The following is a 57,401-nucleotide window of genomic DNA, read 5'->3' as shown; positions in this document are numbered from 1 at the left end:
CTTGACAGAGATCCGCAAGAGGGTTAATGTCCCCATCGTGCTTCACGGATCGTCAGGAGTGCCGGATGAAGCCATTCAAAAAGCTATTTCCCTGGGGGTATGTAAAGTCAATATTGATACAAACATCCGGGAGGCCTTCGTAGCCGCTGCCCGCAAAGTAATGGCTGATTATCCCCAGGAGATTGATCCCAGGAAAATGCTCGGACCGGCACGGGAAGCCACCGTCGAGATCATCCGGGAGAAGATCCGGCTCTTTGGGAGCAGTGGAAAAGCCTAAGGAGGAGGAGTGTCATGGAATTTTTATTGGACTCAGCCAACCCGGAGGAGATTAGGCAGGCATGGGACATGGGAGTCATCGGGGGGATAACCACCAATCCCAGTCTGGTAGCCAAAGAAGGAAGAGATTTTCACCAGCTTTTGCAGGAGCTCGTTCAAATTGTTGATGGCCCTATTAGTGCCGAAGTGATTGCTTTAGATGTGGCTGGGATGCTTCAAGAGGCTCGGGAGCTTGCCGCCATGCACCCCAATATCGTCATCAAAATTCCCATGACGGAAGATGGGCTCAAGGCGGTCAAAGTTCTAAACGCCGAGGGCATTAAAACCAATGTGACCTTAATCTTTTCAGCAGTTCAAGCCTTGCTTGCCGCTCGGGCGGGAGCGACCTATGTTAGCCCCTTCCTGGGCAGACTTGATGATATCGGTGAAAATGGACTTCTTTTATTGGCTGATATTTGTGAGATTTTTGGAGTCCATGGACTAGAGACGAAAGTCATCGCTGCCAGTATCCGTAATCCTGTTCATGTGACGGAAGCGGCCAAAACCGGTGCGGATTATGCCACTGTTCCCTTTCATGTTTTGTGCCAACTCTTTAAGCATCCCTTGACTGAGGCCGGCATTCAGAAGTTTTTAGCCGATTGGCAAAAGCTTAAATAGCAGGATTATAAGTGGCGGTTAGCAATGATAAATTTTAAATAAAAGCTCTGGCAGACGATTTTCGGCTGATAGAGCTTTTCTTTTAGCACATTGTACTCTGCCTTGCATCTATAAAAAAAGTATGGGACAATTACAGATGGTGTTTATGAATAGTGGAATCGTTGTTTGTAAAGCAGCCAAGACTTTGCGAAATGGATAAAAGATGCAACTCATTTCTCATTGAGTTAGGATTAGGTTGGAGTTAAATAATTTGGAGGGATCATCATGAATAATGAAATGGCCATGGAACGGGAACTCACCATGGAATTTGCCCGGGTTACTGAGGCGGCAGCATTGGCTTCGGCTCGTTGGGTTGGTCGTGGAGATAAAGAAGCCGCAGATGATGCTGCAGTACAAGCCATGCGCTCAGTGTTTGACACGATTCGTATGCAGGGGACGGTTGTCATCGGTGAAGGGGAAATGGATGAAGCTCCCATGCTCTACATCGGTGAAAAAGTAGGAAGCGGAGAAGCTCCGGAATTGGATGTAGCCGTCGATCCCTTGGAAGGAACGAATAGTGTAGCCAAAGGCTTAGCCGGAGCCATTGCTGTGGTCGCTATAGCCAAAAAAGGCGGCCTCTTACATGCTCCGGATATGTATATGGATAAAATTGCCGTCGGACCTCAAGCCAAAGGCAGAATACACTTGGATGCCCCGGTCAAAGAGAATTTAGCCAATGTGGCTCAGGCTCTGGGCAAGAGTATGGATGACCTTACCGTAGTTATCTTGGATCGCTCCCGTCATGATAAGATCATTCATGAGGTTCGGGAGGCGGGAGCCCGGATTCGCCTCATCACTGACGGAGATGTATCGCCGGCGGTGGCTTGTGCTATTGAGGGAACCGGAGTAGATGTCATGATGGGGATCGGCGGAGCTCCGGAAGGGGTACTGGCTGCGGCTGCTTTACGGTGTTTAGGCGGAGAAATGCAGGGAAGGCTTTGGCCGGAGAATGATGAGGATATCCTGCGGGCTCAGAAGTTAGGCGTTCATGATATCAATAAACTTTTAACGATGGATGATCTGGTCTGCTCTGATGATGTCTTTTTTGCAGCTACCGGTATCACAGAAGGCCCACTGCTTAAAGGTGTGCATTTTACTTCCCAAGGAGCCCTAACCCATACTGTGGTTATGCGTGGAAAAACGGGGACAGTCCGCTTTATTGAGGCACGGCATCGTTTTGACAAAAAGCCCGCTTATGCCATGAAGGGTGTCCAGTAGGTATTTTTTACCTGGACATGGGTAAAGCTACCCTTGAGGTGGTTATTTAACAATGAATAATGAAGGACATGGGCAGAGGGCATTGTATCGTAAAGGGTGTGCCCTCCTGTTTATGTGTTGTTTCTGGATTAATGCCTGGTCTTCCGATGCTTTTTCTCAAGAAGAACAGGCTACCTATTCTGTAGTCACACTTCAAGAAGGACAAAGCCTTGACGATTTGGCTAAAAAGTATCAGACGACCAGGTCTCAGATTCTGTTGGATAATCCATCGGTAATCGCGAACCCTGAGGCTACACTGACCATTCGGGAGAATACCGTTCAGGAGATCCCTGCGGTGGTCGAAGCCTTATCCCGCGGGGCATCCTTAACCTGGAGCTGGCCGGTCTCTGGCCCCATCAGTTCAGATTATGGCTGGCGAAAGGGAGAATTTCATCATGGTATTGATTTTGCCATTCCCCACGGAACGGAAATTCTTGCCGCTCGCGAGGGCAAGGTCGTTAAAGCCCAATGGATCGATATTTATGGTTTGACCGTGCTTTTGGACCATGGTAATGGAGTGCAAAGCCTTTATGCCCATAATCAAAAACTCCTGGTACGTCCAGGAGAGTGGGTTGAGCAGGGGGATCGTATCGCCTTGGCGGGAGATACGGGAAGAAGTACGGGTCCCCATCTTCATTTTGAGATTCGCTTGAATGGGAAAGCTGTTGACCCCAAGCCCTATTTGCCCCGAAACCCAACCTAAAACGACTCGGTTCTTAACGAAAAAAATAGTTGAGGGCATTGAAGCATTCTATGTTTTTTGCCTTGACCTGTATGAAGCCAATGTGCTACAATGTTTAGAGTTGACGACTCGGTTGGGAAAGAAGGTGACGACATGAAAGAAAAGACACACCCTAAATATGAACAAACCACTATCACTTGTGTATGTGGGGAAGTAATTCCTACCGGCAGCACTAAGAAAGATATTAAGGTGGAAATTTGTTCTAAATGCCATCCCTTCTATACCGGTGTTCAACGTTTTGTTGATAGTGGTGGACGAGTGGATCGCTTTAAGAAGAAATATGGCATGTAATATGAACAACGGCCTGCGGTCGTTGCTAGAGAAAAGGCGGAGCGCATGCTCTGCTTTTTCTTTCACCATAAGGTGTATAAAATTAGTGCAAGAAGCCTTGGAAATCCAAAAATTAAATGGCTACTTGAGGTGTAATAAATGCAAAGAAAATTAATTGAAATTGAAAGGCGCTATGATGAGCTTACCCAGCTCTTAAGCGACCCCGAGGTCATTGCCAATCAGGCTGAATGGCAAAAGTATGCCAAAACTCAGGCAGGAATGACGGATATTGTGGAAGCCTTCCGTGACTATTCGGAGATCCTTAAACATCTTGAAGAGACACAAAGTCTTCTTGAGGAAAAATTAGACCCTGAGTTTAAGGAAATGGCCGAGCTGGAGCTCGAGGAACTAACTGAAAAGCGGGATGAGTTAGAAGAGAAAATGAGAATTCTGCTCTTACCCAAAGATCCTAATGATGACAAAAACGTCATTATGGAAATCCGCGCCGGCGCAGGTGGAGAAGAGGCGGCTCTTTTTGCCGGAGATCTTTATCGAATGTATACCAAATACGCGGAGCATCAAGGCTGGCGTACGGAGCTCCTCAGCGCCAGTTACACCGATATTGGGGGCTTTAAGGAGATTATCTTCCTTATTGAAGGACAAGGGGCTTATAGCAAACTGAAGTTCGAAAGCGGTGTCCACCGGGTGCAGCGGGTACCTACTACGGAATCCGGCGGTCGGATCCATACTTCCACCACCACGGTAGCGGTGCTTCCCGAGGCGGAAGAAGTGGATGTCGATATCAACCCCAACGATTTGCGGATTGATATTTTTTGCTCCAGCGGTCCCGGGGGACAGTCGGTCAATACCACCCAATCAGCGGTCCGCATCACCCACGTTCCCACAGGTACCGTTGTCTCTTGCCAAGACGAGAAATCCCAGCTGAAAAATAAAGAAAAAGCTCTTCGGGTTTTGCGGGCTCGTCTATTGGAACGTGCCCAGGAAGAGGCTATGGGAGAATTGGCCAGTGAACGCCGCAGTCAGGTGGGAACCGGCGATCGCAGTGAGCGAATCCGCACCTATAACTTCCCTCAAGGTCGGGTGACAGATCATCGCATTGGCTTGACCCTTCATCGCTTAGATTCCATCTTGTTAGGAGAGCTGGATGAGGTGATTAATGCCTTAATCACTACGGATCAAGCTGAGCGTCTGAAATCGGAGGCATAATGCGTATCATTGATGCTCTTTTATGGGGAGAGCAAGAATTAAACCTTGCCCAAGTGGAAAATCCGCGCTGGGATGCGGATCTCCTGCTTGGGCATATTCTCAGCTTAAGGCGGGAACAACTTTATTTGGAGAGAGACCAAGCTCTTAGTTCTGATCAGGAGGCCGCTTATAAACGGCTGATTAGCTGCAGGGCCGAACGGGAACCACTCCAGTATATTTTAAAGCACCAAGAATTTATGGGGCTTGATTTTTATGTAGATGAAAGAGTTCTTATTCCAAGGGCAGATACAGAGATCCTTGTGGAAAAGGTTCTGGAGATAAAAAAGAAATGGAAGCACTCAGCGGATGAGGCCGGTGGTGGAGCTCCCCCCCGCATTGCGGATCTCTGTACAGGAAGCGGAGCTTTAGCGATCAGCATTGCCCACTATTGGCCTCAAGCTGAGGTTGTAGGGACAGACTTATCCAGGAGTGCTCTGGACGTGGCGCAGTTCAATGGAGAGCGTCTGGGAGTGCGGATCGAATGGCGTCAAGGGGATTTCTTGGCACCCATTCGAGGAGATGTTTGGGATCTCATCGTAAGCAATCCACCCTATGTAACTCAAGAAGAATACAGCGAACTCGCCCCGGAAATAGCTAAAGAACCGAGTATGGCTTTTCTGGGGGGAGTAGACGGCTTAGATTTTTATCGGGAACTTGCCCGAGAAGCCCGTTCTTTACTTAAAGAAAAGGGTATGATCCTTGTCGAGATCGGTTGGCAGCAAGGAGATTCGGTAGCAAGACTTTTTCAGCAACAGGGTTTCCACACTCGGATCTTTCAGGATTTGGGGGGGAGAGATCGGGTAGTTTTCGCGAGGTGAGAATTTTGCAAACAAAACGGGTCACGATCAATGCACAGCATCCTGAGACGGAGTGGATTAAGGAGGCGGCCCAGCTGATTCGTGAAGGGCAATTGGTGGCCTTGCCTACCGAGACGGTCTATGGTTTAGGGGCTAATGCCATGGATGCCAACGCCTGCAAAGAGATTTTTAAAGTCAAGGGCAGGCCTCAGGATAATCCTCTCATCGTTCATGTCTCAGACTTGGAAATGGTCAAAAGGCTGGTGGAGGAATGGACGCCTCAAGCAGCCCTTTGTGCAGAAAAATTTTGGCCAGGCCCTTTGACTCTTGTCTTGGAAAAAACCGCCTTTGTACCGGATGTGGTCAGCGGAGGCCTAGGAACTGTGGCCATTCGGATGCCCAAGCACCCGGTAGCTTTGGAGCTCATTAAGGAAGCCGGGGTTCCTATAGCTGCTCCCAGTGCCAATCTTTCCGGCAAGCCCAGCCCTACCCAGGGAATTCATGTCTGGAAGGATTTAAAAGGCAAGATCCCCATGATTTTGGATGGGGGGACTTGTTCTGTAGGTGTTGAATCCACGGTCTTGGATTTGACCGGTGAAGTTCCTACCATTCTTCGTCCGGGAGGTATCACCAAGGAAGAGTTGGAAGAAGTATTGGGAGAAGTGGTGGTGGATCATCCTTCACCCAATCAGGCCCCTAAGGCTCCGGGGATGAAGTATCGCCATTATGCTCCGAAAGGAGATTTGACCCTCCTTATTGGGGAGAGGAAAAATATTATCCGCAAAATGAGCGACGAGATTCGCAAAGGACACTCCCGTTTAAAGAAAGTAGGCATCCTCTGTACCCTGGAGAGTGCACCGGACCTGCATAGCCAGCTTCCGGATCTGCTCTTTGTCTTAGGGTCAGAGAATGCTCCTGAAGAGGTGGCCGGGAATCTCTACGAAGGATTAAGGCTCTGTGATGAACAGGATATGGACATTATTCTGGCCGAAGGAGTCTCGGAAAAGGGTCTGGGCTTCGCGATCATGAATCGGTTGCAGAAGGCTTCCGGGCAGAGGATTGTTCGGGTGTAGCAATCGGTTAAATTGAAGTCATTCTTTGGAGGATATTCAGGTCGTGCAGCTTCACGCACATCGTTCACTCAATAGCTCCGGGGTTAGCTCACTCGCTTTCGTCGCAGCTACGCCAAACCTCAGGGTAATACTTGAAGTGAACCAGTGGCTCCGCTAAGCAACGAAAGCCTCGTTCGCTTGAACACCCCTCCGCTAAAATCGTTCACTCTTGTGCGTGAAGCTGCGCTTACAGGTCTTATTTCAAAAGAGATACTTTTAAGAAGCTGACCCAAGGATATTGATTTACAAAAGAGAGCGACTTCTAAGCGAGCAGGATGCCAGACTTCGCGAAAAGCTAGCAGCGGAGACGGGTTGGAAACAGGACGTTTCCAACCGCCCATTGAGCAGGAGCGATTTGGGCGGGGACCCGTCGGAGTGGGGAGCTTGAGCGATTAGTCTGGCACCGCGCAGCTTATTGAGCGAACGGTGTAAACAAGATCCTGGAGATACTGCTTAAGTTAACTTTATGACACATGTGAAGCTACACGACCCAGAGATTTCAGCATGCAACCTCCCCCCATAGCATAGAATACAGAGATATTGTATTCTACCCTTCGAACAGGAGGAATGGGGATTGAATCTTGCATGGATATTGGCTCTGTCCGTTGCTTTAGGGGCGGATGCCTTTTCTCTGGCCTTGGCTATCGGTCTCGTAGGAGTCGGAAAAAGGATGACCTTGAGGCTTTCTCTGTTGGTTGCTATCTTTCATGTTTTTATGCCCTTAGGAGGGCTGTTTTTGGGACAGACCTTGGGAATGTTTCTCGGCCATTTAGCCAGAGGGATCGGTTCCCTGGTTCTTCTATGGTTAGGGGGACGTATGATTTTCCATGTCTGGAGGCCGGAGGCGGAATATATCCCCCTTTCTGAAGCAAGACCGGCTCTTAATCGTAAACAATTGCCGACCGGGGTTTCCCTAAGTGGTATCGGTATGTATGCTTTGGCAGCCAGTGTGAGCTTGGACGCCCTTAGTGTAGGATTTTCTTTAGGGACAGTGGATAGCCGGATCGGGCTTACCGTTCTGGTCATGGGCACTGTGGCTGGAATTATGATGGGGAGCGGTTTGGTCCTCGGCCGTTATGTAGGTTCTTGGTTAGGAAAACGGGCTGAAGTCGTCGGAGGCTTTGTCCTTGTTATCATTGGATTAAGAATGTTACTGGGATAGGAGTAATCATTTGTGCGAATTGTATTTATCTGTACTGGAAATACCTGCCGAAGCCCCATGGCTGAAGGTTTGGCGAGGGAGATTTTGGGACCGGATATTCAAGTGGAATCCGCAGGTTTAGCAGCTTGGGAGGGGGAGCCCGCCAGTGTTCAAGCGGTTCAAGTCTTAAAGGAAAAAGGCATCGATCTCACTTCCCATCAAGCACGCTTAGTGCGTAGAGAAATGCTGGCTACTGCGGATTGGATTGTCCCCATGACCGGTACCCATGAGATGCAGCTTAAGGAGGCTTTCCCTGAGTTCGCCCCAAAAATCAAAAGGTTGGGTAGCTGGGTAAGGGAAAGGAGCCATCAGGATATCTCAGATCCTTGGGGCGGAAGTGTTGAGCGGTATCGCCGGTGTGCTGAGGACATGGCGGCATTGCTTTATGAGGTCAAAACAAGCCTGGAGGGACAGCGATAATAGCTTTGGAAAATGATGGACAAACTAATGATCGATGGTTATTATGTGAAAATTCCTTTTTCATAGCCATAGGCAGGGATTGTCTAATTAATGTAGAAAACTGCTATAGATAATTGGAGGTGTCCCTTTTGAAAATCGCGTTAGGAGCAGATCATGGCGGGTACGAACTTAAAAATGAGATTCGTGCCCATTTAGAAGACCAAGGGATCGAGATCTTGGATTTCGGTACAAACACTAAAGATTCCGTGGATTACCCCAGGTATGGTTTTTTTGTGGGTGATGCAATAAATAAAGGCAAAGCAGATTTAGGAATCGTGGTCTGTGGGACGGGCTTAGGAATCTCTATAGCTGCCAATAAAGTGCCGGGTATTCGTGCTGCAGTCTGCACTGAGACCTATTCGGCACGTATGGCGCGGGAACATAATAATGCCAATGTCTTGGCCCTCGGAGGCAGAGTTACCGGTTTAGGATTAGCCTTGGATATCGTGGATAGTTTCATTAAAACTCCTTTTGCCGGTGGACGGCATGCCTGTCGGGTCGAACTCATCAGTTCCATTGAAAAGGGAGAGACACTCTAATCCCCTGTAGGGAGGCAATCATCGATGAATTTTGAGGATATGAATAAAGCTTGGAATCAGGTTTTAGATGAATTCTTTTCTCAAGCTAATTTAAAACCCCGGCAAATTGTCGTTCTTGGCTGCAGTACCAGTGAGGTTATGGGACAACATATCGGGAAGGCAAGCAGCGAAGAGGTTGCTGACGCCCTTCTTCCCCTTTTGCTGGCCAAAGTCAGGGCACGGGAACTCTATCTGGCTGTCCAAGGCTGTGAACATTTGAACCGAGCTCTCGTGGTGGAAGAAGCTTGTGTGGAGCATTACGGTCTTGATGCTGTAACCGTTGTCCCCTCGTTATCAGCAGGGGGCTCCATGGCGGTTAAGGCTTGGCAGACCTATAAGGAACCTATGATGGTGGAAACCATTCGCGGTCATGCCGGAATTGATGTGGGAGATACCTTTATCGGGATGCACCTGCGGCCAGTGGTTGTGCCTATACGCCCTTCCATCAAGGAGATTGGCCATGCTCATCTTACCATGGCCAGAACCCGGCCACGGCTGATCGGTGGTCCGAGGGCGATGTATCCTGTAGTATAGCTTGTCGGCAATGTATTCGCGCTCAAGCCAGGTTTTCTTAATTTATGGAGGTAGGAGTGGGTAAACATGGATTATATTAAGGAATGGATTCTCCCTCAGGATCCCGAAGTGGCGGAGGCTATCGCCCAGGAGGAAGGGAGACAACGCAATAAAATCGAGCTGATTGCATCAGAGAATTTTGTGAGCAGAGCCGTCATGGCAGCCCAGGGTTCCGTCCTTACGAATAAGTATGCGGAAGGGTATCCGGGAAAACGCTATTATGGCGGTTGTGAGTATGTGGATATTGTTGAGGATTTAGCCCGGGAGCGAGTGAAAAGGCTTTTTGGCGCAGAACATGCTAATGTCCAGCCCCATTCCGGCGCCCAAGCTAATACCGCCGTATATTTTGCCATGCTTAAACCTGGGGATACGGTTCTTGGTATGAATCTTTCCCATGGGGGGCATTTAACTCACGGCAGCCCCGTAAATATTTCCGGCGTGTATTATAACTTTGTTGCCTATGGCGTAGATCAGTCGTCAGAACGAATTGATTATGATGTGGTGCGCAAATTAGCCCTTGAGCATCGCCCTAAGATGATTGTAGCGGGAGCCAGTGCCTATCCCAGACAAATCGACTTTGCCCGCTTAAGAGAAATCGCCGATGAGGCAGGGTCCTACTTCATGGTAGACATGGCCCATATTGCGGGCTTAGTCGCAGCGGGACTTCATCAAAGCCCTGTTCCCTACGCTCATTTTGTCACCACCACCACACATAAAACTCTGCGGGGGCCTCGTGGGGGGCTGATTCTATGCAAAGAAGAATTTGCTAAAGCTATCGATAAAGCCATCTTCCCCGGCATTCAGGGCGGCCCCTTGATGCATGTAATTGCGGCAAAGGCCGTTGCTTTTGGTGAAGCTTTAAAACCGGAATTTGTGGAATATCAGAAACGGATTGTGGAGAATGCTAAAGTATTAGCAGAAGCTCTGGCTGAAAAAGGCTTCCGCGTCGTTTCCGGAGGCACGGACAATCATCTGATGCTTGTGGATGTACGGCCTAAAGGCTTGACAGGGAAAGAAGCGGAGCATATTTTAGATGAGGTCGGTATTACGGTGAACAAGAACACCATTCCCTATGATCCGGCCAGCCCCATGGTAACCAGCGGCATCCGGATCGGCACCCCTGCCGTGACCAGCCGCGGTATGGATGCTCAGGCAATGGAAAGAATTGCCGAAGCCATCAACATTGCTTTGTCGGAACACAATGAAGCTGGGGCGGCTAAAGCTCGGGATATCGTTACAGCACTCTGTGCAGAATTCCCTCTCTACCCAAATTTAGATTAGGAGTTGACACCCATGGCAAAAGTTCATATTCTGGACCATCCTTTAATACAGCATAAATTATCTTTAATCCGGGACGAAAACACAGGGTCCAAAGACTTTCGTGAACTGGTAGAAGAAGTAGCCATGCTCATGGCCTATGAAGTGACCCGGGATTTTCCTCTGCAAGATGTGGAAGTGAAGACTCCGGTAGCTACTATGACAGCAAAAGCAATAGCAGGACGCAAAGTAGGCTTGATTCCTATCTTAAGAGCCGGTCTGGGAATGGTGGACGGGATGCTGAGATTAATCCCCACAGCTAAAGTTGGCCATGTAGGACTTTATCGGGATCCGGAGACACTGAAGCCGGTGGAATACTACTGCAAGCTCCCTACCGATGTAGAAGAACGTGATTTAATCGTCATTGACCCCATGCTGGCTACGGGGGGGTCCGCTGCTGCGGCCATTACCTTCCTGAAGGACAGAGGAGCAAAAAACATCAAGCTCATGTGTTTAATAGCCGCTCCGGAAGGCATCAAAGAAGTTCACACCTACCATGACGATGTGGATATTTTTGTGGCGGCAGTGGACGATTATTTAAACGACCACGGCTATATCATTCCCGGTCTCGGTGACGCCGGGGATCGGTTATATGGTACGAAATGAAAAAGATAGAGCGACCCAGTTGGGATGAATATTTTATGCAGATGGCACAAGTCGTAGCAGGACGTTCCACATGCCTGCGCCGTCAAGTGGGTGCTGTGCTTGTTAAGGATAAGCAGATTCTCAGCACCGGTTATAACGGCAGTCCTACAGGGCTGAGTCATTGTGCCCAAAAGGGCTGCCTCAGACAACAGCTGGGTATCCCTTCCGGGGAACGGACAGAGATTTGCCGGGCGGTTCATGCGGAGCAAAATGCTTTGGTTCAGGCAGCCAAGCATGGGGTTTCTATTAATGGAGCGGATATCTATACTACATTTCAGCCTTGTGTGCTTTGTACTAAGCTCCTTATTAATGCCGGTATAAAACGCGTCTTTTTCCTTTATCCCTACCCGGATCCACTGGCTTTGGAGATGGCGGCTGAAGCGGAATTAGAGCTCATCCAGCTGGAATCTCCCAATTCAATATAATACAGAAAAGGGCTAGGGTTTCCTAGCCCTCTCGTTGCATCTACCTCTGAAAAGACTTGCAAGTTGATTCTCCAGGATTTTGCTTTAGGCGCTCACTCCATAAGCTGCGCGGAGCAATCTAATCGCTCAAGACCTCCGCTCCGTCGGGTGCCCGCCCAAATCGCTCCTGCTCAATGGGCGGTTGGAAACGTCCTGTTTCCAACCCGACTCCGCTGCAGTCTTTTCACGAAGATTGCTACCTGCTCGCTTAGAATCCGTTCCCTGCCTTAAAGCAAAATCCTTGGGTTTCCTTTCGGGTCTGGGGGGCACGGATGCAGGATAAGCTACACGACCCTGACAAAAGAAAGATATTTTGCTGGAAGGAGAGTATTCAAGTGGAAGGAAAAAAGGTTATGGTAGTCTTCGGGACACGGCCTGAAGGGATTAAGATGGCTCCCGTTGTTCAGGCCCTGAAAAAAACGTCTCTGCACTGTGAGGTTACTGTGACTGCCCAGCATCGGGAAATGCTGGATCAGGTGCTGGATCTGTTTCAAATTAAACCGGATTATGACTTAAATCTCATGCAGGCGGGACAGACTTTAACGGACATTACTACCCGTGCCCTTAACGGTTTAAAGGAAGTGTTGGAAGAGGCTAGGCCCGACCTGGTCCTGGTCCACGGGGATACTACAACCACCTTTGTTGCAGCTTTAGCTGCCTATTATGCCCAAATTCCCGTAGGCCATGTGGAAGCGGGATTACGTACGGGCAATAAATACTCTCCTTTCCCGGAGGAAATGAATCGCAAATTGGCCGGAGCTTTAACGGATTTGCATTTTTCACCTACGGAAACATCCAAAAGAAACTTATTGGCTGAAGGGGTCCCGGAAGAGAAAATATATGTCACAGGAAATACAGTGATTGACGCCTTACTGACCACCGTAAAGAAGGATTATACATTTTCAGATTCCGCCTTAAAGGAAATATTAAGCCAAAATGAAGGACGGCGCATGATTCTTGTGACTACTCATCGCCGGGAAAATCTCGGTGAGCCTATGCGGCAGATCTATCGGGCTTTAGCAGAGGTTTTGGAGCATTATCCGGATACTTATGTGGTGTTCCCTGTGCATAAAAACCCCTCTGTTCGTCAAGTAGTCAATGAAGTTCTGGGTCATAATCCCCGGGTCCATATGATTGAGCCTCTGGACTATGAACCCTTTGTCAACCTCATGGCTCAAGCCAATATTATTCTGACCGATTCCGGAGGAATTCAGGAAGAAGCCCCTTCCCTGGGGATTCCAGTGCTGGTGGTTCGGGATACCACCGAGCGGCCGGAGGCGGTGGAGGCAGGGACCGTATCTTTAGTGGGAACCAGCTATGAAAAAGTTCTTCAGGAACTGAGCCGCCTCCTGGGTAATCAGGAAGCCTATGAGTACATGGCTCATGCTGTTAACCCCTATGGTGATGGCCGAGCTGCAAGCCGGATTGCGAAGATTACTGAAGATTTTCTCCAATCATAGAGGGCTTTGTTAGAGGACTGTTATAGGCTGTGTTATCCGGGATCGGCTTCTTTGCCCTCTTTAACCGGCGCGGCAAGGGTCTTTTCCTCCAGGTTCAATAAATAGTTCTTTGCTTCATCATAGAGTCTATCTGCCAGTTCAACGAACATGTTATAACTAAAGATCAACCGTACATATTTGGGCAAAATCTGATATCCCTTTTCCACCACGAAGCCAAACTTCTCTTCCCCGGTCTGCAGTGCGTACTCTTCAGCCTGCTTCTCCAGCCTCAGCATCAGCGAGAGCACAATCTTCCCAGCTTTAGCCTTCCCCTGGCTGATCAGATAAATAATAAAGACTGCCACAACAAGCAGCAGCCCCCAAAAGTTCTGGATAGAACCCAAGGCAGTTTCCATAGTTGACTCCTCCTCACAATCCTAACTTCGCAGTCTCTATCCGGTCGCTCCCGGCATAGTAGTAATTTCCGTCGCCATTCGTCCCCTGCACCCCAACCCAGTGCTTATGCCTGGCCTGGATTTTCTCTGCAAAGGCTTTATGGACCATCGGGCATTTTAGCTTAAAGCTGAGCAAAAGCGCAGCTCCTACATCTCCATCGGCATAGATTACGAGATGATCCACGTCATGCCCTCCCTTCAAATCAGCAAATAACTCTGCCCAGGGAAACTTAGCCCCTGGGCAGTTTGGTCTGTTGACACTGTCAATTCTGTAATGGCCAATAATATGCCGGTTATCAATGGTGATCGCTGGATACTTGGTTATGAGCTGCTTATGGAGCCATAGGGTGGACTGATACTGAGCTTCTGTCAGCTCATCTCCAGGCATTCCTTCGTGTTCAATGCCGATGGTATAGTAGTTCGGATTCGTTCCATCATACAGGTTCCAATTGGGTTTATTCGCTATACCTGCATGCCAGGCTGTGTTTTCCTCTTTGACCAGTTGTAGTATGCGGCCGTTTCTTAAGACCAAATAATGTGCACTTGCCTGGGAGCAAGGATGCTGCATCCAGTCTAAGCAGCCCGGATAAAAGCCGGCAGTGATATGATTGACAATGGCCAAGGGCTGGAGGGCATTGCGGCCATACCTAAAGTTGGGGGTACCTACCCATTCGATTTGCGGCATGTTTACTCTTCTTTCTGCTCGATGCGGTCAATCCGCTTGTGAGCCTGTTTTGATGACTCTTCAACCCGGGTAAGGCGTTCACCCATGGCATCTACGCGCTGCCCTTGGGTACGCTGTTCAAGTCGGATATCATCTACCCCGCGCTTAAGATACTCCATATCTGTACGGAGGGCTGTGTCGATTTCGGCATCTTTTCTGACTTCCTTCTCTGCTTCCTTAGCTCTTGCCGACCAGCCTAAGATGATTCCCGACAAAGTAGCCGCTACCGCAATAAGGGCTGTAATAAGTGTAAAGTCCAAAGGCTATCACCTACCTCTCTTGAACTGGAAAGCTCCAAGCCCTGAACCCCGCCAAAAGTGGCGGAGTTCGGACCTGGATTTGGATATAAAAAATACGCCCTGTGTTGGCGTTGTGGTGTTGTGCAAAGAGAGTCTACATCTGTAATTACTCGAATATCTCCCGTTAAGTTGATTATAACACTGTAAATACATTAGAACCCTGCATAATATAAAAGTAAATTGAAAATGCCATAACATGTAATATTGCTAGAACGAAACCAACCTTAAATAAATCTTTCTGTTTTAACCCATATGAGCATGAAACTTGCCACACTGTATTAGCAAAGATGGTCGCAAACCCCACATTAAAAGTATTCATCAGGAAAGCCCAAAGCCAAAAGTTGTTTCCCTCCGTGAATGAAAGGATACTAGGTATTAGTATAGCTGTAACCGCTCCGTTGTCTATTAAGTTTGTAGAAAATGCAGACAAAATAGAAATTAAGAAAACATGAAGAAATGAAAAATCAATAGTTAAGATATCAGTAAAGTTAGGGTTAGCTTTTACTAATTGTCCGGTTAAACTTCCTACTATCATTGCAATAGAATAAATAAGTAATGCCTTATAAGGTAATTTACTAAAACAGCTTTTATCTGGTCTATTTATAATTAACATAATAACTGCGTCTGCAACTAAGTAATAATTATCTAACTTAAATAAACCAGCGTAAATACCAAAAGCAAAAAGAATTGAATTTACTATAAATAAGGGTGTAATTTTGGGGGGACTGCTAATATCATTATTTAATGTATCAGAGAGTTTGCTATATACCATTTTCCATAATACAAACAATGAAATAATAGCGCTAATTAAAGTTGGAACAAACATCATTCTTAACCACACAAGCGAACTTAAATCGTGGCCAACTCTGTTTTCTAATAGGCCCCATGCCATTAAGTTTCCTCCACCGCCTGTAGGGAGAAAGTTATTGCCAACTATGATGGAAGTCCCTAATGTAAGGATAAGTGCTGTTTTGTTTATATTTCTATTCTCAGCATATATTAAAGCAATAGGCACTAAAATTGTTGCACAAATACTATTAGGGAAAAAGGGAGAAAAAGCACACGAGAAAATAAACCAAGCTAATAACATAGTTTTTTGATTTTTAATTAAGCCAAAAGGTTTAGTTAATAATCCAATAAGCCCAGCCTTGTTAGCGGAAATAACAATAAGGACTAAGCTAAATAAAATCACAAGCTTAGAGCTTAGTTGTAAAAGCAGTTTTGTTGATATTAACGATTCTAGCACTTCAAAAGACCTCACTTTATTTTTTATAATGTATAAGTATCACAGGTCATATCTCCAACTATATCTTTAAGTCTTAGACGTATTTCTTGTTCAGTAAAATCACCAGTTATATTTAAACCTGTTGGAAAATCTCTTAATTGTGGACATGCGATAAAATTACCATATTCATCTAAGGACGCTGTAATACCTCCAACGCCAAGATGCCGATAGCAAGTAGTTATTCTAGGACGATAATCATATCCATTGCTTTTTATAATGTTAATAATATCTTTATTTTCAACACTATCATATGACTTACCTCTTCCTATTGGTACGGTGACTTGAAACTGAGCTTGAACCATAAGTTTCTTTGCTAAAGAAACAACATAGTTTATATTATATAAATTATCACTAGATATAACATGTTTTAACTTTACTTTATTCCCACGCGACATTTGTGTTTCTATAAAGTTAACACTTTTTTTGTAATTACCTTTACCTCTGTTTTTATCATGTTGAAGAGGAAGGCCATCTATGCTGACTTGAAATTCCAAATCATCAGGATTAACATTATCAAATATACACATATGTGTCCCATTAGTATTTATTTTAACCTTAACATTCTTAGCTGTGAAATATTCAACTAATTCTATAGTTTTATCTATCACATCTGACATTAACGGCTCTCCACCGGTTATTATTAGTTTTTTTAAATCTGGTAGTTTATTTAAACCATCTATCCAATCTTTAGCTGAAAGTTCTTTTGATAAGTCTAGTTTATTGTAAGCATCAGCATGACAATATGGACAACTTAAATTACATTTTCTGGTGATTATCATCCTAACCGTATCTATCATTTAACTATACCTCTCTTACCCCTCATAAAATTTTCCATTATCATCATATCCCATATAAGAAAGAATATTTTTAACATCTTCTTGTAACTCTTCTGGAACATCAACAAATTTTTTAACTTTATAAATTATCAGCTTCGCAAATAAATTAGCCATTAAAGACTCACCTCTTTTAATTTTAAATATATATCTGCAATGGCGCTCATAAGAGCAATTTGATTTTCTTTTATTTCTTGTAGTGAAGGTCCAGGGTCAGGCATAAGCGGTAAGGTAATAGGGATATCAGAATTCAATGATTTAATAGTTGTCCCATCTGAATATGTTATAATAGTATAATCACCATCTCGTGTTTCAGTATAATCTAACATTATAATAACCCTCCTTCTATATAAGCACTTGCAAGATTTGTATAAGCTGGGCTGCATTTTGCTCCTGGATAATAAAATGCTTTAGCCTGAACTACAACACTTGAATTAAAATAAATTGGTTGAGATAAATATACTACCCCTCCGTGAGCTGCCTGTTTTGTCGTTGCCCAAGTAGGAAATCTCATTTCATTAGAACCTACATTGAAAACACCAATACCACAATGGATACCAAGTCTATTAAATACATTGATATAACCATCATGATACATTGTAGCATTTGTATGATTAGGAGTTGTAAATATTAAGCTACCATAGTTCTGACCGCCTGGAATTCCAGTCCAATATTTGACTACACCATCAATTATAAGTTTAAATTCTGTATTACCTAACAGGAAAACCATAAGATCAATATATCCTGAACCTGTTACGTTAATGATCTGGACAAAATTATTAACATCATTTGTAGAGCTTTGAACATTAAGTGGTCTATATTTAGTACCCATAGAAACAGTTGTTTTTATATCTTTTAACTTTGCGTGGATGCTCCCCTCTGCACTGGCTGTATCTGCATTACTACCGACATTAGTGTTAATCGTGTTTACACTGGTTTGAGTTGCACGACTAGACACAGCTGTGTCTAAGTTAGTATTTACTTTTGTTATTATGGCACTCGTATCTATCTTTATTGAATCTACTTGTGTCTTTGTAGGTAATGTGATTTCAGGCATTATACAACCTCCTCATATACGAATCTTAACTCCCCTGAAACAACCTTCCATCCATACCGATAGGTAACGCCGCTATCGGCAAATTTATGTGGCATACTTTCCGCCATATGCGCAACAAGGGCATTGTTCACAGCCCCGGCCACAGAGCCTGCGGCACTATCTGCATAGCCCTTGGCAGCAGCTTCCGCTGCATCGGCTTTTGCTTGAGCTCCTGCAATAGTCTCCGCGTGATCATCCACAGCCTGAAGCATTTCTCGGATAGCTTGCCTTGAAACATTTTCATTTCCCAAGGGTAAGGGTATTCCTAATCGTGCTGATTGTTCTGGCATCAGCTAAGCACCTCCAATTCATTCCAGGTAAGACCTTGAGCATCGAACTGATCCCAAGTCCAGTTTTTGGCATCAAGCTCATACCACACCAGATAAGTAAATTCATAGATGGCTTTCAGATGAGCCGGTTTTATCTCCTCAACCGCATCTTTAAGATCGTCCAGATTGGGCGGTATTCCTTTGGCCCCTACAAATTTCACAGTAAATTGATAATTGGCGTTATCTTCGGCAATTTCTACTTCCCCATTGCTGAAGCTTTCCGCGGCATTTTTGATCATCGAGCTTGTTGTTGAACCTTGGCCGCGCATCTTGCTTAATAGTCTTGTTCTGCGGTAATCATAAGATCTTGAGACATCTGTTTTAAGCCCATAGGCCTGCTCCCAGTATCTTAGTCCCCAGGTAGCTGTGTTAACATCCAGTTGCTTAAACACATCGGCTTTAGCCGCCGCTGCAGCCGTAATCTGATTTCCCAAAGCCTCCTGTAGTTCCACGACTTCCTGACTGTTCTTGTAATTAGGCGGCAATAACTCAATCAGATCCGCCATTAGCTGATCACCACCATTCCTGCTACAGGGACCTCATTATCGGCGATGGTAATATTTGATGTTCCGCCATTAACGGTTAGATCTGCATAGTCAATGACCCCTTCGATATCCAGGAGCATGAAAGCAAGGCGATTATAAATCAGTTCATACTTTTCAAAAGCAATGCTCTGCAAATAAGCGTTCAGGCTGTCCGCAAAAGCTTCCTTCACCGCGGACTTGGTGGTTGTACTTTCAATAGTAATCGTTGCCTCTACATTAATTGTAAGCGCCGAGGCACTTTCTACTATCACCGTTGCTCCAATGGGCCTACTCTGTTGGATATAGTCAGCGCAACGGGTCACAACTTCTTGATCCACAGGAGCTTTAGCAGGGCTTACAATCAGGACCTTAACCGTACCCGGTCCATTCCAAAGGGGAGCTACCTTTACCCCTCCCACACCATCAACAGCCAAAGCCCATTGTTCGTAATGATAAACATTGCCGCTGGTTGCCGGCTTGCGAAGATAGGCATAGAGCCTCTCCACCAGGCTTTTATCGCTTTCCGGGTCTGTGCCCCCGACAGCAGCGCCATTGGTTACGCCGGTAAGTCCCGAGATGCTGACAATCTGTTGAGTAATGCTGCCGCCGGGAACATTGTAGGCTTCGCCTGCTTCGGTCGCTATGGCAGTGGTGCTGGCTGCTCCGGCGGTGATTGTAACCGCCGACTCAGTCACAAATTCCAGGCCGTCACCTGTTAGAAAAACCGTCCCTTTAGGAACCACCTTACCGTCAACTCCTGTGAAGTGCAGCACTGCGGAAGCCTTTGTACCGGATTTTCTGGTGATCCCATAATTGGCAGCCTTTTTGTCAATGTATACGCCGGAGGTTTCATCCACATAGACCATCGGGATAAGGGCATTCAAACTGTCGTAAAGCTTCCAGATCGCCAAAGCAGTGGGGCTGACAAGATTATTCGTATAGCTTCCTTCCCGGACATCCACCTGCTCAAGTTCATTTAGGATATTTTCTTTGATACTTTCAGGAGTAATCGTTTCAAACATTGAGATTCACCTCCCCATAAACTGTGATTATTCTGCAGCCAATCTTTACTGTTTCATTGGCAAAGTTAACTGTTATATCGGCTACATCTGTAATATATGGATTGATTAACAGGCATTCCCTTACAAATCGGCTTACCTCAGAACGTTTGAGGTCATCTGTAAAAGGCTGGCCAATCAACTGCTCCACTTCGTTGCCATAGTTCCAAGTGTAGATCTCATACCGGTACCTGGGGGTATGGAGAGCGTTCCATGCCCAAACCAAAACGGCCCTTGCCCCGGTGACAAAAGAGGGTGAGCCGTTTTTATAGATCGGACTATCCAGTTCAAAGTCCCAGTCCACTTCCCGGCAGAGGGGTAACGCTGTTTCAACCCTTGCCGCCTCCGGCTGAATCATGGGAAAAAGGCTCATAGGCTCACCACCTTGCAGAGTACGATAAATTTCTGATTATCCTCAAGGGAGATCAGCAGGACAGTGTCGCCTTCAACCAAACTGGTTTCTACCCTGGCGGCAGCGGATAGATTGCCGTCGGCAATGGCCAGATTGACCGAGTCGCCATGAAGAGTTCCGGTGAGAACCCCTGATAGTTCCGACATAGCCAGAGCTTCAGTCCGCTCCCCAATTCCTGCGTTGATCAGCAGATCATCCCCTGACAAAAGTATTCCTGAAGCGCTCACTTTGAGAGGATTGGCGTTGACGACTTTTCCTAAGCGATAAGCTGTAGGTATTTGTCCTTTGGCTTCACCGCGCATCGTCTCCAGAAGTGTTGTAAAAGGATTGTCTTCCATTGTATGTCACTCCTTTCTCTGTACTAAGGCCCTAAAATGAAGGAGAGTCTTCAACCGGCTGTCTTTTCTCCGCTCTTGTTCGGCAATGAGCCCACCTCCTTTTCGTCCATGAGGTTTTTAAAGTTGATGACCAGTTGATTGAGGTAAAGGCCGTTCTTCCAGGTATGGGTGTCCTGATCAATGTAGAACAGTCCGTAAAGCCCTGTATAAGGTTCCCGGACGACTACGGTGCCCCCTGAGACATTGGCAGCATTTCCAAGATTATTGATGGTGATCTTCTGCTGCAGGCCATTGTTGTCCAGCATCTCTTGGGCCTTCTCTCCGGCATCTTCATCATCTGACTGCCGGATAGAGTCCTGCATCAATCCGTACAGCTCAATTAGTTCATCATTTTTGATATGGCGGATAAAGTTGTCGTCTTTATCGTAGAGTGTAACCTGATTAATCAGATTGCTGATACTTTCCGATGTGCTGGCATCCATGAGATTGGAGCCGCCCTCAATCACCAAAGTCTCATCGGTAACCTTCTTTTCCAGGACATAAAGCTTGGCGCCCTTAAAGGCAAGATAATATTTCTTCTTGGTCTGATACGAGGCCAGGGTGTAGGCGGTCTGGATGATGTCATAGAGAGTCGAGCCAAGAAAGTTACGGCTGATTTTAACCCTTGTGTCAACGATTTCCCCAATTTCGATATCAAAATCCGCGCAGATCCTTTTGGCAATCGCCTCCGGAGTCTGATTCGTGAATTTATACGATGTTTTGTTGCGCTTGAGGTAGATTCCCCGGTCAAAACAGGCTATGTCTATGGTGCTGCTCCCCGTATTTTTAGTGCGCTCAAAAATATAACCTTCGAACAATACTGTGTCGCCCAGCATGAGCATGATAGAATTACCCAGATTGCACTGGACCACGGGGATGTGTTTGTCAAGGGGAGAGGACAGCAGACTGAAGTCCAGGGATCTGGCACATTGCTGATAATTTCCGGACCACGTTATCTGGGGGACCAACTGACTTATATCGAATGTCCCCTCCGTATTTTTTAAAAGCAGCTTAACCACTGAGATTGGTCACCCCCCTTGAACCAATTGGCTTTTATCCGGCATGTTGAGCTTTTGTCCGGGAAATATCAAATGGGGATTCGTAAGGCCGTTAGCGTCAGCTACTTTAGGGTAGAGGTTCGCATCCCCATAAAACTTCCGGCAGATGGCGCTCAGGGTATCCCCGCTCTCGACGATATAAGGCGAGGACTTGACTACGGCTGCAGCTGCCGGCCTGGATTGGTTTTCCATACCACTTTGCTCAATCTTTACGGCGCTTAATGGTCGGTATTCGCGCAGAGCAAGGTTGGCGTAAACATCATGGGTTCCGTCCCGCTCCGAGTAAGTAATGGACTCCACTAAAACCGGGAGATTAACGGGGGTATCAGGAATAATAAAACGAATCACCTTGCCTTTATCGCAGAATTTTTGAAAGGTTTTTACATAGGTATAGGGATTCTCATCGGCAAGGGAAAAGGGGTAGGGCCAGGCGGGGAAGAGGCAGTCTATCTTAATGGAGGCAAGGGCCCCATAGCCCGCTATATTAACATCACCGAGAGTATGAATATGGATGGTCTCTATCCTTATGCCATGGTCAATTGCAAAAGACGGGGGCGTAACCGGGAGCAGGAGTTCCCGGTTCCCGTCTTTGAAGATGAATTTTCGCAAACAGTTCGCCTCCTTTTTTGGGTGGAAAAAAGCACTCCATTGCAGAGTGCTTGTAGGGTATATAGCTTAGTTTTGTAACAGCAAAATCTTACATAGTGGTTGGCGTTCCCCTGAAGGGAGGTGATGCCATGGAAGTGAAATTCCCAAACGTTTGGGAATTTGGGGTAAGAAAAGGCATCTCAAAACTAAATGGCCAGCGCGGAGGCTCTTGCCATGTTCCTAGCCAGCTCACGGGCTATTTTGCCGATATCCGCTTCCTCCCTGATGATGAAGCTGTTGCCGGTGATGCTTATATTGCTTGCCCCGGAACCTTTTAAGGCCCGTGCTTCACTGGCGGTCAGAACTCGCTCGCCCTCGTGGAGCAGCGCTGGAAAATTATCATAGGGTACATAGCTTATGCCATAGGCAGCCACTTTCCCCGGTACAGACCCCGCTACCTGGCCATTCCAGCCATAATCATAGGCATCGCCATAGCCATAAGGAGAAGCGGCCGAAACGGCCCTACGCCCTTTTTCAAATTCCTCTTGCAGAGCTTTGCCCGTATTCCAATACTCTTTTTTTAATGATTGGTCTTCACGGATTTTTTTTATAAGTTCCTGATCAGTAGCGAGCTGTAGCTGATACCCTTCACTGGCTTTATATTCATTCTCTCCTTTTGCCTGGGCCTCGGCAAGGAGTTTTCCCATCTCAACCCGGTTGCCCTCTGCCGCTGCTTGCTTATATTCATCGGAATCCATCATCTCATCCATAGAGTTGCGAATAGCGGCTTCATGGTCGTTCTCCAGGGACGCTTTCCACTCACCGATCATCCGGTTGGCTTCCTTTAGCTTCTCGCCGCTTTCCCCCTCAAAGTAGTCGATCTGAGCTTGAATACCTTTTTGGCGTTCATGGGTATAGCCCTCCCCCATAGCCGCATCCATATTGCCCTGAGCATCTTCCAAGTTACTCATAAGCCCTTGGTAGCTTTGATTTTGCTTCTCCATATTTCCGGCGTGCTCTGTGCCCATATAATCAGCGATTGCTTTAGCGGCCTCGACACCGGGAATTAACCCATTCGAGACCATGTCTTGTATTTGGGCCTCTGTTTTGCCGGAAGCTTTGGCTAAATATTCAAAAACTGGGATGCCTCTTTCAAGCAAGGGGCTCAGGGACTCCAGCGTAGTTTGACCGGTGGACCTCAGGCTCCCCAAGCTTGCGGCTACGTAGTTCATATCTTCACTGCTCATCCCCAAAGCCATTCCGGCATCCCCGATTTTGACAAGTTCCTCAAACACTTCGTTCTGCTTGTAGCCATTAGCAAGCATAGTCTTGCTTATAGCAGCGAGCTGATCATAGTCAAAGGGTGTAGCCACGGCAAAGTCTGCCATCTCCGCCAGGAAATCTTTAGCCGTCTCATCACTGCCCAACACTCTGCCAAAGGCCAACTGCGTCTGCTCTCTGCTACCTGCAATACCTATGCCGCGAGTGAGGGTATCGGACTCTTGTTGCTTTACGGCCTCATATTGGTCGCGTACACTGCTTTTGAAGATATCGTCTTCTTTGGAATAGTTGGACGCTTTTCCACTTGCAAACCCCATTACTCCGCCCGCAATAGCTCCAACGGCTGCTCCGGGTAGCCCTCCTATCATGCTCCCCATGGCGGCTCCGCTAATTGCACTGCCTATCGTGCTTTGGACCATTGTATTTGTATTTGAACCAAATGCGCTGCCAATCGCCGCATCCGCAATCTGTGCAATGTCCCCCGAAAATCTTGCTATTCCTGCCTCCGCCAAAGTGCCGATCAAGCCTGCCTTGCCGCCAGCTGAAATTCCTGCCTTGCCACCGCCTCGGGTGACTGAAGTACCTGCCTTACCACCACCTGAGACACCTGAAATGCCTGCCTTATTTCCCATTTTCCCGATTGTCTTGTCAAGACTATGAAGAGTCTTTTCTGCCTGATGAGCATCATTCTCAAGTAAGTTCAGGCTTGTTCTGGCATGATCAACATTTATCTGGTTTATCACCGTGGACATATTAGCAGCGGCTTCGCCTGTTTTGGCAAATCGCGTTTCTGCTTTTCTTAAGGCTTCGTTTGCTTTAGCTGTATCAACTTTGAGACTGATTTTCTTTTTATTTAAACTATCAAGCTTAGACGAAAGATCAGCAAGATCTTTATTAAATTTATTGCTCGCCTCGCGCATCGTAGTGATTTTCTTTGTAAAATTATCCTGGACTGAAATGGCTATACTGATATTTCTCCCCATATGTTCACCTCCAATCGGCTATGTTTTCATTCGCGAGCTGCGGGATTCCATGTGCTTTTCAAAGAAGGCTCTTATCATCACCTTTTCCCCTGGAGGCAGGTTATAATAAGAGCCTGGGGTCATGTTCTTCTCGACAAACAAATAGTACATGAGCTGGATCTCAGGATCCGACTCTATTTTTTTTTAACCTCTTCCACCGTAGTAACCCGATAGCCGCTCAGCTTCTCGATTTCCCGGGAGATATCCTCGATTTCCCCCGGTAGGAGCATGGTTTTGATCATTTCCGAGGGCGTCACCGCATTATATTTTTGCTTAAGCTCCTCCGACTTCAGATCGGGAGAGATGACGCCGGCTAATAGAATATGGACCTCCATATCGCCGCCGGCATGACTATTCTTAATCTCGGCCACCCGGTTGAAGCTTAGGGCCCGCAGGCGGAAGACAATGTCCCCGCCGCAGGCTTTGCTCAGACGCTTTAATTTAAGCTCTTTCTCCGGCATATTGGGCCGGTCCCCTTTGAGCAGCAGTTCTAAAGTATCCATTATTTTGCCTCCACAGCGTCAAGAAGTTCATAATCCGTAAAGGTAAAGGGAGCTTCAATTTTCCCATTGGTGGCTACTTCCCAATCAGCCAGAGTCAGATCGTCGAAGCTCACGTTTTTCAGCACAACCCGCTCAGCACCATAGGCATCCGGGTCATTCAGCTTGGAGATCACCACGAAACGCAGATCCTTGCCGTTGCGGATCGAGGAGCCAATAGCGTTAGCCATCCGACTGGACACCTTGTGCATCCGCAAGGAGCCTGTGCAGCTGATACTGGAGACTTTTTTATCCGTTGCCATTCGTCCGCAAATTTGTACATCTTCTTTATTAAAACTTACTTTAGCCTGCATGCCGTAGCATTCGCCCACATAGGCGTTATCCAGCCAGACTTCCATTATGTTATCCTGCGGGCTATTTATCCCACAGCTCTATATGTTTCCATATAGTTCAGACTATATCTTCACCCATTGAGGGTGGCGGGTACTCGTGTTGGGCTTATTGGTTGCCTTCCTCACCCATTAGTCGTTGCACCTTCCAAGCTACTTTCAGGCTTCGCTTGGCTCGGCTCAGAGTTGCCATAGCATAACAAAAGAAGTGCTTATAAAGCACCTCTTAAAATCAGTTTTATCTCATCAAATTGAGTGTAGGGTATTCTTAATAATGCAATGCCGTGACGAGAGCAGAATTCATCCTTTATCTTCTCGCTTCTTTTAATTGATGCAAGTTTCTCTTGGGCATCTGCCCATCTTCCGACTTTATAATGCAATTCACCATCGTATTCTATTAATAGTTTCAGTTCTTCCTTCTCATCGAATACGGCGAAGTCAAAAGGTAAATATCTTTTATGTTTGCAACGTTTATCGCGATATTCTCTTACAAAATTATAATCATTTTGGACTAAAAAGTCATAAATTATTTTTTCACCTTTTGACTCAGCACAGTGAGGGCATCTTACTCCTTGCAGAAAATTGCCAGCTCGCATACTAAATTCTCGACCACAAAAGACATGTTCAAATCGAATGCGCGCGACATCACCTTTATATTCCCCCAAGATCCTATATTCATCACCGACCAAAGCTTTAACCTCTTCTACATATTGCTCGTGGGTCTTTCTCCTCAGGTCTCCAATTCGGCTATATCCACATACCGGACAGGTATGCCCAGCCAAGACATGCTTTGGTGAAGCTTCAAAAGTGTGGCCGCAGTTTATATTCTTAAATAGCACCTTTTTACTGTTGCTAACATAGTCGCTTAAAGCTATACAGGAACCGTTTGTTTTATCCTTTAACCTGTTAATAAACTCCTCGTGCGAGTTAGCATTACATTTACCGATATGCTGGTGCGCGCAAATAAAGCATCTTCTCCCCTGTTGGAATGAATTCCATGTGGCTTGATAGACATGCCCTTTATTGCATTTAATGTCGAGCTTAGTATGAGCATTAACGTAATCTGCAGAGAGTAATTCGTACCCTTCAAGATGGAAATAGGCACTTAACTCCGCTATAATTTTCTTTTTTGACATTGAAAACTGCACCTCCGAAAGTGCATTCGATATTAAACTAATAGGAAGAAGGCTCGGAAAACCCTCTTTTTAATGGGGTTCGCGACTCCTATATTTTTATAATACCATACTCTTTGTTGCTATGCCTTAGGTTTTCTCTGAATTCTCCCGCTTTATTACCCAATTATTACTAATCAGGAGGGCAAAGTTTCACCCCAGGTACCGGACATCACTCTTTTTGCACTATCCATTTATTCATTTCCTCCTTAAATCACAATATCCAGGTCGATATCCTCGATAGCATCCAGAATTTTGATGCTGGCTTTGAGATAGACCTTATCCCCGGTGTTAGCCTCCTTGATGTCCTGTTCGGACAGAGCAGAGGTATCCACTCCCGCAGCCTGCAGATAAGCCTCCTGAGCCTCTATGTCGATACCCACCGAGCTGCTCCCTGCCTGCAGAATCCCGTCCAGCTCCAATTGAGCGAAATAGCCGCTGATTGCTGTAATCAGCAGGCATTTATTATCGTAACTATTGGCATATTTGCCGATATAGTTATCCTGAGCTGTCATCTTGATATCGTTGCGGATCATATCCACGGCTTCCACAATCTTGATCTTCTTAAAAATCTCTCCTTTGCTAGGGTTAGTCGTTTGCAGGCTGTTCACTCCCCGCCCGACTTTCACTTTCTCTCCATCGTGGAAGATAATAAATTCACCATGGTCGATAGCTGTATCCATGTCCCCTTTGGCCAGTCTGGTCACGTCGGTAATTTCAGGCAATGGGGCATAAGTGCAGCTGATGGTCAGGGGAGTACCGGCGATTAACCCGGCGATTCGTGAGCAATATCCTGGGGCATCGTAGGTATCTTCACCCACTTTAATGCCAGCAGTTGTGAAGTTGATAACACTTTCGCTATCCTCTGCCTTATTGGGCAGAACAGTTTTAGGTGTCAATCCGTTGGCGCGCTGAGCGGCTACCCATGAGGCAATCTCTGTCGCCTGGGCAGCAGTGCAGTCCGGGGGACCTACGACATAATCAAAGGTCTGCGTAGCCAAATGGCTTAAAGCCGCGGCAAGATTCTCAGCCGTGTCAGGCAGCACATAGACAAGCACCTTGCGCGGCGGGTGCACATAGCCCAAAAACGTGCGGCTGATATAATCCTTATTCAGTGTTCCCAGGGTTGCGGGGATCTGGGTTACATTGGTTAGTACATGCATCCCTTGAGCTGTCTGGGCAGCGTCCTTCAAAATAATGGCAACAATCCCCTTTTGCGAGCGTTTAATAGCTGCAGCAGCCGTTGTCTTAAATTCAATATTAATGTTTGGGAGTCCCAAGGTTTATTCCTCCTTTATGGTCGTATAGACCTCTTTCATTAATGGCGTTATATCCTGTCCGTCTGAACGATCCTCAAAGTATTCAAACTGCAGATCTACATAGGCTTGATCAGCGTTGCGGCCTCCTGGGCTGGCCGCGACAGAGATTTTTCTATCTTGGACGGACAGATACCCGGCTCGGAAAAGATCAAGCACACCTTGCTGGATCAATAAGAGATTGGTCGTATTGCCAGGATCATCATCCGTGATATCAAAGCAAGTAATCGTAAAATAGACCGTCTCTTGAACTGTCTTACAATTCACCGGGGAACGGTCTGCCGTCACAAGTTCAATCATGAAGCTGGGACGCTCTAAGGGCTCAGGGTGGAGATCCATGGTGATCGTATGGTCAGGGTAGTTCTCCGCCAAAAGCTGCTGGATTCCAGCCATAATGTGAATACTGTTTAAAATGTTGCTCCCCCCTCAATGCGCTTTCCTATATTCTCCGCAAATTTCTGGGCTAAACGGAGCGCTTTTACTTCGATAATGATCGAGGGGGTGCGCTCACCTGCCTCTTCAGGCAGTTTCCTCAGATCTTCAAGAAGCTTATGGTGAGCCTGGGGCAATTCCCTCCTTACCGCATATAAGTCGCTGGTGAAAGCGGCGACTTCACTCTTGTTTACGCTCACACCCTGCCTCGCCTCCTTTCTTTTGAACTCTATATTAATTAGCCGTCTTTCTCTACCTTGGGCCCCTTGGCCGGCGTCATGCCGACTTCGCCGGAGCTATTCGTCTGTACTCAACGGTCCATATGAAGTTGCCAAAGAACAAAGGATGTTGAAAAAGAGCCTAGACATTGACATGCGTCTGAAAATATTCTAATATTAGAGCATAACACAAACGCAAAGTTTGGTTGAGTAACCAAATTTTTCAATAACCCAAGCTGTTGGGATCATACTATCTGAAAATTATACGCAAGTCAATAGTGTATCTGAATATTTTACGTAAATGTTTTCCTGGAGGTGCTTTTTCTTGTTGGAAAAGATTCAGAGCTTGTGCAAGACTCACAAGATAACTTTAACTCAGCTGGAAAGAGAGCTTGGCTTTGGGCGGGGTGCCCTATACAAATGGACCAAAAGTTTTCCGACTGCAGACAACCTTCAGAAAGTCGCAGATTTTTTTAAGGTATCTACGGATTATTTGTTGGGAATCTCTCCCTTCACCAATGCCAAAGAAGCGGGATGCTCTATTCGTGTTGCCGGAATGAAATTAGCCCTTGATAATCCACGGCATAAGGAGCTGATCTGGGATGCGGCCAGAATTAACATTAATTCTGGCTTTTGGTTCCAGGACAGTACAAGAAAATACATAGAGGGCCTGCTCAAAAAAGTGGCATTTACCGATAGCGAATATTACGACCTGAGCCTCTTTGTCATTTGGGAGCTTATCCTGCCCCCTGATTTCAGAGAGAAGGCGCCGGTGGTTTTTGTCCTCTGGGAGCAAAGCATTACCTTTGATCTGGATTACTGGTCTATCCCCAAGCTCACCATTGAGGATGAAGAAAGTAAGATCTTCTATAAAGACGGTCCCGGCGGCATTAATGGAGATGACGAGCGCACGAGATACTTAGCCACTGAAAGGGTAGAAGAACAAGACGCTTTGACCGGTAGCTACGAACCTGAAACCATAGCCGCTCATCACGACGGGGAGGAGTGGACCGACGAGGAGTTAGCGGAAATCGAAAGGTTTAAGGAGTTTGTGCGATCTAAAAAGCGGGATAAATAGAGGTGATAGATATGACTTTGTACGAAACCCTTTGCGCTGAGCTGGCTCAACAGGAAGTTGGAGTTTATGAAGTCTCTCTGCTGCCCAGAATCAAAGGCTTATATTGCGATAAAATAATCTGGCTTAACCGAAACATAGAGACAGAACGGGAAAAAGCCTGTACCCTTGCCGAAGAGCAGGCCCACTATCTTACTTCAGTGGGAGATATTCTGGATCAGCATAAAATAAGGAATCGGAAGCAAGAGAGATTAGCCAGACGCATGGCCTATGAAAAACTAATCCCCCTCCGGAGCTTTGTAGGGGCTTACAGAGAGGGGATCAGGAGCAGATATGAATTTGCTGAATATATGGATGTGACGGAAGGCTTCTTAGAAGACGCTTTATCTTATTACAAGGAAAAGCACGGTCTGCGGGTTGAGTGGGCGAGTTATCTGATTTGTTTTGAGCCGCTGGAGGTTGTTGAGTTATTTGATGAAGCGTAACCATTACTTTTTTTAATCGTTTCCTGAGATTTATTAATTGCTTATTTACAACTCGCTTATTGCGATAAGCGTAAAAAGTTGTTATGATAAGGAGAAAGAAAAAATAAATATTTAGAAAACGGTGTTATTATTTATATCAGGTATAAATTTTTACTATTTCCAATTCTTTGAAACAACTCTTTGGGTTCAGAAGGGAAGTAAAATGGGCGAACATCGCATGACCGTACTTAAGGCTATGGCTTTCGGGACAAGTATTGCGACCACTCTGGCCGGACTGGTCGGGGGAGGATTTGTGCTGGGGCGTTTTCTTGATCAACGATTCGGTACTCAGCCTTGGCTTTCACTTCTTTTGATGATCCTGGGTTTGGTATTGGGAGGGTGTTATTTGGTTGTTACACTGAGAAAGTTTGGCGTTATGGATGACAAAAAATAATTTAATCCTCCTGCTGGTAGGAACTTCTTTCATTCTTATGGGAGTGGCAGTGACGGGGAATTCCAATCTTTTAGGTGCACTTCCGGGCTATGTACTAGGTTTTTTGCTTACTTTTTGGCTACATAGGGATACTCTGCGCAGCGTGGATGACGAATTGGTTATCGCGATTAGACGTATGCGTCGGAGTTTTTTTGCGCGTTTGGGAATGATAACTTTGGTGGTCGTTGCAGTAGGTCGGTTCCAAGCGACCTGGCTGTTTCCTTTGGCTTTGGGGATAGCCCTGGGCCTTGTGGTCTCTCTTTTGGCAAGTATTAAGCAAATTTCTAACAGTGGAAAGGGGTGAATTGATAGACAATGCATGAAACGATATTGTGGGAAATCGGGGGCATGACACTCCATGGCAAAACCCTGATCATGACCTGGATAGTCATGGCGATCATCATAGTTTTTGTACTTTCAGGGGCTCGGCATCTGACCAGCGGTAAGCCGGGAAAAATGCAAAACGTCCTGGAGTGGATGGTTGATTTTGTTCGCAAGCTCATCTCAGATAATATGGACTATGAAAAAGGAAAGCCCCTTCTAGGCTACTTAGTCACTCTGATTTTATTCGTCTTCGCATCCAATATGTTTGGCTTGATTCCGAACTTTACTTTTGGTCTTTTGCATAATGTGGAGTTCGCCAAGTTGAACGATATCTTCGAAGGGCCAGCTTTAATGTCGCCTACCGCCGACATCAACACCACGATGGCTTTAGCCTTGATGACCATGGGTCTAGTCTTCTATATGGGAATAAAACACAAAGGATCTCATTATTTTCATCATTTTTTAGAGCCCCATCCGATATTTTCGCTGATTCACGTCATTGACTTATTGTCCAAGCCAATGACCTTAGCCTTCCGTCTTTTTGGAAATATCTATGCCGGGGAGGTTCTCATCTCCGTTATCCTGATGCTTCCTGGTATTTGGGTATTAGGCGGCATATTGCCTGATGCCATTTGGTTAGCCTTCAGTGTATTTATTGGATCGATCCAAGCCTTCGTCTTTACGGTCTTGACCACAGCCTATGTCGCTCAGGCAGTGGCTGAGGATTGAGAATCGGTATCTGTTCGCGTTTATTTTCAGTGATGAAATACGCACTGAGGAATAATACTTAAAATTCTATCGGGGAAATAAGAAAGGAGGAAACTCTGTGGACGTATCTGCTGCTGCTGCACTTGGTGCAGGGATTGCTGCTGGATTAGCAGCCCTCGGAGCTTCACTTGGTAATGGTAGTGTTATCACGAAAACTGTGGAAGGTATTGCTCGTCAGCCTGAAGCTAAAGGGGCTCTGCAATCCACCATGTTTATCGGTGTCGGTCTGATCGAGGCGTTGCCTCTTCTGACCTGGGTGCTTGCCTTACTTCTCATGTTTACAAAGTAGTCTGCAATACATGGGCGAGATCTTAAGTCCCAGCCCGTCAAGAACAAGGGGGAACACTAAGTTCCCCCTTGAAAAAATCATCGATGGACACGACTTGAGAGGGGGGTAAATATTGAATCCCATACATTTTGATTTAACATTGGTCGTCCAGGTCTTATCTTTTTTGCTCTTGGTTTATATTCTCAGACGATTCGCTTGGAATCCCCTCATCACTATGATGGAGGAGCGCCGCAATCAGATTGAGGCTAACATCGCCAATGCCGAAAAAGAGCGCCTGCAGGCTGAACAAATAAAGCGCGAATATCAGGAAGAAATGCGCAAAGCCCGTCAAGAAGCTCAGGAAGTCATTGCTAAAGCAACCAAACTGAGCGAGCAGCGAGCTGCCGAGATTCTCGCGGTTGCCCATGGCGAAGCCGAAAAGATTAAACAGGCGGCTTTGGCTGATATTGAACGGGAACGGGATCGGGCCATTGCTCAGGTCCAAGCACAAGTCGCCGATTTATCTGTGGCTGTCGCCGAAAAAATTATTCGTAAGAACCTGGACATCAGTGGCCAGGAAGGTATGATTGAGCAATTTATTCAAGAAGTAGGGGAATTGCCATGTTAAAGGGAGCGATAGCTCAGCGGTATGCCCAAGCCTTGTTTGATATCGCCGTCCAAGAAAATTTGGATGGTATCGAGGCTGAACTTCAGGAGCTGACACAGTGTGTTGAACAGATTGCTGAGGTAGCCCACGTCCTTTACCATCCGCATATTTCTCTTTCCGAGAAGAAAGATCTGATGAATAAAATTTTCGCTGGCCAATTAAGTGTTACTGTGCGAAATTTCCTCAACCTGCTGATCGACCGAAGAAGGCAAAACTACCTCACTGAGATTGCCCGGGTATTTGCACGCCTTGCTGACGAAGCCCGCAATATTGTGGAAGCTAAAGTTTCTAGTGCAATTCCCCTGAGTGAGACTCAAGAGCAGCGTTTGCATCAGGAATTGGTCCGCATGACAGGTAAGAATGTACGGATGGTTAAGGAAGTGCGTCCGGAGCTGATCGGCGGTGTCATGATTCAGATTGGTGACCGTGTGATGGATGGAACCGTGGCCTTTAAATTACAGAGGATTCGCCAAAGCCTCAGCCACGCTTAGAAGGGTCGAGAGAACCTCAAAAAATAGGGGTGAATAGACGAAGATGAATTTACGTCCAGAAGAAATTAGTTCAATTATCAAACAGCAAATTGAACGTTATGATAGTGCAGTGGAGGTAGTGGATGTAGGTACCGTAATCCAGGTAGGAGACGGAATCGCCCGGGTTCATGGTCTGGAAATGGCTATGGCCGGTGAACTTCTGGAATTCCCCGGAGGAATTTACGGGATGGCCATGAACCTGGAGGAAGATAATATTGGCTGCATTATCCTAGGTAAATTTACTGAGATCAGAGAAGGGGACCAAGTGAAGCGGACAGGTCGTATTGTGGAAGTTCCCGTAGGGGAAGCCATGATTGGCCGCGTTGTCAATGCTCTCGGTCAACCCATTGACGGAAAAGGCGAAATCAAAGCCGATAAATTCCGTCCTATTGAAAGCACTGCCCCGGGAGTAGTCTATCGGAAATCCGTTCATGAACCACTCCAAACGGGACTCAAATCCATTGATGCGATTGTTCCCATTGGCCGCGGCCAGCGGGAGCTGATCATTGGTGACCGGCAAACCGGTAAAACAGCGGTAGCCGTGGATACCATCATCAATCAAAAAGGCAAGGATGTCATTTGTATCTATGTCGCTGTAGGACAAAAAGCTTCCACGGTTGCCGGGGTGGTAAAAACCCTGGAAGATCATGGCGCGATGGATTACAGCATCGTGGTTTCGGCCACGGCCTCCGAGCCTGCCCCCATGCTTTATATCGCACCCTATTCAGGATGCGCCATGGGTGAAGAATTCATGTACAACGGCAAGCACGTTCTGATCATCTATGATGATTTGACCAAGCAAGCCGCTGCTTACCGTGAATTGTCCTTGCTTTTGAAACGTCCTCCCGGCCGTGAAGCTTATCCCGGAGACGTCTTCTATCTCCATTCCCGTCTGCTTGAACGGGCTGCCAAACTCTCCCCGGATTTGGGCAGCGGTTCCATGACCGCCCTTCCCATTATTGAGACTCAAGCGGGAGACGTTTCGGCTTACATTCCTACCAACGTTATTTCCATCACCGACGGCCAGATCTTCCTGGAGACTGACCTTTTCAACGCCGGCTTCCGTCCGGCCATTAACGTAGGGATTTCCGTATCCCGGGTTGGTGGCTCCGCACAGATTAAGGCTATGAAACAGGTGGCCGGACAATTGCGCTTGGATTTGGCTCAGTATCGTGAGCTGGCGGCTTTTGCCCAATTTGGCTCCGATTTGGATAAGATTACCCAAATGCGTCTCACCCGCGGTGAGCGTATGATGGAAATCCTCAAGCAAAAACAATATGAGCCCATGGTCGTTGAAGAGCAGGTCGTTGTTCTCTATGCAGCGGTTAAAGGCTTCTTGGACGATATCCCGGTGGATAAAATCAAGAGCTTTGAAGAAGAGTATCTGCGCACCATGCGCACCACCAAAGCTGATCTCCTCGCGAGAATCCGCACGGAAAAAGCCCTTAACGATGAGTTGAATGCTGAGATTGAAAAGGCAATCATTGAAGTTAAGGAAGGTTTCTTAGGGTAAGTTTTTCACCCATAAGACGTTTCATGCGGAAGAGCGAATAAAGGGGGTAGGTGAACCAGGTGGCAAATGTACGTGATATACGACGCAGGATTCGTGGCGTACGGAATATGCAGCAGATTACTAAGGCTATGAAAATGGTGGCTGCATCTAAATTACGTAAAGCTCAGGAAAAGGTCATCGCTGCCCGCCCTTATGCCCGTCAATTGCAAGAAGTTCTAGCACGTCTTGCTCAGGATCAAGCGGATGCAACTCATCCCCTCTTAATCGAGCGACCTGTACAGCGGGTAGGCTATATCATCATTACCTCTGATCGAGGCCTCTGCGGAGGGTATAATGCGAACCTGATCCGGATGACCAATAGTTTGATTGCCGAAGAAACTCACGACGTAAGACTCGTTGCCGTTGGACGCAAAGGGAGAGACTTCTACCGTCGTGGCAAGATTGAGACCATTGCCGAATTCGTAGGGCTAGGCGATAACCCATCCTATGGACAGGCTAAGGAAATTGCTCAAGAGGTTATCGGTCTTTACGAAAGTGGAGAATTGGATGAAGTTTATCTTCTCTATAACGAATTCATCAGTGCAATTTCCCAACGTCCCACTCGGATCAAGCTTCTTCCCATTGAAAAGCCTAAGCAGGTGTCCAACACGGAGTATATTTTTGAACCCTCCGCCGAGGAGATTCTAACCACTCTCCTTCCGAAATATGTGGAAACTCAAGTATTCCGCACCCTGCTCGAAGGCAAAGCCAGTGAGATGGGAGCACAGATGACCGCGATGGGTGCTGCAACGGACAACGCTAAAGAGATGATTGAGCGGCTGACCCTGCAGATGAATCGTGCTCGCCAAGCGGCGATTACCACGGAAATTTCCGAAATTGTCGGGGGCGCCAGCGCTCTTGAATAATCCAAGGCCAAAACGCAAAAAGGAGGTTTCTCGCCTGTGAATATCGGCAAAATCGTGCAAATCATGGGAGCGGTAGTTGACGTTGAGTTTGCTTCCGAGGCACTGCCAGAGATTTATAGTGCTGTTAAAGTCACGGTTCCCGAGAAGAAGATCGATCTCACCCTTGAGGTCGCTCAGCACTTGGGCAATAATACAGTACGCTGTGTGGCCATGTCTTCTACCGACGGCCTGCAGCGGGGCATGGCAGCTCTCAATACCGGAGCTCCCATTACCGTACCTGTAGGACCGGCGACTTTAGGGCGTATTTTTAATGTTCTAGGACATGCCATTGACAATGGGGAAGAAGTCCACACGGACACCTCTTACCCCATCCATAGACCTGCTCCAGCCTTTGTGGATCAAGATCCTTCAACGGTCATGCTGGAAACAGGGATTAAGGTTATTGACTTATTAGCCCCCTACTCCAAAGGGGGTAAGATCGGACTCTTCGGCGGCGCGGGTGTAGGTAAAACCGTATTGATCCAAGAGCTCATCAATAATATCGCCATGGAGCACGGCGGTCTCTCCGTTTTCGCCGGCGTCGGCGAGCGGACCCGTGAAGGAAACGACCTTTGGAACGAGATGAGAGAGTCTGGGGTTATCGACAAAATGGCCATGGTTTTTGGTCAGATGAATGAACCTCCTGGCGCCCGTTTACGGGTAGGACTGACTGGATTGACCATGGCGGAATACTTCCGTGATGTGCAAAACCAAGACGTTCTTCTCTTTATCGATAATATCTTCCGCTTTACCCAAGCAGGTTCTGAGGTTTCCGCCCTGTTGGGACGGATGCCCTCAGCGGTAGGTTACCAACCCACCCTGGCCACAGAGATGGGTGCTCTTCAAGAGCGTATTACTTCGACACGGAACGGCTCCATCACCTCCGTACAGGCTATTTACGTGCCTGCGGATGACTTGACTGACCCTGCTCCGGCTACCGCCTTCGCTCACTTGGATGCGACCACGGTTCTTAACCGTGCGATCTCTGAGAAAGGGATTTATCCTGCGGTGGACCCCTTGGATTCCAACTCGCGGATTCTTTCCCCGCAAATTCTTGGTGAAGAGCATTATCAAGTGGCCCGCGATGTCCAGCAGATTCTGCAAAAGTATAAAGAACTTCAAGATATTATCGCCATTCTTGGTATGGATGAGCTTTCTGAAGATGAGAAACTCGTCGTGTCCCGTGCCCGCCGGATTGAGCGCTTCCTATCTCAGCCCTTCCACGTGGCTGAAGTATTTACAGGATCACCTGGTAAATATGTTCCGATTAAGGAAACCATCCGTGGGTTTAAGGAAATCGTGGAAGGAAAACACGATAACCTACCGGAGGCAGCTTTCCACATGGTGGGAACGATTGAAGAAGCTATCGAAAAAGCCAAAGCATTGGGGGCATAATTATGGCAGGGACGTTTACACTCCGTGTCGTTTCCCCGGAAGGCAATGTGCTTAAAGAAGAGGCGGAATTTGTGGTACTACCCGGGGGAAACGGTGAAATCGGGATTTTGCCTAATCACGCACCTTTGATTTCCTCCATCGGGATTGGAGTCATTCGCTACACAGTCAATGGCAAAGTACAAAAAATAGCCACCTCCGGCGGATTCGTTGAAGTATCGGATAATAAGGTAACCGTTTTAGCCGATACGGCGGAACCCGGTGAAAAGGTTGATCTGGATCGTGCTTTAGCAGCTAAGGAAAGAGCCGAAAAACGCCTGGCCCAGAGAGAAGGAATCGATATCCGACGTGCTGAGCTGGCCCTCTTACGTGCTGTGGCACGGATCAATGCAACCGAGGATTAGTAGGTTTATTATCTATGTCATCATCCGATTGAAAAAGAGGTTGTCTCTAAATCAGAGTAAAACCGGTTTTACTCATCTGAGGCAACCTCTTTTTGATGCAGTTTTCGTGTAGATTGTGTTAATTGACTTGTCTCGTGATAAGGGTGCAGACTCCTAAGGGGTCTATAGGCAGGAGGTAAATTTTCATGTTGGATTTAGAGAAAACAAGAGAAAAAATCATTGCTTTAAATGAGTCAGATGCTAAAAGCATTTTAATGCTTACAGCCGCCAATCTTCAGATGGTGAGCAATGAAAATGGTGGTTTTACCAGTGATAATTGTGTAGATACATTAATAAAGTTATTTAATAGCATCCCTGAACCTAAAAGGTAAAAGGAAAATCATAATTAAAGTGGCAACTATTTGAAAAAGCTATATAATATAACCTTCTTCCTATATTGGAAAGAGCAATAATTGACACAAAACAGTGTTGTGATAAATATACCGGCGAAGAATATTTTTATTTCCTTAGAAAAAACCGTTATCTTTTTGAGGCTTTGGCAAAACTAGAATTAGAAATAGCAGAAAGCTGAACGAGAAGATAAGGTGTGAGGATATGATAAAGAAGGTTCCCTTGACTTATTTCCCGGAAACCCCCTTAAACACCCGGCTACTCATCGTATTATTAGGAGTTATCGTATTTGTCCATGCTTTCATTGCGGATAATTCATCTTCTCTATTTGCAAAACCGGGGGATAAAAATCCATTACTACTAAGTACAGGGTTATTGGAAGCTCAGGAGGCGGAATTGCGGGTCATTCTTTGGTTTGAAAAGGGTAAACCCCAAAAGAACTTTCTAAAGAAGCTGCCCCGAGAGAATTGGGTATGGCAGGAGTCTCATCCCTCCAATTCAATAGGTACGGGCTACTCCCTTGCAGGATATACTAGAATTAATCAAGAGTCGGAACAGGCCATTTTTTTATGGTATCAAAGCTTGGTAGAAGATGCCAGAGAATCAGGTGGCAACGCTTATCTTGACGAAAGAGTCCCGGAAGGGATGGATATAGCTCAATATGCTTTGAAACAGAATATTCTTCCCCGGCAATTCTCCCTATCCGAGGGTGTTTTTTCAGTGGTAGGCTGGCAGGAATCCTCTCTGCCGCAGGTTGCCGCGGGTAACGATAAAGTCAATATTCAAGTGATTAGTCAAGGGTATGGGCAAGGGAAAACCGCCCTTGCTATACCGGTCTTGCTGGAAGAATTTTAAATCGTGACTAAACCCGATGATATAGCAGGAAATCGGGATGCTTGAGGAGAATATAAGCAGGTCGGATAAGTTTTTTACAAATCCGTAGGATTTGTTGCCCTATAGATAGTTTTATGTAATTGGGGGTGCCTGAACACTTGAGCAAAATTATTGTTGCTGGCGGTAGTTCCTTAGAAGGGAAAATCACCGTAAGCGGAGCAAAAAACGCAGTATTGCCTTTAATTGCTGCCAGCTTGTTATCTCCGGAGCCTATACGCATTGACGATGCCCCGCATTTGCTGGATGTAGACGTCATGTGTCAGGTCATAGGAGCATTTGGCGCATCAGTACGGCGAGAAGGATCGCAATTGTATATAAATACACCGGAAATCACCAGTCTTGAAGCACCACATGATTTGGTGTCCCAAATGAGAGCCTCCATCGTCACCATGGGACCGGTACTGGCCAGAACGGGTAGAGTACGGATCTCTCACCCTGGAGGGTGTGCCATCGGTTCACGACCGATTAATTGGCATCTCAAGGGCCTGGAAGCCTTAGGCGCGGAAATTCGCATGGATCATGGCTATCTGGATGTAAGCGCGACCAAATTAAAGGGAGCCCGTATTTACTTGGATTTCCCCAGCGTGGGTGCGACAGAAAACATTATGATGGCTGCAGTCGGTGCCGAGGGAACCACTTTTATTGAAAATGCTGCCCAAGAACCGGAGATTATTGACTTGGCCAATTTTCTAAACCAGATGGGTGGGAAGGTCCGGGGGGCCGGGACCAGTGTGATTCGTATCGAAGGTGTTCAAGAGTTACATGGTGCCAATCACACTGTTATACCAGATCGCATCGAAGCAGGCAGCTATCTGCTGATGGCCGCTGCCGCCGGCGGAGATATCTTTGTTCAAAATGTGATCGCTGATCACTTGAAACCCCTTCTGGCCAAGATGGAAGAGGCGGGGGTATATCTTCGTGAGGTGGATGATGGAATCCGTGTGGTAGGTGAAGGTGTCTATAATGCTGTTGATATTAAGACACAAGTTCATCCGGGGTTCCCGACAGATCTTCAGGCTCCTTTCTTATCCTTCTTAACCCGGGCTAATGGGACAGGAATGGTTACGGAGACCGTGTTTGAAAATCGCTTCATGCATGTGGATGAGCTCAAACGGATGGGTGCCGACATCAAAATCGAAGGCCGTAGTGCCATCATCCAAGGAAATTCAAATTTAACTGCCGCCCCTGTAACCGCTACCGACTTGCGTGCAGGTGCAGCTCTTATCCTTGCCGCTTTGACAGCAGATGGCGAAACAGAGATCCAAGGGGTTCACCATATCGACCGCGGCTATGAGTATATTGTGGAGAAATTAGCTGGAATTGGTGCTCAGATTCGTAGAGAATAAACTATGATTTGTGAGTATTGAATTGATTTAAGGAGCTAAGCATACTGCCCTTATCAGGTAATGGAGTGTATCAAAAGATATTGATACACTCCATTTATCATTAAATCGATATAAATTCTTAGACATAGGTGCAACCCCTTTCTTGGTAGATGGTGTGTGGTAACTTTATCTTTCCAAGCGGGTGCTTCTATGTCCTTTTTTAAAATGCAAAGTCTTAATTTTCGAAATGGATCATACCTTATCTATCGAAAGTAGCAAAAAAAACTGATAAATGATAATATGAACAAGCAAGAATTTTATAACCATATAACAGTTTGTGGTTGAACGAACATGTTGTGGAGTGATTATTATTTTGGAGAATACTCATCTGAGCGTCAATTTTCTTAAAGAGATATCAAATCTTCTGGTTCGTTCACCGAGCTGTAGTTGTGTACTCAGTGACGTTTTAGAGCTGATTACTGATTTTTGGCAAGCAGAAGAAGTGACCATAGTAATCAAGAGCAAACAAGGTGAATTTCTACCTATAGCAGGCGTGACAGGGAAGACTCCCCAGTATATGTTAAGTTTACCTAAAACAATTTTTTTGAGTACGATGGAGGGACAAGCAGAGAAAATCAGTTGTAAGAAGGTTAAGGGCAAGTTATTGTTATCTGATGAAGGGAATTACTATCTTATTTTTATCCCATTATGGACGTCAAATAAGATTATAGGAATATTCGCCTTATTAACAGAAAAGAAAAATATAGATGCTGAACTTGATTTAACAATTTTAGAGGTTATCACAAATCAAATAGGGTTCTCCCTGGAAAAAGAATTCTACAAAGAAAAAACAGATTCTTCAGAAATGAGATTCGACTCGATTATCAATAGCCTCAATGAAGGAATCATTATGCTACAGGATAAAGTAGTATATTGTAATTCCAAGGCTTTCGAATTGTTAAGAATGAATAACTCATACGCAAATAAAGAGATTGATCAATTTTGTGCTCATTTAGTTAAGATTAGCAAGAATCCTTCCAATACTATTATATATTTGGAAACCTTCCTTTTAGCGAATAGCTTTTATTATTTTACAATAGAGACTAGAGATAATCGCTTTTTAAAGTTTTCTAAATTTGATGTGCAAAACGTCTCCGGTGAAACCCTTTGTAAAGGACTGCTTTTAAGCGATGTAACTGAATATAAAGAAAAAGAAAGATTTAAAGATACCCTAATATCTATACTAAGCCATGAGCTTAAAACACCATTAACTATTATAAACGGGAATGCTACTTCTTTACTTAGAACGGATATTCGATGGAAAGAAGCTGATCGACAGGAGTTTTTGAAAGAAATTTCCGAAGAGTGTCATAGACTTAATGACATGGTTGGTGAACTATTGGCGATCTCCTTAATCAATGCGAAAAAATATCAGCTACATAAGAGATTCATAACCATTGGCAGTTTTACTGATAAGGTCTATAGAACAATTTCCAGAGCATATGCCAAGCAGGGTAACATTACATTTACAGTCAAGAATAAGGATGACGTTTTTGAAATCGACGAACAAAAAGTTCAACAAGTGATACAGAATTTAATCGATAATGCAGTCAAATATGGTCCCAGACATGTAAAAGTGAATGTATATGTAAAAAGGGAAGGGGATCGAGTCCTGTTTATCATAAAAGATAATGGACCAGGTATTTCTAAAGATGCATTAGATAAAATTTTTCAACAATACTATCAGGTCAAACCGGAAAGAACCTCAATTAATAAGGGTAGTGGACTAGGATTAAGTATATGTAAAGGAATCGTCGAGGCTCACGGAGGGAGCATTTGGGCTGAAAGTACCTTAGGTAAAGGAAGTGATTTTTGTTTTACGCTGCCTGTAAATAAAGTCAAAGTTGGTGATTATTTTGAGTAAAAAAGTACTAATAGCCGAAGATGAACCCAAAATCTTGAGATTCATGCGTGCTAACCTTGAAGTCAGCAATTATGTAGTATACACGGCGGGAGATGGGGAAGATGCATTAAGGAAGTATGAGCAGTTTTTACCAGATATTATTCTTTTGGATATCATGCTCCCTAAATTGGAAGGCTATCAGGTTCTGCGGGAAATACGCCAATTTTCGGATGTTCCAGTAATTCTAATCTCAGCCAAACAAAATGTTTCAGATAAAGTGAAAGGGTTGGAATTAGGAGCAGATGACTACATCGTAAAGCCCTTTGATATAACGGAGATGCTGGCCAGAGTGAAAGCTGTTTTGAAAAGAACAATGACAGATAAACCAGATAAAAATCCAGATATGGTTATTGGAAGCTTAATGATTAGCTTAGGAACTCATACTGTTAAAGTGAATTCTGTAGATATAAAGCTAACACCCACTGAATATAAGCTTCTGGTTCTTTTAGCAAAAGACAGAGGTTGTGTTTTAACTCACACTGACTTATTAACTAAGATCTGGGGTGCTCAATACAGCGAGGAAACCCATTACGTAAGGGTTTGTATAGCGAGAATCAGACAAAAGATTGATATTCCTGAGGGACAACCCGGTTATATCCATACAGTTCAAATGGTCGGGTATATGATGATATAAGGAGGAAGCAAATGCGTATCCAAAGGCTTAATACCTCAGCTGCAGAACTCCATGAAATTGATCAGAACTATTCAAGATATAATCAGAAACACAATATTTTTATACGATTATTTTGGGATGAAGAAATAAAAAGGTTAGAGCATGCAAGACAGAAGAATGCTGAACAATACTCAAAAGATAATAAGCCTGGATACTCGAAATTCGACAAAGCATTTTTGGCCGGAACTATGAATTTTATGAGGGAGAAGATCGTTCAGAATATCCATATATGTGATCAGGAATTCAATGCTTGGAACGGTGAGAAGGGCACTAAAGAAGAAGGAATGGACACTTTCACATTGACAAAAGCAATAAAAAAAGCAGCTAAAATGTACGGTGCATGTGCTGTAGGAATAGCCCCATTAGATCGTAGGTGGGTATATTCTCATTGGTATGACTTACAAACAAGGCAAAGTTATCCTATACAGTTTTCCGATGAAGCTCCAGAATATAACCGTATACAGGAGCCCACTCTTTTAGAGAATAAAGCTAGGGTTATTCCAGCAAGTATGAAGACAGCGATTGTCATGTTATTTGAAATGGACCCAGGGTGTCTGAAGTATTCCCCAACCCTACTTCCCTATGCCAATGGCCGTTTTGTATACTCCGAAATGTGTCTGACTACCAATAGTCTAGCTGGATTAATCAGAGAATTGGGCTATAATGCGATACCGAGTGTGAATTGTACAGCTCTTAATATTCCATTGGCCATAGATGCCGGTTTAGGGCAGATCGGTAGAAATGGCAAGCTCATTAATCCTTATCTAGGAACCCGTATTCGAATTGCTAAAGTTATTACTGATTTACCTCTGGACTGTGATCAGCCCATTGATTTTGGAGTGAATGAGTTCTGTGAAGCGTGCAGAAAATGCGCGAGAAAATGCCCTGCCGGTGCTATCCCGTCTGATTCAAAAGTGTGTTCAGGAATGGATGAGTTGAGCAATAACGGGTACTTAAGATGGGCAATAGATCACAAGAAATGTTTTTGCTATTGGAGTGAGTGTGGAACAAATTGTAATATCTGTATTACCGTTTGTTCTTACAATAGAGGATATAAATGGACAAAGAGTATCCTGAATTCCAGTAAGGAGAGCAGTACTTTGGTTGATAATCTGCTGGACTCCCTCGATGATTGTGGACCGGATGTTTTTGATCCCGAGGCAAGCTTTTGGCTCAACAGTTAACATGTCCGGAATTTTTATATAATTTTTATATTTAGCTGGAAAAATTGATCTCGTTTTGAGATATTAATTGACCCCCTTGTGATAAGATTTGCATATAAGAGTTTTATACTTTTTGAGCAAAGACTAAAGTATAGGGGGCTAAAATTATGCCAGGGCAATTAACTCGAAGACAATTGTTGAAAGCAATTGGATTTGCTGGAGCAAGCTTGACTTTGGCGTCAACAGGTATTTTAGGTACACCTGGAGTGACCAATGCTGCTGATGCAACAGCAAATGCTCAAGAAAGCGCAAAACGCTATTGGTGGGTAAAAAATGTTGATAAGCCGACTACCGAAATTGATTGGCAACAGATGCAACGTTTTCGGGAATGGCAAACAACCAGAGGAAGCCTCGCCAAATATCGTGGTGAAGACTTTAACAAAAAGATGAATCAATTACAAGCGGATAATTTGCTCAAGTTTGAAAAAGAAGGTGTCCCTGGTTATACAACGAAGGATATGGCACTAAAAGCTGCGGTAGGGTACGGGCAGCCGAGCATCCTATTTATGGGTCCCCAAAAGGCCTCGACACCGGAAGAACGGGGCGTACCCCGTTACGAAGGTACTCCAGAGGAAAATTCCAGGATGGTTACAGCAGCACTACGTCATATGGGTGCAGCAACAGTGGGCTTTGTGGAGCTTGAGACGGAAACAACCCGCAAGTTAGTCTATCAAGAAGAGCCAGCACCTACTAAGAAACCGATTGTATTTGAGAACATTGATGTAGGTTATGAGGATGAAAAGAAGTTAGTCATTCCTGAAAAAGCGCGTTATGCTATTGTATACACTGTTCAAATGTCTACTGAGACGATGAAATATGGTCCAACTGTTCTCGGATCATTGACAACATCATTGAGTTACACTCGTCTTTACACAATTTACGCTCAGCTTCATGAGTTTATTCGGGCCTTAGGTTACCATTCTTACGGTGCCACTGCCCTGAATGGTTTCGGAATTGGACCGGCCTTTGCCGTCATGGCGGGTCTCGGAGAGTTGTCGAGATTGAATCGAATTATTACTCCGGAATATGGACCCATGGTAAGAGTAGCTGTACTTACGACAGATTTGCCGCTTGCACCAACCAAGCCCATTAACTTTGGTGTGATGGATTTCTGTAAGGATTGCAAGACTTGTGCTGAGATGTGTCCGTCTAAAGCGTTGAGTATGGATAGAGATCCTTCATGGGAGATTAAGGGAGAGTGGAACAATCCGGGGCATCGAGCATATTTTGAGGACTCAGTGTTATGCAGAAATTACTGGAATCAATGTGGCACGAACTGTGGTATTTGTTTCTCAGTCTGCCCTTATGCAGTAGATGATGATGCAAGCTTACACAGGATTGTTAAAGGAACCATTGCTAGCACGTCGATGTTCAATTCAGTACTTGTAGCTGCTGATCGGATGGCTTTCCCTGCACAGCCAGAACAACCGCTTAAGAACCCAGAAGATTGGTGGAAGGACACGAACTTAGCGGAGATGGGCATTGATACAAGAAGAGGCGGACGTAGAATCTAAGATAAAGTATACAACTAATGGGGGTGAAGTTATGCTTTGGCTATTTTTGGGGATTATCATCGGACTTGGATTAGGCGTAGTACTTACACAGATTAGAGCCGGACGACTTAATGTAAAGTGGTATCAATGGGTTCTTGCAGTAATCTCTGTTGCCATGATGCTGTTAACAATACAAAACTACATAGGATTAAAGATGGAAATCGAATCCAGTGCAGCTAACTTTGTCTTGTTGGCTATGGGGTTACCTGCAGTCGTCTTAGCTGGACTCATATGGATTATTCCGATGATTTCCAAAGGAAGGAAATCGGCTTCGGGTGGGCAAAACGCATCAACTTAAGGCATTATGACTAAATTTGCGTAGATAGTATCAAGGGACGAGGGTTGAAGATTTTTTGACCCTCGTTAACTATGTATAGAGCGATGAATCGTTTGGGAGGGACTCGTGAAGATCTCAAGAAGAAGATTTCTTGAAAGGCTTGGTGCTATTACTGTTTTAGGTTTTTTTGTTCCATTTTCAGCAATAACATCTGAAGTTTATCAGAGGCCACCAGGGGCACTCAATGAGAAAGACTTTTTAGCACGGTGTATTCGATGCTTGAAGTGTGGGGAGGAGTGTCCCACTGGTGTGATTACGTTTGGCAAATCACTCAGGGGAGAAATGATGGCAACACCCATTCTAATGGATAAGGATCAGTGCAACTTGTGTATGAGCTGTATTAATATTTGCCCAACGGGAGCCTTAAGTCCATTAACAGAGAATCCTGAATTGCATGCCAAGAAAGCTCAGAAGATGCATTCTAAGGAGCAAGACGCCCATCCAAGCTTTAACCTTGGAGTGGCCCAAATACAGAAAGATAAATGTATTCTTTATCATGGAAGGAACCGAAAATGCCTTCTTTGTTATGAGGCTTGCCCGTTAAAAGATGAAGCGCTCTACATTGATGACCAAGGAAGGCCTGTCATTGATAAAATAATATGTTACGGGTGTGGGCTTTGCGAGATCGCCTGCCCTCCAATAGCCATAACTATGCCCCTCAATCGTGAAGATAAACGGTCTTACGAGTTGTTCGAGAGAATTAATAGAGGTTCCTTCTATGAGAGCCGGCTCCCGGGGAGGATTTGAGATGCCAGTGCAAAAGCTAAGGAGACTGACACAATTTGGGTCGCTGCTCTTGATTTTCCTAATTCCAATCTTTGAGAGTTATAAAAGGCTCCTATACTATATACCCAAGAGCTCGATTGGGAATCTTTATAAAGAGGGATTCAGCTCTTTAGATTCATCTTTAAAAGGTGGTTATTTAGAGCAGGTTGTACTTATTATTGATAAGTTGTTTGGATTAATAGTTGATAATACCTATACAGTAAGCCGATTCCTTGATGGATTCAATGGATTCTTTTGGTCCATAACGATTGGCGGCTTTACCTTTATAGATCCTTTGGCTTTTATACAAATGCCAATCATAGATTATTCCTTTGATTTGGATTTTCTGATATCGATTACACTACCTATAGTTATAGCACTTGTTTTGGGAAGAGTATTCTGCAGTTGGATATGTCCATACAATACCTTGCAGGAATTTATCCGCTTTGCAGCTAGGACATTAGGTATTAAAGGGATAAGTAAACAAGTGATTGCAGATCCCTATTTGCGTTATACTATTTTAGGAATCGGATTCGTTCTAACGGTATTAGGTATGGCTGTCTTCCCATATATATTACCTTATGTTCAGCTGGGTCGGTTTTTTTATTATTTGACGTTCGGTTCAGTTTTTTGGACGGGTCTTATCGTTATCATGGTGCTCCTGTTTTTGGATTCTTTTGTGCAAAAAGGTGTTTGGTGCAATTATCTATGCCCTACAGGTGCTTTGCTCGGTTTACTGGGAAGAAAAAAATTGATCCATGTACGAAGGGATAAAACAAAGTGCATGGCAAGCTGTATATTATGCGAAAAGGTGTGCGTTTGGAACTCGCATCCCAAATTGGATGATATGTTAAATTGTACTCATTGTCATTTGTGTGTAGACAAGTGTCCATCGAAAGCGCTTAAAATTAGAAGTCGATGAAACTAGATTTTATAGGACTTATAACGATTAATCAGAGTAGAGAAGAGTAAACATATTGTCCCTCCCCTCAGCATAGTGTTAAGCATGGGCTTGGCCTATGAGAGGAGGAGGGACTTTGTGCGTAAAGAATGGATCAGAATTCTGGTTCTATTGGTCATAATTATTGTTTTATTTCCTTGGACGGTGCTTCGCTGGTACAACCAAAGCGAAGTCAGGACTGAGGACATTACCATTCGAGTCTTAATGCCGGATGGACAAGTAAAATCTTTGGGCTTGGAAGAGTATCTCGTTGGCGTCGTAGCTGCAGAAATGCCCGCCGAATTCGAAGAGGAAGCTCTCAAAGCGCAGGCCATTGCCGCTCGGACCTATGCCGCCAAACGCATAAGCCAGCGATCCGGCAGTGAGGCAGGCTATGATGTGGACACCACAGTCAATACCCAGGTTTGGATATCAGAAGATAAGATGAAGGAGAAATGGAACTGGCTCTCCTACTGGCGCTATCATAACAAGATAGAAAAGGCAGTAACCGGCACAAAGGACCAGGTACTGGTCGCTGACGGGCAATATATAGAAGCTTTTTTTCATAGCAGTACGGGGAGAAAACCCACGGAGCGCGCAGAGGACGTCTGGAGTTCTTCTCGTCCCTATCTGCAAAATGTGGTGGCAGGAGAAGAAAACCCCGCCCGTTATGTAAAAAGCTATACCTTCACCCCCAGCGACCTCTATCAAAAAGTCGGTCACTCCGGTACGGCCAAAGCTTTTACGGAATCCGACTTCGTGATCTTAAGCGAGACAGCGGCAGGACGGGCGAAAGTAGTTCGTGTACTAGGGAAAAACTATACCGGAGCCCAGATTCGTACCCTCCTTGGGTTAGCCTCCACTGATATGGAGATTACCCTAACTCCTCAGGAAATCAAAATCACCACCTATGGTAACGGGCATGCTGTCGGTATGTCCCAATACGGTGCGAATGACTTGGCCAAGGCCGGTAAAACCTGCGAAGAAATCCTCCAACACTACTACCCCGGCACTCAACTCCTCACCCTCACCAAAGCCTAGGGCAGGAGTTGACGAAAAGGGAGCATCGCTGGCTGCTTCAGAAAATGCAGTCAGCGATGCTCCCTCATTTTTCTAAGATGGTTACAAATCTCGTACTAGTTGGATTTTCTCCTTGCGCTTTTTTCTGGAAGGACTGTGTTATACTAAGATAAAGGTACTGTTGACTGTTTTTAATTCTAGTAATAAAGAAAAATTAGATAATAGGAGAGAACTAATGGGAAAGTGTTTAGTCTTAACAGAAAAACCCTCCGTGGGTCGTGATATTGCTAAGTTGTTAGGCTGCAATCAAAAGGGCAATGGCTGCTTCATAGGCGCCAAATATATTGTAACCTGGGCACTGGGTCACTTAGTAACCCTCGCCGATCCGGAGGCTTATGGGGATCAGTATAAGACCTGGCGTCTGGAAGACCTACCCATGCTCCCTAAGGAAATGGAATTGGTCGTTATCAAAGAAACCTCCAAGCAATATGCTGCCGTCAAGCAACTCCTTCGCCAGCCTGATGTGGACGAGCTGATTATTGCCACAGATGCAGGCCGGGAGGGGGAGTTGGTGGCCCGTTGGATTATCCGGAAGGCCGGTTGGAAAAAGCCCATCAAACGGCTCTGGATTTCTTCCCAAACGGATAAGGCTATCCGAGAGGGCTTTAGTAATCTCAAGCCAGGTAAGGCTTACGAGTCTCTTTACGCAGCCGCCGAGTGCCGTGCTCAAGCGGACTGGTATGTGGGCTTGAATGTCACGCGAGCCTTGACCTGCAAATACAATGCCCAACTCTCGGCAGGAAGAGTGCAAACCCCCACCCTGGCTCTGGTTGTGGAACGGGAAAAGGAGATTCAAAACTTTGTCCCTAAGGGTTATTGGACTATTAATGCCCGTGTGAAAGGCTTTTCTTTGAGCTGGCAGGATAAGAGCAATGGACAAAGCAGAATTTTTGATCAGAAAAAAGCAGAACAGCTTGTGCAGAAACTAAGGAGTCATAAGGGCTTGGTTGCAGAGATTAAGAAAGAAGCTAAAAAAGAGCAGCCTCCTCAGGCCTATGATTTAACCGAACTCCAAAGGGATGCCAACAGAAAATACGGATTCTCGGCCAAGCAAACTTCATCCATCATGCAGCAGCTTTATGAACATCATAAGCTGGTCACTTACCCAAGAACAGATTCCCGTTATCTTTCCGAGGATATCGTCCCGACACTTCCGGAACGGCTCAAAACCATTGCCGTGGGGCCTTACGCTGAATCGGCCCGCCGGGTTCTGCGCAAGCCGATTACCCCCACGAAACGATGGGTGGATAACTCGAAAGTCACGGACCATCACGCCATTATACCGACGGAACAAACGGTGTTTCTTAATAAACTCAGTCCGGAAGAGGTCAAAATCTATGACCTAATTGTGCGGCGCTTTATCGCGGTCCTGTCCCCGGCCTTTGAATACGAGCAGACCACGGTTAAAGTGGAGATTCAGGGAGAATACTTCATCGCTAAAGGCAAAATTGTTAAACAAAAAGGCTGGCGAAGTGTATACGAAGGCAGGGATGCTGCTGACGAGGAGGCCGACCATGAGGAACAGGAACAAAATTTGCCGGATCTCCAGCCCAAGCAAAGTATTGAAGTCCTTGACCTAAAACTTTTGCCGGGCAAAACCAAGCCTCCGAAGCGTTACACCGAAGCGACCCTGCTTTCGGCTATGGAACATCCCGGGCAGCGGGTGGATGATGAGGCCCTGCGGGAGACTCTGGAAAAAACCAGCGGTTTGGGTACTCCGGCCACCCGGGCCGATATCATTGAAAAGCTCTTTAGTTCTTTCTATATGGAGCGCAACGGCAAGGAAATCATTCCTACTTCCAAAGGGATTCAACTGATTGGCTTGGTTCCCTCTGAACTGAAATCCCCGGAGCTCACGGCAAAGTGGGAACAACAACTCAGTGAAATCAGCAAAGGGCGGGAAGACCGGCAACACTTCATCCAGGGGATCAGAAGCTATGCCACCCAACTTGTCTCGGAAGTGGCCGGGAGCGGCCGGACTTATCGCCATGACAATATGACAAGGGCCAAATGTCCTGAGTGCGGCAAATTCCTCTTGCAGGTGAAGGGCAAACGTGGGGAAATGCTGGTTTGTCAGGATCGGGAGTGCGGTTATCGCCAGGGGCTTTCCGTACAATCCAATGCCCGGTGTCCCCAATGTCATAAAAAAATGAAATTGCAGGGAGAAGGAGAACAAAAGATCTTCACCTGTGCCTGTGGTTATCGGGAGAAACTGTCTGCCTTTACCAAGCGTAAAGAACAGGAAGGAAGCAAAGGATCCTACAATAAAAGGGAAGTCAATCACTATTTGCAAAAACAGCAAAAGGATGCTCCCTTAAATACAGCGTTGGCCGATGCCCTTGCCAAATTAAATCTACCGAAGTAAAAGACTGAGCAGCTCTGACATTTTGTCAGGGCTCTTATTTTTTTGCAATAATGTCAGACTTTACTGCCTGACATTTTGTCAGACAAACTCTGAACACAGGGAAGCGGAAGTTCTTTTGATGTCCTGATTTCCTCTGTGAAGCTTTTTCGGCAAGGAAAACTTCAAGGAGAAGGTATAGAGAACCTGAATAAAGCTGCTGGCATGGGTTTTGCAAATAAAAGAATCAGTACTAACTCAAAGCACAACTCAAGCTTTAACAAAGCATACCCAAAGGAACAGAAAGGAGCTAGAACCATGAAAAGGCGCGATTTCATTAAATCCATGGCTTTTGTCGGGAGTGTTACAGCCATTGGCTTAGGAATAGAACAGATTCCCCGGGTCATTGCCGACGAAGCCATCACTAATCCTACTCCCTATGATGGGGATGCCCTGCCGGTAGAGATGAAGATTGATAAAGCTACCGGAGAGATCACCCTGAATCAGGACATTGCTTTAAAAACCAGCGTCTGTCTGGGCTGTTGGAGCAATTGTGGTAATCGGGTGAAGGTGGACAAGAAAAGCGGTAAGATCCTGCGCGTGGTGGGCAATCCCTACCATCCCAGCTGTGCCGAACCTCACCTCCCCTTTGACACTTCTCTGGAGGAATCCTATCTTTCTTTAGGTCAGTATCAGGAGAACGGCCACAGTCAAAGAGCTACAGTCTGCCAAAGAGGGAACTCAGCTTTCCAAATGGTTTATGAACCCAATCGCATTCTCACCCCTCTCAAACGGGCAGGCAAACGGGGCGAAGGGAAATGGAAGCCCATCACCTGGGAGCAGGCCTTAGAAGAAACAATCGAGGGGGGCCGGCTCTTTACAGACCTTGGGGAAAATCAAACAGTTGAGGGCCTTCGCCAGGTTCGCGACTTAGACACTCCTATCTACCCTGAACAGCCGGGCTGGGGTGTGAGGGCCAACCAATTTGTCTTTATCGGTGGCCGAGATGACGGGCGAACCTCTTTTGCCAAGCGCTTTGTCAATAACTCCTACGGCTCCCCCAACCATTTCGGCCATGGCGGTATCTGCGGGATCAGCCGCCGGGTTGCCTATCTGGCCTTTCTGGATACCTGGGATAAAAAACCCCATATGAAGGCGGATTATATGGGTGCAGAATTTATTATGTTCTTTGGCAATGCACCGGGTCAAGCAGGGGCCCCTTTCCAGCCTATGGCCCGGAAATCCGCTTTAGCCCAGGCTGAAAACGGTATGAGAACCGTCATCGTCGATCCCATCCTCCAAAACGGAATGTACAACTCACCGAAAGCTGAGGAATCCTCCTGGGTCCCCATCCGTCCGGGAGGGGATGGTGCCCTGGCCATGGCCATGGTCCGTTGGGCTCTGGAGAACAAAAAATATAATGAAAACTACTTGATTTCACCCAGCAAAGAAGCGGCCCAGAAAAAGAAATTTCCTTCCTGGACCAATGCTACCTACCTGGTCATTCAGGAAGAAGGACATGCAGACTACGGAAAGTTTCTCTTGGGTGAACAGATTGGACTGGCTGAAAAGGCCGATGAGACTAATCCCAATTATGTGGTTATTGATAAGGAGTCTGGAGAACCCGTCCTTTATAAAGCTACTGAGAACGGAACCCTCTTCTACACCGGTAAAATCACCCTTGGGGATGAAATGGTTACCGCGAAGAGCTCTCTGCAGATCCTCATGGATGAAGCCTCCTTCCATACCTATGAAGAGTATGCCAAAGAGGCAGGTCTAAGCCAGAAGCGGATCATCAGTTTAGCTAAGGAATATTTCAGTCATGGGACCAAAGCAGCCACAGACCATCACGGCGGGGTTTCCATGCACTCCAACGGCTTCTATGGTTCCCTGGCCGTAGCGACCCTTAACGCTTTGAATGGCAATATCAATAAAAAAGGCGGATCGACGAAGAGCGGTGGCGGATATATCGCTGATGAAGCGGGCAAGCGCTATGATTTTGCCAAGGTTCCCGGAGGAGTAAAACCTAAAGGAGTTAAAATCAGCCGGGAAGGAAAAGCCTATGAAGAAACACCGGAATTCAAAGCCAGAAAAGCCAAAGGTGAAAATCCCTATCCCGCCACCCTGCCTTGGAGCCCCCTGGCCGATAGTTTGGAAGGTCATGTTATCCCCTCCATGATGGCCGGCTATCCTTACCCTGCCAAAATCCTCATGATGTGGATGGCTAACCCTCTCTATGCCACACCGGGGCTGTTCCAAAAAGATGTGGAGGATTTCCTCAAAGATCCGGAAAAGCTCCCCTTGATCATTTCCATCGACGTCATGATGGGTGACTCCACCCAATATGCGGACTATATTATTCCCGATACCACCTTCTATGAGAGCTGGGGAGTGCCGACGATCTGGAATCTGGTCTTAACCAAGGCCAACGGTGCCCGCCGTCCCATCATCGATCCTCTGGTCCCCAAGACCAAGGAAGGGCATCCCTATTCCATGGAAGCCTATCTGATCGAAGTTGCCAAACGTTTAAATCTTCCAGGCTATGGGGAGAAAGGGATTTTGGACGCAGAAGGAAAGCCCACCCCTTTGAACTCAGCAGCGGACTATTTTTTAAAGGCCATGGCTAACATCGCCTTTGATGAAACTCCCATTTCCGATATCTCTCCGGAAGAATTGGCTCTCTCCGGCTTGGAGGAGGATTTGAAGGCCGTAGAATCCAGCCTCTCCTCAGAAGAGTGGAAAAAAGTCTATTATTTGCTGTCCCGGGGAGGACGTTTTGAGGACTATGTAAAGAACTATGACGGAGATAACCTGACCAATAAATTTGGTAAAGTGGTCAACATTTATAATCAAAAGTTAGGAACCACCATTAACTGTATGACGGGCCGCTACAATCCGGGGACAGCCTGCTGGGTTCCTCCCACCTTTGCTGACGGGAGAACCGTGGATGAAGTCTACCCCACCCAGGAATGGCCCTTTATCGCAGTATCCTATAAGCCCCGCTATCGCACCGGTGCTTACCTGGCCAATGTCCCCCTGCTCAAGGGAATGCAGGATACCAACTATATCGAGATGAACATTGAAGACGCTGCTGCAATGGACATTGATACAGGAGATAAGGTCAAGTTGGTCACTCCCACCGGGGAAGTAGAAGGTATCGCTAAGGTCCGCCGGGGAGTAGGCAAAGGCTCCATTGGCATCGAATACGGCTACGGACACTGGGGACAATCCGGAGATCAAGGCTTTGAAGTCGAGGGCAAGAAGCGTGCCGGGGATGCCAAGGATGGCAAAGGAATTCTCCTCAATCGCCTCGCTCTGCGGGATATCAGCTTAAAGACCGCTCATCCCCTAGTGGATTTGATAGGCGGGTCAACAGACCGCAATACGGTCAAAGCGAAAATCCTTAAGCTTTAAGTTTTTTATAATGCGAAAAGGAGGGCAAGCAAACATGCCTGAAAGAGAAGGAAATGCCCGGGAGCGGGCTCTAGGCTATGAATTGCTGGCAGGTATTTTCCTTAAAGAGCCCACATTGGAACAGTTCAGAACATTGCAGAACTGGGCCGCCGGGCTGGAGGACTCCTCATTGAAGGAGCTGCTGAGAGAGATCGAAGAAGGAGACCCTGAGTTGCAGGAATTGCTCCAAACCTATTATGACCTTTTCTTCGTCCCCGTTTCGGGACGCTTTGTGCCCCCCTTTGAAGCGGCAATTCGTGGGGCTCAGCGTCAAAAAGGAAGGAAAATCAGGTATGGGGGATTCTGGGGGGATTCCACCCTGCAGGTCAGGCAGATTTATCAACAGATTGGCTTTGAACCGGAAAAAATGAATAGTTTTCAGCCCCTTAAAGAAATGAATATTCCGGATCACATTGGCTTTGAGCTCTCGGCCCTTGCCTGTCTTTGTCAGGCTGAAGCAAGCTGGGAGGAAGAACAGAAAGACTTGGACTCCCTTCACTCTATTCAGAAGATTTTGCTGGAAGAGCATTTGAACCAGTGGCTTGATCATCTGAGAGAGGATCTCGCAGAAGCCGATCCCACAGGATTTTACACTTATTTTGCCCGACTGGCCGCAGAATTTTGCCGGGAAGAGGTTGGGTTCCTGACCGGATCTCCCCTGCCGGAAAACGTCAGCAACGAGAACATTCACCGAGAGGAGTGGAAAGCGTGACCGAACAGCCGATTCGTTACGGCATGGTCATTGATTTGCGGAAATGTGTGGGCTGTAATGCCTGCACCGTTTCCTGCAAAATCGAGAACAATGTGCCGGATGGAAAATACCGTACCTGGGTCAAGGAAATCGAAAAGGGAACCTATCCGGAAGTATCCCGCCATCGCTTGCCCCGCTTATGCAATCATTGTGATAATGCCCCTTGTAAGTCAGCCTGCCCCGTCCGGGCCACCTACCGGACGGAAGATGGTACTATTCTTATCGATTATGAGCGCTGTATTGGCTGTAAATACTGTATGGCCGCCTGTCCCTATGACGCCCGCTTTGTTAACCCGGTCCGCAAAACCGCGGAGAAATGCACCTTCTGCTATCACAGAGTCCAAATGGGGCTGCTGCCGGCTTGTGTCACCACCTGTGTAGGGGGAGCCCGAATCTTTGGAGATTTGAATGATCCCGACAGTCTCGTCTCCAGGTTTATCGCCAATAACCCTGTACAAGTTCTCAAGCCGGAGATGAATACCCGGCCTATGATTTACTACATCGGTGCTGAACAGGCCCTGCTGGGAGCAGACTATACAGATTTAGCAAAGGGGGAGAAATAAAGTGGAAATAACCTATTTAGCCAATGTCGAGCATCCGGTTCAACTGGGTTATATGATTGCCATCTATTTCTTCTACACAGGACTCAGTGCAGGATCTTTTGTCCTTTCCAGCCTGGGAACGGTTTTTGGCATCCAAAAATTCAAACCCATTGCCAAGGCCGGGGTGGTCATGGCCATCGCCCTGTTGGTCGTTGCTCCCTTGCATCTTATCGCGGATCTGGAGCAGCCCGGTCGTTTCTATACCTTATTCTTCCGATTGAATCCGACCTCCGCTATTTCCTATGGGACCTTCCTGCTCACCCTTTATCCTCTGAACTGCCTCATTTACCTCTGGTTCATGATGCGTAAGGATTTTGTTCTCGGCGCTCAAAAACTAACAGGTTTCCGTCAGGCCCTCTATTCCTTCTTAACCTTTGGCAAAAAAGATCTCTCCCCAGCTGCCCTGGCCAAGGATCAAAAATGGATCAAGGGCTTAGGAACCCTGGGAGTACCCCTGGCTCTCCTGGTCCATGGCTATACAGGATTTATTCTGGCCAATATGCAGGCCAGAGCTCTCTGGCATACGGGACTTATGCCCCTCATCTTCCTTATGTCCGCTATGGTTTCAGGTACGGGGCTGCTCATCCTCGTCCTCATCCTGACCCAACGCTTTTTCTCCCCGGAAAGAGAGCTTACCTCTCAGCGTAGAGTCGTTCTTCAGGATATTGCCCGCCTGATGATGTGGTTTATCGTGGTGGATGGTGCGCTCATGGTGATTAACTTCATTATCCTCTACTTTGGCAATGCTGCAGGCTATGCTGCCGCGGAGATGCTGCTTTTCGGCAGCCACAGCGCCATGTTCCTCGGCGTCGAGATTGGCTTGGGCCTTGTGATACCCTTCGTCATCACCTTTTGGTCCAAGACCCGGAAATCCATAGGGCTCATATCCCTGGCCTCCCTCTTGACCCTTCTGGGAGTTATCGCCATGCGGATCAACTTCGTGGTAGGCGGCCAGCAGATTCCTTTAAGCGGCAATGCTGTCAACCCCTATCATGCCGAACCCAAACATCTGATCTTCTTGGGCTGCTTTGCAGTCCTTGAAGTGGTGATCCTCTACCTGGCCTTTAAGTTCTTGCCGGTTTATGGTATAGAGTCTGAAACGGAAAGAACCTCGGCGGAACACAATGTTCCTCAGTCCGGCGGGGTTTCAGCCCACTAAAAAGAGGGTGGATTTCCACAGGTGACACTCAAGCAAAAGGGGCTGTAATCTTGCAGTTCCTTTTGCTTATTTCCATACCTCTTGATAGACTTAGATTGAGGGATAGTTATAGTTACATCTCATAAACTACTCTGAAAAAGCTCCTTCACAAGCTGAGTCTCCAGGATTTTGCTTTCGGCGTTTACTCCATAAGCTGCGCGGAGCAATCTAATCGCTCAAGACCTCTGCTGCTGTCTTTTCACGAAGATTGCTTTCCTGCTCACTTGAATCCGTTCTCTGCCTGAAATCAAAATCCTTGGGATGCTTTTTCAGGGCTTGGGGGCAGAGCGATGTGGAAAGCGGTGCTAAAAAGGACCCGTCAGCGTAGCTTTACACACAAAAGGGAGCTATTGAGTGAACGTTGTGCGGAAAGCTACCTGACCCGACCTAACCTAACCCCGCCTTTCATTCATCTGCAGGTACTACGACAACAGCATAGCCAACTTCCCGGAAAAGACTCGCAAGCGTAACCCAACTCCCCACAGCCAAACATGGCTAAACCCAAGCATCTGTTGTAAACTCAAGAGAGAACATCAATCATCTTCCCAATCTGCATATACAAGTGAGGTTAGACAATGAAAGATGTCACAGCTGCCATTATAGTTAAAGGT

Annotated in this window: 66 protein-coding genes (1 of these 66 only partly in view); 44 read left to right on the top strand and 22 right to left on the bottom strand. The window is 46.2% G+C overall.

All coding sequences use genetic code 11. The features are described from left to right. From DESPCE1_RS0120365 to wecB, 16 genes are all read left to right on the top strand, one after another. Positions 1 to 277 carry the 3' end of a class II fructose-1,6-bisphosphate aldolase gene (locus tag DESPCE1_RS0120365; protein ID WP_014795882.1) on the top strand. 578 nt of this gene lie to the left of the window's left edge, so only the last 277 of its 855 coding nucleotides appear in the window; the start codon falls outside the window, past its left edge; its stop codon occupies positions 275 to 277. Between the two features lie 14 nt (positions 278 to 291). Next, positions 292 to 933, top strand: coding sequence for a fructose-6-phosphate aldolase (gene fsa, locus DESPCE1_RS0120360; protein WP_014795881.1), 642 nt, complete (start codon positions 292 to 294; stop codon positions 931 to 933). Between the two features lie 282 nt (positions 934 to 1,215). Beyond that, complete coding sequence (glpX, locus tag DESPCE1_RS0120355) at positions 1,216 to 2,190, top strand: class II fructose-bisphosphatase (RefSeq protein ID WP_028305648.1); 975 nt, start codon at positions 1,216 to 1,218, stop codon at positions 2,188 to 2,190. A gap of 52 nt (positions 2,191 to 2,242) precedes the next feature. After that, the gene (locus tag DESPCE1_RS0120350; protein WP_014795879.1) at positions 2,243 to 2,932 is read left to right on the top strand and encodes a M23 family metallopeptidase; all 690 of its coding nucleotides are present in this window, start codon (positions 2,243 to 2,245) and stop codon (positions 2,930 to 2,932) included. A gap of 132 nt (positions 2,933 to 3,064) precedes the next feature. Then, the gene (gene rpmE / locus DESPCE1_RS0120345) at positions 3,065 to 3,262 is read left to right on the top strand and encodes a 50S ribosomal protein L31 (RefSeq protein ID WP_014795878.1); all 198 of its coding nucleotides are present in this window, start codon (positions 3,065 to 3,067) and stop codon (positions 3,260 to 3,262) included. A 138-nt stretch (positions 3,263 to 3,400) separates the two neighbouring features. After that, positions 3,401 to 4,468, top strand: coding sequence for a peptide chain release factor 1 (gene prfA, locus DESPCE1_RS0120340; protein WP_014795877.1), 1,068 nt, complete (start codon positions 3,401 to 3,403; stop codon positions 4,466 to 4,468). Further along, on the top strand, positions 4,468 to 5,325 hold the full coding sequence (gene prmC, locus DESPCE1_RS0120335) for a peptide chain release factor N(5)-glutamine methyltransferase (protein WP_019851542.1): 858 nt from the start codon (positions 4,468 to 4,470) through the stop codon (positions 5,323 to 5,325). The genes prfA and prmC overlap by 1 nt, the downstream gene beginning before the upstream one ends. Before the next feature lie 5 nt (positions 5,326 to 5,330). Next, complete coding sequence (locus tag DESPCE1_RS0120330; protein WP_028305647.1) at positions 5,331 to 6,377, top strand: L-threonylcarbamoyladenylate synthase; 1,047 nt, start codon at positions 5,331 to 5,333, stop codon at positions 6,375 to 6,377. Positions 6,378 to 6,990: 613 nt separating this feature from the next. Next, complete coding sequence (locus tag DESPCE1_RS0120325) at positions 6,991 to 7,578, top strand: manganese efflux pump MntP family protein (RefSeq protein WP_019851540.1); 588 nt, start codon at positions 6,991 to 6,993, stop codon at positions 7,576 to 7,578. Positions 7,579 to 7,590: 12 nt separating this feature from the next. Then, positions 7,591 to 8,037: a low molecular weight protein arginine phosphatase gene (locus DESPCE1_RS0120320; RefSeq protein ID WP_014795873.1), complete on the top strand. Its 447-nt coding sequence runs from the start codon at positions 7,591 to 7,593 to the stop codon at positions 8,035 to 8,037. Positions 8,038 to 8,165: 128 nt separating this feature from the next. Beyond that, on the top strand, positions 8,166 to 8,615 hold the full coding sequence (gene rpiB / locus DESPCE1_RS0120315; RefSeq protein ID WP_014795872.1) for a ribose 5-phosphate isomerase B: 450 nt from the start codon (positions 8,166 to 8,168) through the stop codon (positions 8,613 to 8,615). Between the two features lie 24 nt (positions 8,616 to 8,639). Next, on the top strand, positions 8,640 to 9,188 hold the full coding sequence (locus tag DESPCE1_RS0120310) for a TIGR01440 family protein (RefSeq protein ID WP_019851539.1): 549 nt from the start codon (positions 8,640 to 8,642) through the stop codon (positions 9,186 to 9,188). A 66-nt stretch (positions 9,189 to 9,254) separates the two neighbouring features. After that, positions 9,255 to 10,508, top strand: a complete 1,254-nt coding sequence (gene glyA / locus DESPCE1_RS0120305) for a serine hydroxymethyltransferase (RefSeq protein WP_019851538.1) — start codon at positions 9,255 to 9,257, stop codon at positions 10,506 to 10,508. A 12-nt stretch (positions 10,509 to 10,520) separates the two neighbouring features. After that, entirely contained in the window at positions 10,521 to 11,150 is a 630-nt protein-coding gene (upp, locus tag DESPCE1_RS0120300; protein ID WP_014795869.1) for a uracil phosphoribosyltransferase, read from the top strand. After that, on the top strand, positions 11,147 to 11,614 hold the full coding sequence (locus DESPCE1_RS0120295) for a dCMP deaminase family protein (RefSeq protein WP_019851537.1): 468 nt from the start codon (positions 11,147 to 11,149) through the stop codon (positions 11,612 to 11,614). The genes upp and DESPCE1_RS0120295 overlap by 4 nt, the downstream gene beginning before the upstream one ends. Positions 11,615 to 11,925: 311 nt before the next feature. Further along, on the top strand, positions 11,926 to 13,113 hold the full coding sequence (gene wecB / locus DESPCE1_RS0120290; protein WP_019851536.1) for a non-hydrolyzing UDP-N-acetylglucosamine 2-epimerase: 1,188 nt from the start codon (positions 11,926 to 11,928) through the stop codon (positions 13,111 to 13,113). A gap of 32 nt (positions 13,114 to 13,145) precedes the next feature. Here the strand turns inward: wecB and DESPCE1_RS0120285 are convergent, their stop codons facing one another. From DESPCE1_RS0120285 to DESPCE1_RS0120170, 22 genes are all read right to left on the bottom strand, one after another. Further along, positions 13,146 to 13,508, bottom strand: coding sequence for a hypothetical protein (locus DESPCE1_RS0120285; protein WP_019851535.1), 363 nt, complete (start codon positions 13,506 to 13,508; stop codon positions 13,146 to 13,148). Between the two features lie 13 nt (positions 13,509 to 13,521). After that, positions 13,522 to 14,232, bottom strand: coding sequence for an N-acetylmuramoyl-L-alanine amidase (locus tag DESPCE1_RS0120280; RefSeq protein ID WP_019851534.1), 711 nt, complete (start codon positions 14,230 to 14,232; stop codon positions 13,522 to 13,524). A gap of 2 nt (positions 14,233 to 14,234) precedes the next feature. Continuing rightward, positions 14,235 to 14,531: a hypothetical protein gene (locus tag DESPCE1_RS0120275; protein WP_019851533.1), complete on the bottom strand. Its 297-nt coding sequence runs from the start codon at positions 14,529 to 14,531 to the stop codon at positions 14,235 to 14,237. 172 nt (positions 14,532 to 14,703) lie between these two features. Beyond that, the gene (locus DESPCE1_RS0120270) at positions 14,704 to 15,816 is read right to left on the bottom strand and encodes an SLC13 family permease (RefSeq protein ID WP_156831337.1); all 1,113 of its coding nucleotides are present in this window, start codon (positions 15,814 to 15,816) and stop codon (positions 14,704 to 14,706) included. Positions 15,817 to 15,839: 23 nt separating this feature from the next. Next, positions 15,840 to 16,652 carry a radical SAM protein gene (locus tag DESPCE1_RS0120260; protein WP_019851530.1) on the bottom strand — a complete coding sequence of 271 codons (813 nt, stop codon included), beginning with the start codon at positions 16,650 to 16,652 and terminating at the stop codon, positions 15,840 to 15,842. 15 nt (positions 16,653 to 16,667) lie between these two features. Continuing rightward, positions 16,668 to 16,805 carry a CD1375 family protein gene (locus tag DESPCE1_RS23455; protein WP_019851529.1) on the bottom strand — a complete coding sequence of 46 codons (138 nt, stop codon included), beginning with the start codon at positions 16,803 to 16,805 and terminating at the stop codon, positions 16,668 to 16,670. Then, positions 16,805 to 17,017: a hypothetical protein gene (locus DESPCE1_RS0120250; RefSeq protein ID WP_019851528.1), complete on the bottom strand. Its 213-nt coding sequence runs from the start codon at positions 17,015 to 17,017 to the stop codon at positions 16,805 to 16,807. The genes DESPCE1_RS23455 and DESPCE1_RS0120250 overlap by 1 nt, the downstream gene beginning before the upstream one ends. Beyond that, entirely contained in the window at positions 17,017 to 17,745 is a 729-nt protein-coding gene (locus DESPCE1_RS0120245; RefSeq protein ID WP_019851527.1) for a hypothetical protein, read from the bottom strand. Before DESPCE1_RS0120245 ends, DESPCE1_RS0120250 begins: the two co-directional genes overlap by 1 nt. Further along, on the bottom strand, positions 17,745 to 18,074 hold the full coding sequence (locus DESPCE1_RS21645) for a hypothetical protein (RefSeq protein ID WP_019851526.1): 330 nt from the start codon (positions 18,072 to 18,074) through the stop codon (positions 17,745 to 17,747). Before DESPCE1_RS21645 ends, DESPCE1_RS0120245 begins: the two co-directional genes overlap by 1 nt. Further along, entirely contained in the window at positions 18,074 to 18,619 is a 546-nt protein-coding gene (locus DESPCE1_RS0120230; RefSeq protein ID WP_019851525.1) for a YmfQ family protein, read from the bottom strand. The genes DESPCE1_RS21645 and DESPCE1_RS0120230 overlap by 1 nt, the downstream gene beginning before the upstream one ends. Continuing rightward, positions 18,619 to 19,659 carry a baseplate J/gp47 family protein gene (locus tag DESPCE1_RS0120225; protein ID WP_019851524.1) on the bottom strand — a complete coding sequence of 347 codons (1,041 nt, stop codon included), beginning with the start codon at positions 19,657 to 19,659 and terminating at the stop codon, positions 18,619 to 18,621. The genes DESPCE1_RS0120230 and DESPCE1_RS0120225 overlap by 1 nt, the downstream gene beginning before the upstream one ends. Continuing rightward, on the bottom strand, positions 19,652 to 20,068 hold the full coding sequence (locus DESPCE1_RS0120220) for a DUF2634 domain-containing protein (protein WP_019851523.1): 417 nt from the start codon (positions 20,066 to 20,068) through the stop codon (positions 19,652 to 19,654). Before DESPCE1_RS0120220 ends, DESPCE1_RS0120225 begins: the two co-directional genes overlap by 8 nt. Beyond that, positions 20,065 to 20,445, bottom strand: coding sequence for a DUF2577 family protein (locus tag DESPCE1_RS0120215; protein ID WP_019851522.1), 381 nt, complete (start codon positions 20,443 to 20,445; stop codon positions 20,065 to 20,067). Before DESPCE1_RS0120215 ends, DESPCE1_RS0120220 begins: the two co-directional genes overlap by 4 nt. A 50-nt stretch (positions 20,446 to 20,495) precedes the next feature. Continuing rightward, positions 20,496 to 21,503 (bottom strand): hypothetical protein, encoded by a 1,008-nt coding sequence (locus DESPCE1_RS0120210; protein WP_019851521.1) that lies wholly within the window; start codon positions 21,501 to 21,503, stop codon positions 20,496 to 20,498. A 9-nt stretch (positions 21,504 to 21,512) separates the two neighbouring features. Further along, complete coding sequence (locus DESPCE1_RS0120205; RefSeq protein ID WP_019851520.1) at positions 21,513 to 22,151, bottom strand: LysM peptidoglycan-binding domain-containing protein; 639 nt, start codon at positions 22,149 to 22,151, stop codon at positions 21,513 to 21,515. 185 nt (positions 22,152 to 22,336) lie between these two features. Further along, the gene (locus DESPCE1_RS0120200) at positions 22,337 to 24,394 is read right to left on the bottom strand and encodes a tape measure protein (protein ID WP_019851519.1); all 2,058 of its coding nucleotides are present in this window, start codon (positions 24,392 to 24,394) and stop codon (positions 22,337 to 22,339) included. A 173-nt stretch (positions 24,395 to 24,567) separates the two neighbouring features. Continuing rightward, entirely contained in the window at positions 24,568 to 24,936 is a 369-nt protein-coding gene (locus DESPCE1_RS0120195) for a hypothetical protein (protein ID WP_019851518.1), read from the bottom strand. Then, positions 24,936 to 25,331, bottom strand: coding sequence for a phage tail tube protein (locus DESPCE1_RS0120190; protein ID WP_019851517.1), 396 nt, complete (start codon positions 25,329 to 25,331; stop codon positions 24,936 to 24,938). Before DESPCE1_RS0120190 ends, DESPCE1_RS0120195 begins: the two co-directional genes overlap by 1 nt. A 203-nt stretch (positions 25,332 to 25,534) precedes the next feature. Next, entirely contained in the window at positions 25,535 to 26,458 is a 924-nt protein-coding gene (locus DESPCE1_RS0120185) for a zinc-ribbon domain-containing protein (RefSeq protein ID WP_019851516.1), read from the bottom strand. A gap of 245 nt (positions 26,459 to 26,703) precedes the next feature. Further along, complete coding sequence (locus DESPCE1_RS0120180; protein ID WP_019851515.1) at positions 26,704 to 27,774, bottom strand: phage tail sheath C-terminal domain-containing protein; 1,071 nt, start codon at positions 27,772 to 27,774, stop codon at positions 26,704 to 26,706. Between the two features lie 3 nt (positions 27,775 to 27,777). Continuing rightward, a complete protein-coding gene (locus tag DESPCE1_RS0120175; protein ID WP_019851514.1) occupies positions 27,778 to 28,203 on the bottom strand; it encodes a DUF6838 family protein in 426 nt (141 codons plus the stop codon). Between the two features lie 14 nt (positions 28,204 to 28,217). Then, on the bottom strand, positions 28,218 to 28,442 hold the full coding sequence (locus tag DESPCE1_RS0120170; RefSeq protein WP_019851513.1) for a hypothetical protein: 225 nt from the start codon (positions 28,440 to 28,442) through the stop codon (positions 28,218 to 28,220). Positions 28,443 to 28,785: 343 nt separating this feature from the next. Here DESPCE1_RS0120170 and DESPCE1_RS0120165 point away from each other — a divergent pair, with 343 nt between their 5' ends. From DESPCE1_RS0120165 to nrfD, 28 genes are all read left to right on the top strand, one after another. Beyond that, a complete protein-coding gene (locus tag DESPCE1_RS0120165; RefSeq protein ID WP_019851512.1) occupies positions 28,786 to 29,538 on the top strand; it encodes a helix-turn-helix transcriptional regulator in 753 nt (250 codons plus the stop codon). A gap of 11 nt (positions 29,539 to 29,549) precedes the next feature. Beyond that, positions 29,550 to 30,020, top strand: coding sequence for an ImmA/IrrE family metallo-endopeptidase (locus tag DESPCE1_RS0120160; RefSeq protein WP_019851511.1), 471 nt, complete (start codon positions 29,550 to 29,552; stop codon positions 30,018 to 30,020). Positions 30,021 to 30,222: 202 nt separating this feature from the next. Next, complete coding sequence (locus DESPCE1_RS0120155; protein WP_014795842.1) at positions 30,223 to 30,453, top strand: AtpZ/AtpI family protein; 231 nt, start codon at positions 30,223 to 30,225, stop codon at positions 30,451 to 30,453. After that, a complete protein-coding gene (locus DESPCE1_RS0120150) occupies positions 30,428 to 30,796 on the top strand; it encodes a hypothetical protein (protein ID WP_014795841.1) in 369 nt (122 codons plus the stop codon). The genes DESPCE1_RS0120155 and DESPCE1_RS0120150 overlap by 26 nt, the downstream gene beginning before the upstream one ends. Before the next feature lie 11 nt (positions 30,797 to 30,807). Beyond that, entirely contained in the window at positions 30,808 to 31,545 is a 738-nt protein-coding gene (gene atpB, locus DESPCE1_RS0120145; RefSeq protein ID WP_014795840.1) for a F0F1 ATP synthase subunit A, read from the top strand. 97 nt (positions 31,546 to 31,642) lie between these two features. Further along, complete coding sequence (gene atpE / locus DESPCE1_RS0120140) at positions 31,643 to 31,873, top strand: F0F1 ATP synthase subunit C (protein WP_005815466.1); 231 nt, start codon at positions 31,643 to 31,645, stop codon at positions 31,871 to 31,873. Between the two features lie 112 nt (positions 31,874 to 31,985). Beyond that, positions 31,986 to 32,480, top strand: a complete 495-nt coding sequence (gene atpF, locus DESPCE1_RS0120135) for a F0F1 ATP synthase subunit B (protein WP_014795839.1) — start codon at positions 31,986 to 31,988, stop codon at positions 32,478 to 32,480. Further along, the gene (locus tag DESPCE1_RS0120130) at positions 32,474 to 33,010 is read left to right on the top strand and encodes a F0F1 ATP synthase subunit delta (protein ID WP_019851509.1); all 537 of its coding nucleotides are present in this window, start codon (positions 32,474 to 32,476) and stop codon (positions 33,008 to 33,010) included. The genes atpF and DESPCE1_RS0120130 overlap by 7 nt, the downstream gene beginning before the upstream one ends. Positions 33,011 to 33,053: 43 nt before the next feature. Next, on the top strand, positions 33,054 to 34,562 hold the full coding sequence (atpA, locus tag DESPCE1_RS0120125; protein ID WP_014795837.1) for a F0F1 ATP synthase subunit alpha: 1,509 nt from the start codon (positions 33,054 to 33,056) through the stop codon (positions 34,560 to 34,562). Positions 34,563 to 34,621: 59 nt separating this feature from the next. Next, the gene (gene atpG / locus DESPCE1_RS0120120; RefSeq protein ID WP_014795836.1) at positions 34,622 to 35,467 is read left to right on the top strand and encodes an ATP synthase F1 subunit gamma; all 846 of its coding nucleotides are present in this window, start codon (positions 34,622 to 34,624) and stop codon (positions 35,465 to 35,467) included. Between the two features lie 36 nt (positions 35,468 to 35,503). After that, a complete protein-coding gene (gene atpD, locus DESPCE1_RS0120115) occupies positions 35,504 to 36,901 on the top strand; it encodes a F0F1 ATP synthase subunit beta (protein WP_014795835.1) in 1,398 nt (465 codons plus the stop codon). Between the two features lie 2 nt (positions 36,902 to 36,903). After that, the gene (locus DESPCE1_RS0120110; protein WP_014795834.1) at positions 36,904 to 37,302 is read left to right on the top strand and encodes a F0F1 ATP synthase subunit epsilon; all 399 of its coding nucleotides are present in this window, start codon (positions 36,904 to 36,906) and stop codon (positions 37,300 to 37,302) included. Between the two features lie 185 nt (positions 37,303 to 37,487). Continuing rightward, positions 37,488 to 37,673 carry a hypothetical protein gene (locus tag DESPCE1_RS0120105; protein WP_014795833.1) on the top strand — a complete coding sequence of 62 codons (186 nt, stop codon included), beginning with the start codon at positions 37,488 to 37,490 and terminating at the stop codon, positions 37,671 to 37,673. A 223-nt stretch (positions 37,674 to 37,896) separates the two neighbouring features. Continuing rightward, positions 37,897 to 38,547: a hypothetical protein gene (locus tag DESPCE1_RS0120100; protein ID WP_019851508.1), complete on the top strand. Its 651-nt coding sequence runs from the start codon at positions 37,897 to 37,899 to the stop codon at positions 38,545 to 38,547. 137 nt (positions 38,548 to 38,684) lie between these two features. Continuing rightward, positions 38,685 to 39,932, top strand: a complete 1,248-nt coding sequence (murA, locus tag DESPCE1_RS0120095) for a UDP-N-acetylglucosamine 1-carboxyvinyltransferase (protein ID WP_014795831.1) — start codon at positions 38,685 to 38,687, stop codon at positions 39,930 to 39,932. Positions 39,933 to 40,284: 352 nt separating this feature from the next. Beyond that, positions 40,285 to 41,835 (top strand): ATP-binding protein, encoded by a 1,551-nt coding sequence (locus DESPCE1_RS0120090; RefSeq protein WP_019851507.1) that lies wholly within the window; start codon positions 40,285 to 40,287, stop codon positions 41,833 to 41,835. After that, positions 41,819 to 42,508, top strand: coding sequence for a response regulator transcription factor (locus DESPCE1_RS0120085; RefSeq protein ID WP_156831336.1), 690 nt, complete (start codon positions 41,819 to 41,821; stop codon positions 42,506 to 42,508). Before DESPCE1_RS0120090 ends, DESPCE1_RS0120085 begins: the two co-directional genes overlap by 17 nt. A gap of 11 nt (positions 42,509 to 42,519) precedes the next feature. Next, a complete protein-coding gene (locus DESPCE1_RS0120080) occupies positions 42,520 to 43,731 on the top strand; it encodes a reductive dehalogenase (protein ID WP_019851505.1) in 1,212 nt (403 codons plus the stop codon). Positions 43,732 to 43,877: 146 nt separating this feature from the next. Then, entirely contained in the window at positions 43,878 to 45,284 is a 1,407-nt protein-coding gene (locus DESPCE1_RS0120075) for a reductive dehalogenase (protein ID WP_019851504.1), read from the top strand. 31 nt (positions 45,285 to 45,315) lie between these two features. After that, complete coding sequence (locus DESPCE1_RS0120070; RefSeq protein ID WP_242831289.1) at positions 45,316 to 45,621, top strand: hypothetical protein; 306 nt, start codon at positions 45,316 to 45,318, stop codon at positions 45,619 to 45,621. Between the two features lie 105 nt (positions 45,622 to 45,726). Then, positions 45,727 to 46,407 (top strand): 4Fe-4S dicluster domain-containing protein, encoded by a 681-nt coding sequence (locus DESPCE1_RS0120065; protein WP_019851503.1) that lies wholly within the window; start codon positions 45,727 to 45,729, stop codon positions 46,405 to 46,407. Between the two features lies 1 nt (position 46,408). Next, positions 46,409 to 47,347 carry a 4Fe-4S binding protein gene (locus DESPCE1_RS0120060; RefSeq protein ID WP_019851502.1) on the top strand — a complete coding sequence of 313 codons (939 nt, stop codon included), beginning with the start codon at positions 46,409 to 46,411 and terminating at the stop codon, positions 47,345 to 47,347. 117 nt (positions 47,348 to 47,464) lie between these two features. Next, on the top strand, positions 47,465 to 48,406 hold the full coding sequence (gene spoIID, locus DESPCE1_RS0120055) for a stage II sporulation protein D (protein WP_014795823.1): 942 nt from the start codon (positions 47,465 to 47,467) through the stop codon (positions 48,404 to 48,406). A gap of 214 nt (positions 48,407 to 48,620) precedes the next feature. Beyond that, positions 48,621 to 50,810 carry a DNA topoisomerase III gene (locus DESPCE1_RS0120050; RefSeq protein WP_019851501.1) on the top strand — a complete coding sequence of 730 codons (2,190 nt, stop codon included), beginning with the start codon at positions 48,621 to 48,623 and terminating at the stop codon, positions 50,808 to 50,810. A gap of 294 nt (positions 50,811 to 51,104) precedes the next feature. Next, the gene (locus tag DESPCE1_RS0120045; RefSeq protein ID WP_028305645.1) at positions 51,105 to 54,200 is read left to right on the top strand and encodes a tetrathionate reductase subunit A; all 3,096 of its coding nucleotides are present in this window, start codon (positions 51,105 to 51,107) and stop codon (positions 54,198 to 54,200) included. 34 nt (positions 54,201 to 54,234) lie between these two features. Continuing rightward, positions 54,235 to 54,951, top strand: coding sequence for a molecular chaperone (locus DESPCE1_RS0120040; protein WP_019851499.1), 717 nt, complete (start codon positions 54,235 to 54,237; stop codon positions 54,949 to 54,951). After that, positions 54,948 to 55,553: a sulfate reduction electron transfer complex DsrMKJOP subunit DsrO gene (gene dsrO / locus DESPCE1_RS0120035; RefSeq protein ID WP_019851498.1), complete on the top strand. Its 606-nt coding sequence runs from the start codon at positions 54,948 to 54,950 to the stop codon at positions 55,551 to 55,553. Before DESPCE1_RS0120040 ends, dsrO begins: the two co-directional genes overlap by 4 nt. Position 55,554: 1 nt before the next feature. Further along, entirely contained in the window at positions 55,555 to 56,751 is a 1,197-nt protein-coding gene (gene nrfD / locus DESPCE1_RS0120030; protein WP_019851497.1) for an NrfD/PsrC family molybdoenzyme membrane anchor subunit, read from the top strand. Positions 56,752 to 57,401 lie beyond the last annotated feature (650 nt).

This window comes from Desulfitobacterium sp. PCE1 (assembly GCF_000384015.1).
Lineage (GTDB): Bacteria > Bacillota > Desulfitobacteriia > Desulfitobacteriales > Desulfitobacteriaceae > Desulfitobacterium > Desulfitobacterium dehalogenans.
This window is presented reverse-complemented; position numbering and strand designations above follow the sequence as displayed.

Coding starts and splice junctions, on each gene's coding strand:
- DESPCE1_RS0120160 (WP_019851511.1), top strand. CDS start 29,550: ATGACTTTGTACGAAACCCTTTGCGCTGAGCTGGCTCAACAGGAAGTT.
- prfA (WP_014795877.1), top strand. CDS start 3,401: ATGCAAAGAAAATTAATTGAAATTGAAAGGCGCTATGATGAGCTTACC.
- rpmE (WP_014795878.1), top strand. CDS start 3,065: ATGAAAGAAAAGACACACCCTAAATATGAACAAACCACTATCACTTGT.
- DESPCE1_RS0120105 (WP_014795833.1), top strand. CDS start 37,488: ATGTTGGATTTAGAGAAAACAAGAGAAAAAATCATTGCTTTAAATGAG.
- DESPCE1_RS0120250 (WP_019851528.1), bottom strand. CDS start 17,017: ATGTTAGATTATACTGAAACACGAGATGGTGATTATACTATTATAACA.
- DESPCE1_RS0120195 (WP_019851518.1), bottom strand. CDS start 24,936: ATGGATACTTTAGAACTGCTGCTCAAAGGGGACCGGCCCAATATGCCG.
- DESPCE1_RS0120350 (WP_014795879.1), top strand. CDS start 2,243: ATGAATAATGAAGGACATGGGCAGAGGGCATTGTATCGTAAAGGGTGT.
- DESPCE1_RS0120215 (WP_019851522.1), bottom strand. CDS start 20,445: ATGGAAGACAATCCTTTTACAACACTTCTGGAGACGATGCGCGGTGAA.
- DESPCE1_RS21645 (WP_019851526.1), bottom strand. CDS start 18,074: ATGCCAGAACAATCAGCACGATTAGGAATACCCTTACCCTTGGGAAAT.
- DESPCE1_RS0120130 (WP_019851509.1), top strand. CDS start 32,474: ATGTTAAAGGGAGCGATAGCTCAGCGGTATGCCCAAGCCTTGTTTGAT.
- prmC (WP_019851542.1), top strand. CDS start 4,468: ATGCGTATCATTGATGCTCTTTTATGGGGAGAGCAAGAATTAAACCTT.
- fsa (WP_014795881.1), top strand. CDS start 292: ATGGAATTTTTATTGGACTCAGCCAACCCGGAGGAGATTAGGCAGGCA.
- DESPCE1_RS23455 (WP_019851529.1), bottom strand. CDS start 16,805: ATGGCTAATTTATTTGCGAAGCTGATAATTTATAAAGTTAAAAAATTT.
- DESPCE1_RS0120040 (WP_019851499.1), top strand. CDS start 54,235: ATGCCTGAAAGAGAAGGAAATGCCCGGGAGCGGGCTCTAGGCTATGAA.
- DESPCE1_RS0120060 (WP_019851502.1), top strand. CDS start 46,409: ATGCCAGTGCAAAAGCTAAGGAGACTGACACAATTTGGGTCGCTGCTC.
- DESPCE1_RS0120070 (WP_242831289.1), top strand. CDS start 45,316: ATGCTTTGGCTATTTTTGGGGATTATCATCGGACTTGGATTAGGCGTA.
- DESPCE1_RS0120175 (WP_019851514.1), bottom strand. CDS start 28,203: ATGGCTGGAATCCAGCAGCTTTTGGCGGAGAACTACCCTGACCATACG.
- DESPCE1_RS0120075 (WP_019851504.1), top strand. CDS start 43,878: ATGCCAGGGCAATTAACTCGAAGACAATTGTTGAAAGCAATTGGATTT.
- DESPCE1_RS0120185 (WP_019851516.1), bottom strand. CDS start 26,458: ATGTCAAAAAAGAAAATTATAGCGGAGTTAAGTGCCTATTTCCATCTT.
- DESPCE1_RS0120200 (WP_019851519.1), bottom strand. CDS start 24,394: ATGGGGAGAAATATCAGTATAGCCATTTCAGTCCAGGATAATTTTACA.
- atpA (WP_014795837.1), top strand. CDS start 33,054: ATGAATTTACGTCCAGAAGAAATTAGTTCAATTATCAAACAGCAAATT.
- DESPCE1_RS0120045 (WP_028305645.1), top strand. CDS start 51,105: ATGAAAAGGCGCGATTTCATTAAATCCATGGCTTTTGTCGGGAGTGTT.
- glyA (WP_019851538.1), top strand. CDS start 9,255: ATGGATTATATTAAGGAATGGATTCTCCCTCAGGATCCCGAAGTGGCG.
- DESPCE1_RS0120295 (WP_019851537.1), top strand. CDS start 11,147: ATGAAAAAGATAGAGCGACCCAGTTGGGATGAATATTTTATGCAGATG.
- DESPCE1_RS0120260 (WP_019851530.1), bottom strand. CDS start 16,652: ATGATAGATACGGTTAGGATGATAATCACCAGAAAATGTAATTTAAGT.
- DESPCE1_RS0120050 (WP_019851501.1), top strand. CDS start 48,621: ATGGGAAAGTGTTTAGTCTTAACAGAAAAACCCTCCGTGGGTCGTGAT.
- DESPCE1_RS0120155 (WP_014795842.1), top strand. CDS start 30,223: ATGGGCGAACATCGCATGACCGTACTTAAGGCTATGGCTTTCGGGACA.
- DESPCE1_RS0120080 (WP_019851505.1), top strand. CDS start 42,520: ATGCGTATCCAAAGGCTTAATACCTCAGCTGCAGAACTCCATGAAATT.
- DESPCE1_RS0120225 (WP_019851524.1), bottom strand. CDS start 19,659: ATGTTTGAAACGATTACTCCTGAAAGTATCAAAGAAAATATCCTAAAT.
- DESPCE1_RS0120230 (WP_019851525.1), bottom strand. CDS start 18,619: ATGGCGGATCTGATTGAGTTATTGCCGCCTAATTACAAGAACAGTCAG.
- DESPCE1_RS0120245 (WP_019851527.1), bottom strand. CDS start 17,745: ATGCCTGAAATCACATTACCTACAAAGACACAAGTAGATTCAATAAAG.
- DESPCE1_RS0120310 (WP_019851539.1), top strand. CDS start 8,640: ATGAATTTTGAGGATATGAATAAAGCTTGGAATCAGGTTTTAGATGAA.
- glpX (WP_028305648.1), top strand. CDS start 1,216: ATGGAACGGGAACTCACCATGGAATTTGCCCGGGTTACTGAGGCGGCA.
- atpB (WP_014795840.1), top strand. CDS start 30,808: ATGCATGAAACGATATTGTGGGAAATCGGGGGCATGACACTCCATGGC.
- DESPCE1_RS0120100 (WP_019851508.1), top strand. CDS start 37,897: ATGATAAAGAAGGTTCCCTTGACTTATTTCCCGGAAACCCCCTTAAAC.
- upp (WP_014795869.1), top strand. CDS start 10,521: ATGGCAAAAGTTCATATTCTGGACCATCCTTTAATACAGCATAAATTA.
- DESPCE1_RS0120110 (WP_014795834.1), top strand. CDS start 36,904: ATGGCAGGGACGTTTACACTCCGTGTCGTTTCCCCGGAAGGCAATGTG.
- DESPCE1_RS0120285 (WP_019851535.1), bottom strand. CDS start 13,508: ATGGAAACTGCCTTGGGTTCTATCCAGAACTTTTGGGGGCTGCTGCTT.
- DESPCE1_RS0120280 (WP_019851534.1), bottom strand. CDS start 14,232: ATGCCGCAAATCGAATGGGTAGGTACCCCCAACTTTAGGTATGGCCGC.
- DESPCE1_RS0120220 (WP_019851523.1), bottom strand. CDS start 20,068: ATGAGCCTTTTTCCCATGATTCAGCCGGAGGCGGCAAGGGTTGAAACA.
- wecB (WP_019851536.1), top strand. CDS start 11,926: ATGCAGGATAAGCTACACGACCCTGACAAAAGAAAGATATTTTGCTGG.
- DESPCE1_RS0120190 (WP_019851517.1), bottom strand. CDS start 25,331: ATGGAAGTCTGGCTGGATAACGCCTATGTGGGCGAATGCTACGGCATG.